The organism is Jatrophihabitans sp., assembly GCF_046262535.1.
GTDB lineage: Bacteria > Actinomycetota > Actinomycetes > Mycobacteriales > Jatrophihabitantaceae > Jatrophihabitans.
The window spans coordinates 1-47,352 of record NZ_JBHEMO010000141.1 but is presented as its reverse complement, the minus strand read 5'-3'; the positions used below and the strand labels follow the sequence as shown (position 1 = coordinate 47,352).

Annotated in this window: 42 protein-coding genes, 1 tRNA gene and 3 pseudogenes; 23 read left to right on the top strand and 23 right to left on the bottom strand. The window is 69.2% G+C overall.

The window, feature by feature from the left end; translation table 11 throughout:
• Both ABR571_RS18980 and ABR571_RS18975 read left to right on the top strand, forming a co-directional pair.
• Positions 1–2,262, top strand: a 2,262-nt coding sequence (locus ABR571_RS18980; RefSeq protein WP_409454774.1) for a glycosyltransferase family 61 protein, incomplete at its 5' end; no start/stop codon positions are given.
• A gap of 73 nt (positions 2,263–2,335) precedes the next feature.
• The gene (locus tag ABR571_RS18975; protein WP_409454773.1) at positions 2,336–2,845 is read left to right on the top strand and encodes a hypothetical protein; all 510 of its coding nucleotides are present in this window, start codon (positions 2,336–2,338) and stop codon (positions 2,843–2,845) included.
• Here the strand turns inward: ABR571_RS18975 and ABR571_RS18970 are convergent.
• A complete protein-coding gene (locus ABR571_RS18970) occupies positions 2,835–3,596 on the bottom strand; it encodes a class I SAM-dependent methyltransferase (protein ID WP_409454771.1) in 762 nt (253 codons plus the stop codon). The two genes, ABR571_RS18975 and ABR571_RS18970, sit on opposite strands and share 11 nt — an antisense overlap.
• Positions 3,597–3,797: 201 nt before the next feature.
• Between ABR571_RS18970 and ABR571_RS18965 the strand changes: the two genes are divergently transcribed.
• Positions 3,798–6,296 (top strand): hypothetical protein, encoded by a 2,499-nt coding sequence (locus tag ABR571_RS18965; protein WP_409454769.1) that lies wholly within the window; start codon positions 3,798–3,800, stop codon positions 6,294–6,296.
• 62 nt (positions 6,297–6,358) lie between these two features.
• Here ABR571_RS18965 and ABR571_RS18960 read toward each other — a convergent pair whose 3' ends face one another.
• The gene (locus ABR571_RS18960; protein WP_409454768.1) at positions 6,359–6,619 is read right to left on the bottom strand and encodes a hypothetical protein; all 261 of its coding nucleotides are present in this window, start codon (positions 6,617–6,619) and stop codon (positions 6,359–6,361) included.
• Positions 6,620–6,822: 203 nt separating this feature from the next.
• Between ABR571_RS18960 and ABR571_RS18955 the strand changes: the two genes are divergently transcribed.
• The 3 genes from ABR571_RS18955 to ABR571_RS18945 all read left to right on the top strand — a co-directional run bounded on the left by ABR571_RS18955 (position 6,823) and on the right by ABR571_RS18945 (position 10,845).
• Positions 6,823–7,281, top strand: a complete 459-nt coding sequence (locus tag ABR571_RS18955) for a GtrA family protein (RefSeq protein WP_409454767.1) — start codon at positions 6,823–6,825, stop codon at positions 7,279–7,281.
• Positions 7,282–7,320: 39 nt separating this feature from the next.
• On the top strand, positions 7,321–9,804 hold the full coding sequence (locus tag ABR571_RS18950) for a hypothetical protein (protein ID WP_409454766.1): 2,484 nt from the start codon (positions 7,321–7,323) through the stop codon (positions 9,802–9,804).
• 99 nt (positions 9,805–9,903) lie between these two features.
• On the top strand, positions 9,904–10,845 hold the full coding sequence (locus ABR571_RS18945) for a glycosyltransferase family 2 protein (RefSeq protein ID WP_409454777.1): 942 nt from the start codon (positions 9,904–9,906) through the stop codon (positions 10,843–10,845).
• 22 nt (positions 10,846–10,867) lie between these two features.
• On the opposite strand, the gene ABR571_RS18940 is transcribed toward ABR571_RS18945, so the two are convergent.
• From ABR571_RS18940 to ABR571_RS18925, 4 genes and pseudogenes are all read right to left on the bottom strand, one after another.
• Positions 10,868–11,563 (bottom strand): class I SAM-dependent methyltransferase, encoded by a 696-nt coding sequence (locus ABR571_RS18940; protein ID WP_409454765.1) that lies wholly within the window; start codon positions 11,561–11,563, stop codon positions 10,868–10,870.
• Positions 11,564–11,613: 50 nt separating this feature from the next.
• On the bottom strand, positions 11,614–12,285 hold the full coding sequence (locus ABR571_RS18935) for a class I SAM-dependent methyltransferase (protein ID WP_409454764.1): 672 nt from the start codon (positions 12,283–12,285) through the stop codon (positions 11,614–11,616).
• Positions 12,286–12,331: 46 nt separating this feature from the next.
• Positions 12,332–12,628: an AMP-binding enzyme gene (locus ABR571_RS18930; RefSeq protein WP_409454776.1), complete on the bottom strand. Its 297-nt coding sequence runs from the start codon at positions 12,626–12,628 to the stop codon at positions 12,332–12,334.
• Between the two features lie 117 nt (positions 12,629–12,745).
• A pseudogene (locus ABR571_RS18925) lies at positions 12,746–13,870 on the bottom strand (AMP-binding protein); the annotation flags it as partial.
• Positions 13,871–14,110: 240 nt separating this feature from the next.
• On the opposite strand from ABR571_RS18925, the gene ABR571_RS18920 reads away from it, so the two are divergent.
• The 4 genes from ABR571_RS18920 to ABR571_RS18905 all read left to right on the top strand — a co-directional run bounded on the left by ABR571_RS18920 (position 14,111) and on the right by ABR571_RS18905 (position 19,408).
• Positions 14,111–14,878 (top strand): MerR family DNA-binding transcriptional regulator, encoded by a 768-nt coding sequence (locus ABR571_RS18920; protein WP_409454763.1) that lies wholly within the window; start codon positions 14,111–14,113, stop codon positions 14,876–14,878.
• 2 nt (positions 14,879–14,880) lie between these two features.
• Positions 14,881–15,816 carry an ABC transporter permease gene (locus ABR571_RS18915; RefSeq protein WP_409454762.1) on the top strand — a complete coding sequence of 312 codons (936 nt, stop codon included), beginning with the start codon at positions 14,881–14,883 and terminating at the stop codon, positions 15,814–15,816.
• Entirely contained in the window at positions 15,809–16,684 is an 876-nt protein-coding gene (locus ABR571_RS18910) for an ABC transporter ATP-binding protein (protein ID WP_409454761.1), read from the top strand. Before ABR571_RS18915 ends, ABR571_RS18910 begins: the two co-directional genes overlap by 8 nt.
• A gap of 141 nt (positions 16,685–16,825) precedes the next feature.
• On the top strand, positions 16,826–19,408 hold the full coding sequence (locus ABR571_RS18905) for a CDP-glycerol glycerophosphotransferase family protein (RefSeq protein ID WP_409454760.1): 2,583 nt from the start codon (positions 16,826–16,828) through the stop codon (positions 19,406–19,408).
• Between the two features lie 21 nt (positions 19,409–19,429).
• Here ABR571_RS18905 and ABR571_RS18900 read toward each other — a convergent pair whose 3' ends face one another.
• Both ABR571_RS18900 and ABR571_RS18895 read right to left on the bottom strand, forming a co-directional pair.
• Positions 19,430–19,831 (bottom strand): adenylyltransferase/cytidyltransferase family protein, encoded by a 402-nt coding sequence (locus ABR571_RS18900; RefSeq protein WP_409454759.1) that lies wholly within the window; start codon positions 19,829–19,831, stop codon positions 19,430–19,432.
• Positions 19,832–19,867: 36 nt separating this feature from the next.
• A tRNA-Leu gene (locus tag ABR571_RS18895) sits at positions 19,868–19,950 on the bottom strand.
• Between the two features lie 161 nt (positions 19,951–20,111).
• On the opposite strand from ABR571_RS18895, the gene ABR571_RS18890 reads away from it, so the two are divergent.
• From ABR571_RS18890 to pknB, 6 genes are read left to right on the top strand one after another with little or no spacing between them, the layout of a single operon-like run.
• Positions 20,112–20,999, top strand: coding sequence for an FhaA domain-containing protein (locus tag ABR571_RS18890; protein ID WP_409454758.1), 888 nt, complete (start codon positions 20,112–20,114; stop codon positions 20,997–20,999).
• A 43-nt stretch (positions 21,000–21,042) separates the two neighbouring features.
• Complete coding sequence (locus tag ABR571_RS18885; protein WP_409454775.1) at positions 21,043–21,498, top strand: FHA domain-containing protein; 456 nt, start codon at positions 21,043–21,045, stop codon at positions 21,496–21,498.
• Between the two features lie 29 nt (positions 21,499–21,527).
• Complete coding sequence (locus ABR571_RS18880) at positions 21,528–22,907, top strand: Stp1/IreP family PP2C-type Ser/Thr phosphatase (protein ID WP_409454757.1); 1,380 nt, start codon at positions 21,528–21,530, stop codon at positions 22,905–22,907.
• Positions 22,904–24,298 (top strand): FtsW/RodA/SpoVE family cell cycle protein, encoded by a 1,395-nt coding sequence (locus tag ABR571_RS18875; RefSeq protein WP_409454756.1) that lies wholly within the window; start codon positions 22,904–22,906, stop codon positions 24,296–24,298. Before ABR571_RS18880 ends, ABR571_RS18875 begins: the two co-directional genes overlap by 4 nt.
• Positions 24,295–25,857 carry a peptidoglycan D,D-transpeptidase FtsI family protein gene (locus ABR571_RS18870; protein ID WP_409454755.1) on the top strand — a complete coding sequence of 521 codons (1,563 nt, stop codon included), beginning with the start codon at positions 24,295–24,297 and terminating at the stop codon, positions 25,855–25,857. Before ABR571_RS18875 ends, ABR571_RS18870 begins: the two co-directional genes overlap by 4 nt.
• Positions 25,858–25,882: 25 nt before the next feature.
• Entirely contained in the window at positions 25,883–27,667 is a 1,785-nt protein-coding gene (gene pknB / locus ABR571_RS18865; protein WP_409454754.1) for a Stk1 family PASTA domain-containing Ser/Thr kinase, read from the top strand.
• 10 nt (positions 27,668–27,677) lie between these two features.
• Here the strand turns inward: pknB and ABR571_RS18860 are convergent, their stop codons facing one another.
• The gene (locus ABR571_RS18860) at positions 27,678–29,108 is read right to left on the bottom strand and encodes a sensor histidine kinase (protein ID WP_409454753.1); all 1,431 of its coding nucleotides are present in this window, start codon (positions 29,106–29,108) and stop codon (positions 27,678–27,680) included.
• A gap of 3 nt (positions 29,109–29,111) precedes the next feature.
• Positions 29,112–29,786, bottom strand: coding sequence for a response regulator transcription factor (locus tag ABR571_RS18855; RefSeq protein WP_409454752.1), 675 nt, complete (start codon positions 29,784–29,786; stop codon positions 29,112–29,114).
• A 165-nt stretch (positions 29,787–29,951) separates the two neighbouring features.
• Here ABR571_RS18855 and ABR571_RS18850 point away from each other — a divergent pair, with 165 nt between their 5' ends.
• Genes ABR571_RS18850 through ABR571_RS18840 form a run of 3 tightly spaced genes read left to right on the top strand, consistent with a single transcriptional unit; the run spans position 29,952 to position 32,765 of the window.
• Entirely contained in the window at positions 29,952–31,019 is a 1,068-nt protein-coding gene (locus ABR571_RS18850) for a LolA family protein (RefSeq protein ID WP_409454751.1), read from the top strand.
• A 23-nt stretch (positions 31,020–31,042) separates the two neighbouring features.
• The gene (locus tag ABR571_RS18845; RefSeq protein WP_409454750.1) at positions 31,043–31,969 is read left to right on the top strand and encodes an ABC transporter ATP-binding protein; all 927 of its coding nucleotides are present in this window, start codon (positions 31,043–31,045) and stop codon (positions 31,967–31,969) included.
• Positions 31,956–32,765 (top strand): ABC transporter permease, encoded by an 810-nt coding sequence (locus ABR571_RS18840; RefSeq protein ID WP_409454749.1) that lies wholly within the window; start codon positions 31,956–31,958, stop codon positions 32,763–32,765. Before ABR571_RS18845 ends, ABR571_RS18840 begins: the two co-directional genes overlap by 14 nt.
• Here the strand turns inward: ABR571_RS18840 and ABR571_RS18835 are convergent, their stop codons facing one another.
• The 5 genes and pseudogenes from ABR571_RS18835 to ABR571_RS18815 all read right to left on the bottom strand — a co-directional run bounded on the left by ABR571_RS18835 (position 32,766) and on the right by ABR571_RS18815 (position 36,673).
• Entirely contained in the window at positions 32,766–33,002 is a 237-nt protein-coding gene (locus tag ABR571_RS18835; RefSeq protein ID WP_409454748.1) for a DUF2630 family protein, read from the bottom strand. It abuts the gene before it with no gap.
• Between the two features lie 70 nt (positions 33,003–33,072).
• Positions 33,073–33,642 (bottom strand): peroxidase-related enzyme, encoded by a 570-nt coding sequence (locus ABR571_RS18830; RefSeq protein WP_409454747.1) that lies wholly within the window; start codon positions 33,640–33,642, stop codon positions 33,073–33,075.
• Positions 33,642–34,418, bottom strand: coding sequence for an LLM class F420-dependent oxidoreductase (locus tag ABR571_RS18825; protein WP_409454746.1), 777 nt, complete (start codon positions 34,416–34,418; stop codon positions 33,642–33,644). The genes ABR571_RS18830 and ABR571_RS18825 overlap by 1 nt, the downstream gene beginning before the upstream one ends.
• A gap of 42 nt (positions 34,419–34,460) precedes the next feature.
• Positions 34,461–34,890: pseudogene (locus ABR571_RS18820) on the bottom strand (nitroreductase/quinone reductase family protein).
• A 19-nt stretch (positions 34,891–34,909) separates the two neighbouring features.
• Positions 34,910–36,673 (bottom strand): redoxin domain-containing protein, encoded by a 1,764-nt coding sequence (locus ABR571_RS18815; RefSeq protein WP_409454745.1) that lies wholly within the window; start codon positions 36,671–36,673, stop codon positions 34,910–34,912.
• A 185-nt stretch (positions 36,674–36,858) separates the two neighbouring features.
• On the opposite strand from ABR571_RS18815, the gene ABR571_RS18810 reads away from it, so the two are divergent.
• On the top strand, positions 36,859–37,497 hold the full coding sequence (locus ABR571_RS18810) for a PaaI family thioesterase (RefSeq protein WP_409454744.1): 639 nt from the start codon (positions 36,859–36,861) through the stop codon (positions 37,495–37,497).
• 50 nt (positions 37,498–37,547) lie between these two features.
• On the opposite strand, the gene ABR571_RS18805 is transcribed toward ABR571_RS18810, so the two are convergent.
• The 4 genes from ABR571_RS18805 to pdhA form a co-directional block, all read right to left on the bottom strand.
• On the bottom strand, positions 37,548–37,682 hold the full coding sequence (locus ABR571_RS18805) for a hypothetical protein (protein WP_409454743.1): 135 nt from the start codon (positions 37,680–37,682) through the stop codon (positions 37,548–37,550).
• A gap of 92 nt (positions 37,683–37,774) precedes the next feature.
• Positions 37,775–39,181: a dihydrolipoamide acetyltransferase family protein gene (locus ABR571_RS18800; RefSeq protein WP_409454742.1), complete on the bottom strand. Its 1,407-nt coding sequence runs from the start codon at positions 39,179–39,181 to the stop codon at positions 37,775–37,777.
• Between the two features lie 92 nt (positions 39,182–39,273).
• A complete protein-coding gene (locus ABR571_RS18795; protein ID WP_409454741.1) occupies positions 39,274–40,251 on the bottom strand; it encodes an alpha-ketoacid dehydrogenase subunit beta in 978 nt (325 codons plus the stop codon).
• Complete coding sequence (pdhA, locus tag ABR571_RS18790) at positions 40,248–41,360, bottom strand: pyruvate dehydrogenase (acetyl-transferring) E1 component subunit alpha (protein WP_409454740.1); 1,113 nt, start codon at positions 41,358–41,360, stop codon at positions 40,248–40,250. Before pdhA ends, ABR571_RS18795 begins: the two co-directional genes overlap by 4 nt.
• Before the next feature lie 171 nt (positions 41,361–41,531).
• Here pdhA and ABR571_RS18785 point away from each other — a divergent pair, with 171 nt between their 5' ends.
• Together ABR571_RS18785 and ABR571_RS18780 are read left to right on the top strand one after the other, a co-directional pair.
• Complete coding sequence (locus ABR571_RS18785; RefSeq protein WP_409454739.1) at positions 41,532–41,690, top strand: hypothetical protein; 159 nt, start codon at positions 41,532–41,534, stop codon at positions 41,688–41,690.
• 15 nt (positions 41,691–41,705) lie between these two features.
• Positions 41,706–41,951: pseudogene (locus ABR571_RS18780) on the top strand (CD225/dispanin family protein); the annotation flags it as partial.
• Between the two features lie 9 nt (positions 41,952–41,960).
• Here ABR571_RS18780 and ABR571_RS18775 read toward each other — a convergent pair.
• A complete protein-coding gene (locus ABR571_RS18775; RefSeq protein WP_409454738.1) occupies positions 41,961–43,964 on the bottom strand; it encodes a HelD family protein in 2,004 nt (667 codons plus the stop codon).
• Between the two features lie 64 nt (positions 43,965–44,028).
• Between ABR571_RS18775 and ABR571_RS18770 the strand changes: the two genes are divergently transcribed.
• Positions 44,029–44,571: an NUDIX domain-containing protein gene (locus ABR571_RS18770; RefSeq protein WP_409454737.1), complete on the top strand. Its 543-nt coding sequence runs from the start codon at positions 44,029–44,031 to the stop codon at positions 44,569–44,571.
• Positions 44,572–44,631: 60 nt separating this feature from the next.
• On the opposite strand, the gene ABR571_RS18765 is transcribed toward ABR571_RS18770, so the two are convergent.
• The 3 genes from ABR571_RS18765 to ABR571_RS18755 form a co-directional block, all read right to left on the bottom strand.
• A complete protein-coding gene (locus ABR571_RS18765; RefSeq protein ID WP_409454736.1) occupies positions 44,632–46,461 on the bottom strand; it encodes a phosphoenolpyruvate carboxykinase (GTP) in 1,830 nt (609 codons plus the stop codon).
• A gap of 372 nt (positions 46,462–46,833) precedes the next feature.
• Positions 46,834–47,055 carry a hypothetical protein gene (locus ABR571_RS18760; RefSeq protein WP_409454735.1) on the bottom strand — a complete coding sequence of 74 codons (222 nt, stop codon included), beginning with the start codon at positions 47,053–47,055 and terminating at the stop codon, positions 46,834–46,836.
• A 36-nt stretch (positions 47,056–47,091) separates the two neighbouring features.
• Positions 47,092–47,352: metallopeptidase TldD-related protein (locus ABR571_RS18755; protein WP_409454734.1), on the bottom strand; the 261-nt coding region annotated here is incomplete at its 5' end.

Below are 47,352 nucleotides of genomic sequence, written 5' to 3'. Positions count from 1 at the left end.
CGCGATGTAGCGGGTGGCCGTGATGAGCGCGTGCAGCTTGTCATGGCCGGTCATCGTGTACGGCCGCACCGCGCGGATGATCTCGATCAGCTCGTCGTCGTAGTCCTTGGGGAACGTCTCCGCCTTCGGCTTCTGGGCCGCCGCGGCCTTGGCCGGTGCCGCCGGCTTGCTGGGTGCGGACGGCAGCTGGCCGCGACGAACGGCGGCCACGCGGGCGGGCTTCGCCTTCTTCAGCTCGTACCCGGTGGTTCGGACGAGCGCGTCGTTTACCGCTTTTCGCATCGACATGCGCTCATCGAAGCACATCGCGGCTGGGGGGTTGCAACTGCCGAACCTCGGTGCTGGGGCCGGCGAACCGCCGTACGGCGGAGGTCGCCAACCGGTCAGCAGAACCTGGTCGCCGAGAGCGCCACCGAAGCCGTGCGTGCCGCGACCCAGTGGCGGAACGGCACCATTACGATCCGGGTGACGGCGCGGCGCCATGGCAGGCGATTGCGCATCGGATGGGCGAGGTTGCGAGCGGTGCAGATCAGTGGATTGAGGCGTCGAGCGAGTCGGGTCGCCCGTGGTCTCGACGCTCGTGTCGCGGCTCCGGTCAGTTCCCGGCGCATCGGGCGATGGATCGACGACTGCGAGCCACTGCTCCGGACGTCCGCGCGGCGGCGGAACGTCGTCATTCTTGCCTCAACCCGCCAACGCCGCGCGGCCCTCGCGTGCGTGCGGCGCTTCAAGGGCGATCGCGTCCTCGTGCTCGGTGCGCGACTTCCGCCCGTTCCCGGCGTGGCGAGCCGCGAAGCTGCCGATCTGGACGTGATCTACGACGAGATCAGGCAGTTCGGCACGCCGAATGTGCTGATCGACCTCAGGCCGGTCGACGCGGCTGCGCACCGCGAGGCGTGGGAACACCTGGTCTTCCACCTGGCCCACGGCGGCGTCTTCGTAGGGACGCGCCCGGGCGGCCGTGCTCGGCTCACGACACGGGACTTCGTCAACTGGGCAGCGGCGTTGAGTTCACCGGTCGCGCCGGACTCGGCGCTCGAGCGCAGCCGACGCGGCGCTTTCTCCGGCGTGGTGATGCTTGATCACGTGTTCGTGATCCGGAAGAAGGGCCAGCACTTCCTCGCGGTCGGAGACGACGAGGTCGAAGCGTTGCTCCCGAAGCGGGAGCCCTCGATGAAGGTCAGTCGCCTTCATGAGCTGCCCGGCGGTGAATTCGTTTCCCGCGCGCGCGTGACCTCACACGAGTCCGCGGTCACCATCGACGGGTTCCCCCCGCGCATCGGCTATCCGGGCGTCCGCTTGCGCCACTACGCCGGCCCGATGACGTTTTCCGGGCGCACACTTCTGTTCACCGAGCAGTCGATCCTGCCGGACTCGTTCCGCTTCTACCGGGCCCACCGCCTCGACCATCCGGTGACGGGTCTGGTCACTGATGACTTCCATTCGATCCCGATGGCGCAGCGCGCCAAGCGCGACCTCGAGGGCGATTACTTCCTGCTCGACCCCCAGTGGACCGGGCACTTCGGCCACATCATGACCGAGGTCGTCGGCCGGCTCTGGGCATGGGACGAAGCGAAGCGCCAATTTCCGAATGCGAAGGCGTTGTTCGCAGTCCCGCGCGGTCAGACCGAGGACGCGATCCTCGGCCGTCTGCTTCCGGCCTACGGCATACCGGAGTCCGATCTCGTCGCGGTCGATGAGCCGGTTCGGGTGAGGTCTGTCCTCGGCGCGACGACGATGTGGCACAACCAACACCCCCACTTCGTGCATCCGGACATCGCGCAGACGTGGGCTCGCATTTCGCGCAATATCGTGGATCCAGACGCGCCCACTCACGATCGCGTCTTTGTCTCTCGGTCGGACGCGGTGTGGGCGCGAAAGTGCCACAACCTGGTCGAGGTCGAGCAGTTCTTCGCGGAAAACGGCTTCACCATTGTGTATCCCGAGAAGCTGGATCTGGCGGTCCAGGCGGCCATCTTCAAGTCCGCGACGGTCATAGCCGGCTTCGGTTCCTCGGCCATGTGCAATCTCATGTATGCCGAGAACCTGCAGCGCTTGATCGTCCTCACGCAGGAGGCGTACACGGCGCGCAACGAGTACCTGTACGCGTCGGTGGTTGGCGCCGATGTGGACTACTTCTGGTCCACTCCGGACGTCCCGAGAGACCCGCTACGCTACAACCCGAAGGCCTTCGTCTCGGATTGGTCCTTCGATTTCGAGCGCAACCGGGTGCCCCTCGAGAAAGTGTTGTCCGAGGTTTGATGCCCGGGCCGCGCGCCGTCGGGGCCGGCGGACCGAGGTAACTGTCCGTACCACGATCGGGAGATGTTCAAGTATGGGTGACTCGCTTCCGCCACCAGCGGCGTTCGACCTGATCAGCAGCTTCGCCCGGGTGGTCGGGGCAGAGATCGAGATCGTTCTGGCCGACCCGAAGGTCGAGCTCGACGCAGCGACGGTGAACGTCGGCCTTCGCCGCGGCGGTCAGGTGGTCGTCGCAGCCGGAACGACTGAACAGCGCGCGTCGGGTGTTCGCGTCGTCGTTCGAGTGCCTCGCGACTCGGTCACCGACGGTACGTGGACGCTGAGCATCGAGCGCGAATCAGCGCCGTCGGAGCGCATCGCTGCACGACTGCTCGTGCAGGGCGCGCGTCCGGTCGTGCTGCTCTGGGGAGCGCAAGATCCTCGGTCAATCGTCCCCAAGCCACGGAAGGCGCCGACGCCGCGACGACGGGCGGCGGCCGCCGCAGGTCACGCCCTCGACCGGGCGCTCGTGGTGCTTCCTGAGGAACAGGCGAAGCGGCTGCGGGCCGGAGCTCGGACCGCCGCGCGTCGCCTCATCCCGTAGCCGGCGCCAACGAACCCAGAGCCTCCCGGATGCGCTCGGCGGCCGGCTCCCGCCGCCGCGACTGTCGCAGGAACACGATCTCGTCCCAGACCTTGCTCTGGAGAAGCTCGTTCGCGTCCAGCGCGCGCGACCTCGTCAGGATCTCCTCGGGCACGGGTTGCGGGTCGGCAGCCACAGCGACGTCGAGCCACTCGTCGTAGCCGGGCAGCACACCGTTGCGAGTCGTGTCCGGGAGCAGCACGACCACCACACCGGTGGGTGTGGTGTCGACCTCGAGCACGATGAGATCGGGGCGCATGTCCCGCAGGGCCTGCGCCGCCTTGTAGACGTCTCCGGTCCAGGCGTTCTTCCGCGTCCACTCGTCGTTCTCGCGGTAACGGGCCGCTTCGACCACCGAGCGGGGAAGCATGTCGTCGAACACGATCACGCTGGTCGGCTCGGTGAACCGCTCGACGGCGAGGTAGTCGCGTAGGGCGTATTCGGCGAGGTGCATTCCGTCGATGAACGCGAGGTCGACAACGTTCATCGGCAGGTGCGCGAGCGGATGCTTGCGAGCGAAGAATTCGTCGCTCGTCGTGCGGGCAAGGTGGACGTCGGTGCGCAGCTCACTGATGATCGAGAACGAGGGGTCTATCCCGACGCTCGGCACGGCGGACAGCGCAAGGCTCCAACCGACGTGGATCCCGGTTTCCAGATAGGTGCGTGGTTGCAACTGGCGGTGAAGTTGCTTCAGGAATTCGTGTCGATGCAAGGCTCAGCGTCCTGTCAGTAGCGGTCGGGCCCAATCTTGGTATATCCATGCCGACGACGTGGACGCGCCACACGGTGGACGACACGTCGGGGCTAGGCGGTGGGCGGGTCTTCGACCGGCCCACAGTTCTCTAGGCTGTCAACCGATCTCCAGGCCGCAGACCGATCTGCGCGCCTATACCCGTCCTCAGGAATCATCGCATTGACCGAAGTGTTGCCCATCTCGACTGCCGGTCCGGCCCCCGCTACCCGGGTCAGCACCCTGTCAAGGGCGGTCCCCCGTGCGCTCATCGCCCTGGTCGGACTGGTCTGGGCGTGGGCGCTCGTCGCTACGGGCAGCCCGCTGAACGACGTTGTGCGGTGGCTGGGCACGCTGCTGGTGGGCGTCCTGGGACCTGGGCTCGCCGTCGTCCGGTCCTGCCGCCGCGGCCGCGCCCCGCTCGTGGAGGACCTCAGTTGGGCGGGACCGGCGGGCTGTCTCGTTGCGCTGGGCGGTTGGTTCCTGGATCGCGTGCTTCCCGTCGCGCCGGCCCCGTTCGTCGTCGGCCCCGCCGTCATCGCCGTCGGCCTTGCCCTGCCGTGGACGCGACGGCGCATCCTGGCCCGCCCAGCGCCGGGTTGGGGAGCGGGTCCGGCGCTCGTCGTGGCTGTCGTCATGCTCGTGGCAATCGGCTGGATGCTGGCCACCGGGCTGCATGCCTTGAGGCCCAATCCCGGTGCGTACGGCTCCGTGTACTCCTCCGACACGATGTATCAGCTCACGCTGGTAGGTGAGCTGCGGCACGCGTTGGTGCCCTCCTATCCGCCCGTCGCCGGCGCCACGCTGTCCTACCACTGGTTCCTGTACGCGATCGATGCCCATCTACTGACGCATACCGGTATCGATCCTTTCGACAGCACGCTCCGGCTGCTACCGGCGACTCTCGTTCCGGCCATTTTGATGCTGATCGCCGTCGTAGCCCGGCGCCTTGGCCGACGCGTCTGGGCCGGCCCCGTGGCGGCACTGTTGTTCGGCGCAGTCGGCATCACCGAAGCGTCCGCGTGGAGCGATCAGGACGGTTCCACCGGCATCATGCCGAGCATCTGGCGCGCCAGCCCGCCCCAGACCTTGGGATGGCTGGCGGCGACGGGCGCCGCCGGCACGCTGTTCGCCTTCGTACGCCGGTCTCCGGACGACCGAGCGGTACCGGTGGCGCTCTTGGCGCCGCTGCTCGTTCTCACAGCTGGCTCGAAATCCTCGGAGCTGCCGGTGCTCCTGGCGGGCATCGCTCTGGCCACGGTGGTGACCGCGCTGCGTCGTGACTGGATCACAGCTCGGCGCTGCGGCCTGGCACTCGTCCTGGGGCTGTCGGTATTCGAGGCCGCCTCGTTGACGATCTACTCATCCAGCTCGTACGGGATCAGGCTCAAGCCGTTCGGCGAGACGCTGTATCGGGCCGGGAGCATGTTCCCACCGATCCGGGTGGGGCACAGCGGTCCGTACGCGGATCGGTTCCACTTCTCGTTGATCGCACTGGGAACAGTGACCTTGCTTTTCGTCGTGCCCTTGGTGCCCCGACTGGTCGGTCTGCTCTTCCAAGTCCGGTACCGTGCGGCCGACCCGGCCGGCTGGATATGTCTCGGAACGGGCCTAGCCGGACTCGGTCTTCCTTTTCTGTTGGCTCACCCCGCGGGCAGCGAATCGTATTTTCTGTATTCGGCGTATCCGATCGGCGTGATCGGGTCGGCGAGCGGTCTGGTGCTTGTGGCGGAGAGGGTGGGCGCCGCGCTGCCGAACACGCATACCCGCCGACTAGTGGCTGGTGGGCTGTGTGGCCTCGCACTAACGGGTGCGGTGTGCGCTGCCGCCGTGGCGTACATCCAGCCCCGCTTCAACCCGCTGACACGCGCCGCGATCGCGCATGCAACCAATTCGCTCGCGCCACGGCCATCCCAGCGGCGACTGGGCGTGCAGTGGCTGACTCCGACCGCGGAGCTGTGCTGCCTGCTCGGCCTGGTAGCGCTCGGCGCTTACCTGGTCGTAAGGCGCCGTACCTTGAAGGGCACCGACGGTATTCCGCCGCTGCGCCGTCCGCTGCTCGGGCTAAGTGTGTCCATCCTGGCGCTCGGCACCGGCTTGTTCACCGCCACGTTGCAGTTCCACGGCACGGATACCCCGCCGGGGGGTTCGACGGCCGCCTCATTGCGGACGCCTCCCTCACCATCCGAGAACTTCCTGCCGACGACCCGCGATGCCATCGCGGCCGGGCGGTGGGTGCAGCGCCACGCCGGCGCTGATGACGTCGTCGCCACCAACATGTACTGCATGAACAGCCGGGCATATCGAAGCGCTACCCACGCGAAGTGCGACAACCGCAACTTCGTGGCCGCCGCGTTGACCGAGCGCCGCACGCTCGTGGGCGGATGGGGGTACTCGGACCGAATCGTCGCGTCGGCCTGGTCTCTGCCGGAGTTGTATCGCCGCGCACCCTTCTGGGACCCGACACTGCTTGCTGAGCAGTATCGCGCGGTGGCTGCGCCGACCGCCGCTCTGCTGCGCCGGCTCTACCTGGAGCATCGCGTGCGATGGATCTACGCCGACCTGCGCGAGAAACCCGTCGCCGTGGCCAGCCTTGACCGTTTGGCGATCCTGCGGTTCCGCGGCCCGACGACTGCAGTGTGGCAGCTGCGGTCGGTCGGACGGAGACAGACGAACGGGTAAATCACGGCGTCGCAGCACGGACTCAACCGGTGCTCTGGAGGCAGGCGGCGCGTTTGCCACGCTCATCCACCACGCCGTGGGTACGCCAGCGCGACAAGGACCAGCAACGGACCCAGGCCGAACGCGCCGGCCGACACCAGCGCCCGCGGGTCGCTGAACCAACCGAGCATCGCCACCAGACAACCGGGCGGCGCGGGCCTCGTCACGTCCTCGACTGACGGGTCGACAGCGCGGCGGCTCAACCCGACGACCAACCCTCCCGGGGCGAGGACGGCGGCGCACCACGAAGCGACGTCGGACAGCGGGCTGCCGGTCACCGTCACGCTACGAACCACACGACGACGACGGTGTGTCCGACGACCAGCCCGATGGGCGCGGCGATTACCGGCGGCCGGTGTCGTCCGGTAGTTTCGACATCCCCGTCTTCCTCCGGCCGCGACGAGGTGACCGGCAACCTTCGGACCGATCATGCGGCGGCCCGAACCTGATGTGTCGGCTCCTCCGTTCAGGATGGGAGACTCATCGGGTGATCAGCGCCGCGACCTCGCGCCGGCGAGTCGTCCGGTTCGCGGCTGTAGGCATCGCCAGTACCGGGCTGTACCTCGTCATCTACGTGGTGACGCGGTCGGCGCTCGGGGCCCAGGTGAGCAACCTCATCGCGCTGTTGGTCTCCGCCATGGCCAACACCGTTCTCAACAAGCGCGTGACCTTCGAGGTCGCCGGGCGCACGAGCACCCGTACTCACGTGCAGGGCCTGCTCGTGTTCGCATTGGGGGCGGCGCTCACCAGCGGTGCGCTGTCCATCCTGCACGCGCTCGTGCACGATCCCGGCCGGGTGCTCGAGGTCGCCGTGTTGCTGGCCGCCACCGCGCTGGCCACAGTGGTGCGTTTCGTGCTCTTCAGCCGCTGGATATTCCGCCACTCGCACGCTGAGAGCGGAGCGAGTGATCCCGGCCTGTCCCGGTCGCAGCCACCTACGTTGTGATTCACCCGGCCAGCCAAGGCCTGCGGACAGGAGATCCTTTTGGCCACGTCAGTCGTCGAACGCCCGGAGAGCCACCGGCACACGACCGCCCCGCCGTGGTTGGTGTCGGGCCTGGTGTTCGCGGTGGTGCTGGTGGCGTGGTTCTACGTCCTCGTCCGCACCGGGAGCCCGGCCGCCGACGTCCTGCGGTGGATCGGCGTCCTGGCGCTGGAGGTCGTGGCGCCGGGCTTCGTCGTGGTGCGCGCCGTTCGTCGGGCCACGGCCCCGCTGGTGGAGGACGTGACCTGGGCCGCGGTCGCCGGCTGCATGGTCGCCCTGCTCGGCTGGTTCGTCGACCGCGTTCTGCCGGTCGCTCCGGGCCCCTACTTGGTGGGCCCCATCGTGGTGGTCGTCGGCTTGATCGTCCCCGGAACGCGCCGCCGGGTTCTGGCCCGGCCGGCGCCCGGATGGGGCGTGTGGCCGAGCGTCATTATCGGCGCGGTGATGATGGTGGCTATCGGGTGGATGGTGTCGACCGGCCTGCGGGCCTACCGGGTCGACCCGGGTGTTCACGGCACGTCCTACTACCCCGACGTCATGTACCAGCTCGATCTGGTGGGCGAGCTGCGGCACATGCTCGTCCCGACCTACCCGCCCGTGGACGGCACGTCGCTGTCGTATCACTGGTTCCTGTACGCCATCGACGCGCACCTGGTCACGCACACCGGGATCGATGTGTTCGACAGCAGCCTGCGCCTGGCCCCGGCCACGCTGGTGCCGGCGATAATCATGCTGGCCGCCGTCGTGGCTCGGCGCTTGGCGGCGCGGGTCTGGGCTGGTCCGGTCGCAGCGTTGCTGCTCGGTGTCGTCGACATCAGTCAGGCGAGCCGCTGGTCCACCGAGGACACCTCGATCGGTGTGCTGTCCCGGAACTGGCGGGCCAGTCCTCCGCAGACGATGGGCTGGCTGGCGAGTCTCGGTGCGGCCGGTGCACTGTTCGCCTATCTCCGCCGGTCCGAGGACGACCGCGCCGTCCCGGTCGCCTTGCTGGTGCCCCTGTTCGTACTCACCGCCGGATCGAAGTCGTCCGAGCTGCCGGTGATCATCGCCGGCGTCGCCCTGGCCGCGTTCGTACAGCTCCTCAGACGTGACTGGGCCGTGCTGAAACGCTGCGTCATCGCCCTCGTCGGCGGGTTGGTCGTCTTCGAGGCGGCGTCCCTGACCCTTTACGGGTCCAGTTCGTACGGCGTCCGGTTGCAGCTGCTGGGTGTCATCCGGGCCCGGATGTCGCGGATGTTCCCGAGCATCAGACCGGGAACGGGATCGCTGCTGCAGCCGGCGCACTACGCCCTGGTCGGAATCGCCACGGTGACCCTGCTCTGGATCCTGCCGCTGCTGCCGAGGCTGCTCGGACTGTTCTTCCAGGTCCGGTACCGCGTCGCCGATCCGGCCGGCTGGGTGTGTCTCGGTGCCGCCGTCGCCGGCTTCGGCTTGTCCTTGCTGATGCGTCACCCCGCCGGCAGCGAGATCTACTTCATGTTGTCCGCCTACCCGATAGGCGTCGTCGGAGCGGCCAGCGGTCTTGTCCTCGCCGCCGAACGCTGCCGGGAGGCGCTGGGCACAGGGGTGGCGCGCCGCAGGTTCGGGCTAGGGTTGGCCGCCCTTGCGGTGGCCGGTGCGCTGAGCGCGGGAATCATCGCTTACCTCCAGCCCGACCAGAACCCGCTTCAGCGGGCCACCCGGGCCACCGGTCGTATCTCGCAGACCACCTTGGCCTGGCACTGGTTGGCGCCGACCGTCACGCTTCTCGTGGTGCTGGCCCTGCTGACGGCGATCGCTGCGGTGGCCATCGGTCGGCTCCGGCGCCGGGACCGCCCCGCCGCCGGCAGCCGGGAAACGTCCGGAGCCGGCGGCTCGCGCTCGCGCGGCCCGCTCGTCTGGCTCAGCGCGGTGACCGTGCTGTTGGGCACCGGGTTGTTCACGATGTCATTGGAGTTCCACGGCACGATCACCGCGGTGCAGGGGAGTCCCAAAGCCGTTCACCCGCCGACTGGGAAACTGGTGCGCGGCGGGTTGCTGCCCACGCAGCGGGACGCCTTCGCCGCCGGACGATGGGTGGACGATCACAGCGCCAGCGGCGACGTGGTCGCGACGAACATGTACTGCCGTTACGACCGCTCGGTGCGATTGCGGCACCTGCACCCCTGCGACGCGCGGAACTTCCTCGCCTCGGCGCTCACGCAGCGACACACCCTCGTCGGTGGCTGGGGCTACGCCGACCGCGTCGTCAGTTCGGCCTGGGACCTCAAGACGGCCTACCGCAACGCGCCGTTCTGGGACCAGACGCTCTCCGACGAGCAGTACGACGCGTTCGCCCGCCCCACCGCGCCGCTGCTGGACCAGCTCTACACCCGCGACCACGTCCGATGGATCTTCGTCGACCGGCGCGACAAGCCGGTGGCCGCCGACGCCCTCGATCGGCTCGCCGTGCGCCGCTTCCGCGGCCCCACCACTGAGGTCTGGCAGTTGCGCAAACCGGACTGAGTCCGATGTGAGCAGCGGGCCGGGGAAGCTGTCGGCATTGTCTATCCTGGCCGGGTGACGCGGTTGGGGTTGTCGGTTGTCGTACCCATCTACAACGAGATGGACGTCCTTCCGCTGCTCGTCGAACGCCTCCGCCCGGTGTTGGACGGGATCGACACGACCTATGAGGTCGTCGCCGTCGATGACGGCAGCGCCGACGCGACGCCGGTGCTGCTCCAGCGCTACCACCGGGAATGGCCCGAGTTGCGGGTGATCCGGCTGCGCGCCAACGCCGGCCACCAGGCCGCCATCTCGGCCGGCCTCGTCGCGAGCCGGGGCGACTACGTCGTCACGATCGACGCCGACCTGCAGGATCCACCGGAGACCATCGAAGAGATGTTCACGACGGCTCGGGCCGAAGGCGTCGACGTCGTCTACGGGGTCCGCTCCGACCGATCGACGGACTCGGTGTTCAAGCGACAGACCGCCAATGCCTACTACAAGATCATGAGTCGCATCGGCGCCGGCAATGCCCCCGGATCCGCGGGCGATTTCCGTCTCATGTCGCGGGCGACCGTCGATGCCGTCAACAGCCTGCCCGAACACCACCGGGTGCTGCGGCTCGTCGTTCCCGCTCTCGGCTTCCCGTCCCGGACGGTCTCGTACAAGCGCGAGGTCCGGGCCGCGGGCTCGTCGAAGTACTCGCTGGGGCACATGCTCCAGCTTTCGCTCGACAGCATGACGTCGGTGTCGATGTTGCCGCTGCGGTTGGCGACCTGGTTCGGGCTGATCGGCAGCCTCGTCGCCGGTGCCCTGGTCTGCTACGCGGTGGTGGCCGACATCGTCGGGTCCACCACGCCGGGCTGGACGTCCATCGTGACCGCGGTCGCTGGGTTCGGCGCCGTGCAACTGTTGTGCCTCGGGCTGCTGGGCGAGTACGTGGGCCGGACCTACATCATGATGCAGGGCCGACCGGCCTACTTCGTGGCCTACGACTCGGCCACGGCGGAGTCCGAGCCGGACGAGGCGTCGGCCACGGCGCTGGCCGGCGCGCGCCGCTGACCAACCCGCGGCCCCGGCCGGGTCAGGCGGGGCGGCGCGCAGTGGCGAACAGCGTAACCCCGGGCAGCCGCTTGACGGGCAGGTAGCGCTCGACGGTGATGACCGCCCGCAACGCCCAGTTGAGCCAGCGCGGCACTTCCTCGAGGTCGCTGCCGGAGCTGAATCGGCGACGTAGTGAGACGAGCGGGCGCATCAGGACGTTCCAGGACGTGAGCGACTCGAGCGTGAACCCGGTGCTGAGGAGCAGTTCGGACAGCGTGGCCCGCGTGTAGCGTCGGACGTGGTCGACCGCCTCGTCGTGGGCCGACCACAGTTTCGGGTCGCACGGTACGGCGACGAGGAAGGTCGCTCCGGGGCGCAGCGCCCGATAGATCTCCGTCGCCGCGTCCTTGTCGTCGACGATGTGTTCCAGGACGTCGTAGGCGACGATGAGGTCCAGCGATTCCGAGCGGACCGGCAGCGCGGTCGCGTCGCCACGCACCACTGACAGGCCCCGTTCCGCGGCGACCTCGGCTCCGTCCGCCCCGTACTCCAAGGCACAGGTCTGCCATCCGAGCCGGCGCAGCACGCGGGTGTTCCCGCCGCCGGCCGCACCCACGTCCAGCGCGACGCCGGGCGCAAAGGGCGCGACGTCTCGGGCGAGCAGGTGACGGCGCTCCGCGTACCACCAGTGCGAGTCTTCGAGCGCCGCCAGTTTGCGTACTTCAGTCGCCTCCACGAGGTCCTAGTCTGCCATGCGTGTCGCCTGGGCCTGACCGCGACTAACCTCTATAGCGGGCAGTCCGTCCGCGGCCGGGGCGTCTTGCCCAGCGGTCCGAACGCGGAGGCGCGGTTCGCCCACCAACGCACGACAGGTCGCACGACACTCATCTCGAGGGGATAGCGCTCCGGCTTCTGGAACACGCCGACCGCGTCACCCCAGTAATGGTTGGAGATGTCGATGCGGGGGTAGTCGTGGCGGTTGTCCTCGGTCAACGGCGGGTAGTGGATGTGCGATTCCAGCAACATCAGACGCGACGATGCCGCCATCGCCCGCAGCCCGTCTGGGTAATAGCGCCAGCAGTCGATGGGCGAGTGCTTGTGCCCTCGGGACGGCACACTCATGAAGAACACGCCGCCGGGACGCAATACCCGGGCGACCTCCAGCATGGAGGCCCAGAAGAACGGGATGTGCTCGAACACCGAGCCCGAGATGACCACGTCCTGGCTGCGGCTCTTCGCCGGGATCGTGTACGGCTTGGTCATTACCGCGTCGATGTTGTTGCCCTCACGCACGTCTACGCCGAAGTAGCTGTGGTCCACCTGGGTAAGCAGGCTGCGGTGCGTCTTGGTCTGACCGGGCGACGTGCCCGATCCCAGTTCGAGGATGTCCAGGTGTCGACCTTGCGGCAGGTACTGGGCGAGCGCCCGCTTCATGTGTTCGTACTGGGACGGATGCACTCGCTCTCCTTCGTGACAGAACCCCCTGTGCACACCGAAGCGTGCGTCAGTCGGGGTCGGGCAGTTCGCGTTTGATGACCTTACCGGCCGGGTTTCGGGGCATCTCGTCGATGAACACGATCTCGCGGGGCACCTTGTAACGGGCCAGGTTGCTCTTGACGTGATCCTTCAAGGTCTTCTCGTCGATGTCGGCGCCGTCGGCCAGCACGACGTAGGCGCGCAGGCGCTTGCCGTAGTCGTCGTCGTTTACGCCGACGACGGCTGCCTCTTGCACGCCGTCATAGGTTCCGAGCAGTTCCTCGACCTCGGCCGGGAAGACGTTCTCACCGCCGGACACGATCATGTCGTCGTCGCGCCCGTCGACGAACAGTCGGCCGGCTTCGTCGACGTGGCCCATGTCGCCGGTCGACATCATCCCGGCCACGACCTCTTTGCTGCCCCCACCGGTGTAACCCTCGAACTGCATGGCACTGCCCACGAAGATCCGGCCCGACTCGCCCTGCGGCACCTCGTTCCCGTCCGGGTCGAGCAGCTTAATGGTCGTTCCTTGCGGTGGCCGCCCCACCGTGCCGGGCGCCGCGCGCATGTCTTCGGGCGTGGCAATGGTCGCGTAGGCGACCTCGGTGGAGCCGTAGAGGTTGTAGACGACGTCGCCGAGCAGGTCCATCGTCCGACTCGCCAGTTCGGGTGAGAGCGCCGATCCGGAGACCGCGATGACGCGCAGCGCGTCGATGTCGCGTCCGGAGATCTTGTCCTCGCCGACGTCCATCAACCGGGACAGGAGGATGGGCACGGTGATGAGCCCGTCGGCCTTGTGCTCCTCGAGGGCGTCGAGGGTCCAGTCGGGCGTGGCCCTGCGGGTGATGACGAGGGTGTTGCCCAGACCCAGGGCCAGCATCGAGCTGAGCAGACCCCATGCATGGAACGCAGGGGCGGCCAGGACGACCGTCCGCCCGGAGCGCAGCGGGATCTTCGACAGGTAGCCGCCCGGCAGCGCGAGCGACAGAGCCATGTCCCGTGGCGCGCCCTACGGCGTTCCGGTCGTCCCGCTGGTCAGCAAGATGATCTTCTGCTTCGCGCTGGGCCGCGGGGGCCGTGACGTCCCGCCCGACCTGATCAGGCTTTCCAGCGTGTCGTCGTGCGTGTCGCCGTCGTGCCAGGCGACGTACTTGCCGCCGGATGGCTCGACCGCGTCGGCGACCTTGGTGAACTCCTCGTCGTGGACGAGGGCTTGGACGTCCTCGCGGTCGCAGACGTCGGCGAGCTGCGGACCGGCGAAATCGGTGTTCAGGAGCAGCGTCCGGGCACCGAGCTTGGCCCCAGCGAAGATGGCCTCGAACAGGTGCCGATGGTTGCGGCAGAGGATGCCGAGTCCGTCCTTGGGCTTGAACCCCTTGGTGCGCAGGGCATTGGCCAGCGCGCTGCTGCGCCGATCCAGGTCGGCGAAACTGACCGACCCGAGCTCGTCGACGATCGCCGCGCGGTCGCCGTAACTGGCGGCCGCCAGCGAGATGGCACCGCCGGCCGGGCCGAACGCCTCGAGCGCGCGCAGGGTGCCGACCAGCTTGTGCGGCGGCGTGAGCACGACGCCGGGGCCGCGGGCCTGCAGCAACGTGACGGCGTATCCAGCCTCGGAGCCGGCGCGGGCGAAGATCTGGCGGGCCGTATTGATGATGTCCACAGTCTGTGGTTCTACCCGACGGGGGCCCGCCCTGCTCAGCGGAGTCGGCGCGCACGCGCTGGCTTTACGGGCACCTGACATCGCACTGAGACGGTGCCGGAGCGGATTTGACATTGACGCTACGTCAAGGTGTGTAGTGCTGTCATGGAAGGATCCGGCGCCGGCCTGCGGCCGGGCGGGCTGTCGATCGGCGACGTCGCCCGCCTGGCGGGCGTGAGCACCCGGGCGGTCCGCCACTATCACGCGATCGGCCTGCTGGCCGAGCCCGAGCGGGACTCGTCGGACTACCGGCGCTACGGCAGCAAGGACGTCATCGCGTTGGTGCGGGTGGTCAGGCTGCGCGCGGCCGGCATGCCACTGCCCAAGATTGCCGAGCGGCTCGTGGGAGCCGAGGTGGGCGACGGATCGCTGTCCCGGGCACTTCGCGACCTGGCCGACGAGATGGACGGCGAGATCGCAGCGCTGGCCGCGACGCGGGATGGCTTGCGCAGCCTCGCCGAGTCCGAGACCTTCGATCAGCCGGTCAAGGCGCTGACCGACGCTTTGCGCGGGCACGGGCTGCTGGGCCCCTCGGACGAGTTGCGCGCCGGCGAGGGCTGGGCGGCGGCGCTGCTCGACGCACTGCACCCGCAAGGCATGTCCGGTGTGCTCGACCAGGCGAGCGGACTTCTGACCGACCCCGCTAGGCTCGCGGTGCTGCTCCAACGGTTCCGGAACCTGAACAAGAAGGCGGACGCGGACGAGATCGACGCCCTCGCCGACGAGGTGGCGGCGCTCCTGCCGCAGGCCGAACCCGGCGCGGCACTGGTCGACATCGACCTGATGGACAAGTTGCTCACCGAGCGCCTGAACCAGGCCCAGCAGCGTTTCCTGCGCCGCCTCCGCGACCAGCGACCACAAGTGAGGCTGTGACGATGCCCGAGTTGGCTCCCTCCGCCGGACCGGAAGCCGAGCCGCGTCCGCCGGATGCTCCCGACGCCACAAGCGCCGAGGCGGCGGTGGATGTCGAAGAGCTCGTGGCCCGCTACGGCCTGCACCGCGCCGGCGCCCGGCTGCCGATCGTCGCTTACACGCGACAGTTGTGGCAGAGGCGGCATTTCATCACCGCGTTCTCGACGGCCAGCAACGCGGTCGGTTACTCGCGCAGCTTCCTCGGCCAGGCCTGGCAGCTGCTCACGCCACTCCTCAGCGTCGGCGTGTACTACCTCGTCTTCGGCGTGCTGCTGTCGACAAGGCGCGGGGTCCACAACTTCATCGGATTTCTGGCCGTGGGCATCTTCGTCTTCGGCTTCTGCAGTGCTTCGGTGATGTCCGGTGCCCGGGCGATCACCGGCAACCTGGCCTTGACGCGCGCGCTGCACTTCCCGCGCGCGGTGCTTCCCATCTCGACCACGTTGGTCGCACTCCAGCAGTTGCTGTACTCCATGATCATCCTGGGTCCGATCGTGCTGATCACCGGCGAGCCGCTGAGCTGGCGGTGGCTCGAACTCGTCCCCGGATTGGCGCTGCAGTCGATGTTCTGCCTCGGGCTGGCGTTCATCCTGGCCCGCATCGGGGCGAAGGTGCCCGACACCTCGCAGCTACTGCCCTTCGCGATCCGTGTGTGGTTGTACACCTCGGGAATCCTGTACAGCGTCAAGGTGTTCGCGAAGGGGCACGGCCAGTGGGTCAAAGACGCCCTGCAGATCAACCCGGGCGCCGTGTTCGTCAACCTGGATCGACACGCCCTGCTCACCCACAACCCAGTCTCGACCTTCGACTGGGGGCTCGGGATCGCGTGGGGAGTCGGCATGCTGGCCGTGGGATACGTCATCTTCTGGCAGGGCGAGGAGGAGTACGGACGTGTCTGAATCCACCGCCGCGTCACCGCAGTGGGTCGGCCCGGCCTCGTTGGCCGAGCCGACGGTCGTCGTCGACGACGTCCGCCTGACCTACAAGATCATCGGCCGGTCGAAAGGGGGCGGGGCGCCGGCGGCGTTTCGGCGCCTGGTCCTGCGCGAGCCGGCTCCTGGAATGCGCGAGGTGCATGCCGTCCGCGGCGTCAGCTTCGTGGCACATCGCGGAGAAGCGGTCGGCCTGATCGGGCCGAACGGCTCGGGCAAGTCGACGCTGTTGCGGGCGATCGCCGGGCTGATGCCGCCGGCGGCCGGCGCCGTTTACACCCAGGGTCAACCGTCGCTGCTGGGGATTTCCGCGGCGATGATGAACGACATGACCGGCGAACGGAACGTCGTACTGGGCTGCCTCGCGCTCGGCGTGCCGAAGGACGAGATTCCCGAGCGTTACGAGCAGATAGTCGAGTTCGCCGGCATCGGCGATTTCATCTCGCTGCCAATGCACACGTATTCCTCGGGTATGGCTGCGCGCCTCCGCTTCGCGATCGCCGCGACGAAGACCCACGACATTCTGCTCATCGACGAAGCGCTCTCGACCGGCGACGCGGAGTTCCGCCGTCGCAGCGAGGCCCGGATTCGCGAGTTGCGCGAAGAGGCCGGGACCGTCTTTCTGGTCAGTCACGGCCTCGGCGTCGTCCGCGAGACGTGCGACCGTGCGATCTGGCTCGAGAAGGGCAAGATCGTCGTCGACGGCGAGGCCAACGCAGTCGTGGACGCCTACGAGAGCAGGCACGATCCGGAGGCGCTTGCAAAGCGGCTGGCCGTCGTCGAGGCGGTCAGTGCCGACTCGGCGCGCACGGCCGACGAGCCGTCGGCCATCTGAGAGCACCAGCGGCCCAGGGGCACCGTCCGGTGCGGATCCGGGGCGTCAGGCTTGTCGCTCGCCGACGTATAGGCTCGGAGGCCCGAACGTGTACATAGCAGGGCTGCTCGGCGTCGGCAGCTGCTGACGGAGGAGCGGACGATGGCTGTGGGACCCCAGGCGAGGGCACGTGCACTCGCGCGCCGCGCGACCGTGGCCCTCGAGTACGAGCGGATCGCGCAAAGCCGGCGCGCGCCGATCGACGAGAACACCGTGGTGTACGAGTCGTTCTCGGGCAACGGGATGCTGTGCAACCCCGAAGCGATCTTCCGGGCGCTGCTCGCGGCCGACGACATGCAACACCTGCGCCACGTCTGGGCCCTCGCCAACCTGACCGACTACACAGACACCATCGCGGAATTCGTCGACAACCCCCGCGTCAGCTTCGTCGAGCTCAAGTCGAACGACTATTACAAGGCCCTCGCCAGCGCCAAGTACCTGATCAACAACGCCACGTTCCCATCCCAGTTCGGCAAGCGGACGGGTCAGATCTATGTCAACACCTGGCACGGCACACCGCTGAAGGCGATGGGCTACGACGTGCCGGGGGGTGCCGTCGACACGCGCAACATCGTGCGCAACTTCCTGAGCGCCGATTACCTGCTCGCACCGAACGAGGACACCGCGCGGATGTACCTCGACGCCTACCGCATGCAGAACATCTTCCGCGGCAAGATCGTGGCAGAAGGGACACCCCGGATCGACAAACAGTTCACCGACGAGTCCGGTGTCGACCGCACGAGAGCCACTCTGCGCCGGCACGGCGTCGTCCTCGGTGACGATCACCAGGTCCTGCTGTACGCGCCGACGTGGAAGGGCTCGTTCTACGCACCGACCAACGACATCCGGCAGTTGCGCGCCCGCGTCGAAGCGATCCGGTCGCAGATCGACACCGACAAGTACCGGGTGCTGCTGAAGGTTCACCAGCAGGTCTACAAGCACGCCCAGGTCGACCCTGATCTGCGCGAACTGCTGGTGCCGAACGCGGTGCCGACCAACGACGTCCTGGCCGTCACCGACGCACTCATCACCGACTATTCGTCAATCTTCATCGACTTCCTCGCCACCGGGCGCCCGGTGCTGTTCTACATGCCGGACATCGCCGACTACAAGGCGAATCGCGGCCTCAACCTGGGCACCGACGAGTGGCCGGGCCCGGTGTGCCGGGACCTGGAACAGCTGCTCACCAACATCAAGCATCTGGGTTCCGGGGGCGCCGGGGACCCCGCTGTGGCTTACGCCGACGCGTATGTCGCCGCGCGGGAGCGCTATTGCGCTCGCGAGGACGGCCAGGCGGCGGCGCGAGTGGTCGACCTCGTCTTCCGCAACAACACGGCACCGTACGACGTCCGCACCGACTTCGCCGACGGGCGCACGTCGATCCTCATGCACCTCGGCGGCATGCTCGGCAACGGCATCACGTCATCCGCGCTGTCGCTGCTCGACAACATCGACCACGACCGGTTCGACGTGTCGGTCACCTTCGCGCACACGACATCTCCCGCGCGGCTCCGCCTGATCGGGCTGATCAACTCGCGGGTTCGCCTGCTGCCTCGTCTCGGCGGCGTGAACGGCAGCAAGCTGAAGGTCACACCATTACTTGCCCTGAAACGACGCACCGAGCGCCAGCACCAGGCCGTCACGACGCGGTACGCCGACCTGTTGCGCGACGAGTGGACACGTTGTTTCGGCGAGGCGCAGTTCGACCACGTGGTCGACTTCAGTGGTTATTCCCCGTTCTGGGTGAAGCTGCTGGCAAACCGGCCGTCTGGCTCATTCTCCATCTGGTTGCACAACGACATGCTGGCCGAGATGAACAACTCCGGACGCAGCGACTGGCTGCGCAACAGCGTCCGCGGCGTCACCGCGCTGTACAACCGGGCCGACCGCCTGGTTTCGGTGTCCGAGGCCCTCAATGAGGTCAACCGCGTGAACTTCGCCGCGTCCGCGCCGGACGAGCTCTTCACCTATGCCCGCAATACGATCAATTATCAGCGCATCAGGCATCTGGCGTACGGCTCGTCGGCGAGCGCCGCCCGGACGGCGCGCACTGCCCCGAGCGGACAGGCGCAGAGCCTGCAGGAAAGCATCGACGAGCTCATCGCCATGTTCAGCACCGCAACCGTCGTCAGCGAGATCGAACGCCGGGCAACCCTGCACGAGATCCTGCCGAATGGTTCGGGGGTCCGTACGTTCGTAACGGCGGGTCGATTGTCGACGGAGAAGAACCACGCCCGCCTGATCCGCGCCTTCGACGTCGTCCATCAGGAGGAGCCGAGCGCGCGTCTGGTGATCCTGGGGCACGGGCCGCTGCTCGAGCGGCTGTCGGGGCTGATCGAGGAACTCGGGCTGGCGTCGGCGGTGACCCTGGCCGGCCACCAGCCGAACCCCTACGTCGTGCTGGCGAACTCCGACTGCTTCGTGCTGTCCAGCGACTATGAGGGCCAGCCGATGGTGCTGCTCGAAGCGTTGATCCTGGGGTTGCCCGTCATCAGCACCGCCTTCGACTCCGTCCGCGGGGCGCTGCCCGAAGGCAGCGGGCTGGTCGTGGCGAAGGACACCAAGGCGCTGACCGCCGGGATGCGGGCGTTCCTGCGCGGCGAGGTGCCGGCCAAGCCGTTCGACTACGTGCAGTACAACCGCGACGCCACCGACGAGTTCTACCGCGCGATCGGCGCCGGCTGAGCGGCGCGACCGGACGGTCGATCAGCTGGTCGCCGTCCGCGCGATGTGCTCGATGACGGCCGTGGTGGAGATCGACGGAGTGCGGGGCAGGTACTCGACCCGGCAGATGTCGCTCAGGCTGTCGAACTTGCCCCGCCAGTCGTCACCCATGACGAGGACGTTGGCGGCGTACTTCTGGACGTACTCGCGCTTGCGCTCGAGCGATTCCTCGAGGAAGACCTCGTCCACGCAGCGCAGGGCGGCCACCAACTCGCACCGCTCGGACTCGCTGAAGATGGCCTGACGGTTCTTCTTGGACTGGTTCAGGGCATCGGAGGAGACGCCGACCACCAGCCGGTCGCCCAGGCTGCGGGACCGCTCCAGGATGCGCAGGTGGCCGACGTGAAGCACGTCGAAGGTGCCGAAGGTTATGACCGTCGTCAACGAGCTCACCTTTTCGACGCGTGATGTCTGTGTGTGTGGGCAAGGGGGGAGTTGAACCCCCACGTCCTTTCGGACACACGGACCTGAACCGTGCGCGTCTGCCATTCCGCCACTTGCCCGGCTCGCGTCCGAAGACGCCTGATGGCAGCCGCAACGGTAGCACGCAGCTGAGGACGGCAATCCGGGTAGTAAAGGGGTGCCCGATAGACTCGGACCATCCGCGTCGGACGACGCGCGCTCGTCCGTGTCCGTTGCAACGCCCACAGGAGGAGGAGGCGCCGTGAGCCTGGCCCAGCGGTTCGAACGCCGCCTCGAGGGCCTTGTCGGCGGCGCGTTCGCCCGCGTCTTCAAGGGCCAGGTCGAGCCGGTCGAGATCGGCACCGCCCTGCAGCGCGAAGCCGCCGACAAGCGCAACGTGATGGGTAACGGGCGGGTGCTCTCGCCGAACCGCTACCGCGTCACCCTGTCCCCGTCCGACCACGAACGCCTTGCGCCCTGGGAGAACCAGCTGACGAATTCCCTCGCCGAACTCGTCCAGGAGTACCTCGACGAGAACCAGTGGGAAACGATCGGCGACATCGAGGTGTACCTCGCCCGCGACGAGCAGCTGCACACCGGGGTCTTCGGCGTCGCCTCGCGAATGGAGTCCGGCGCCCCGCCGCGGCGCCGTCCGCACGATTCGCTGTCGTTGCCGATCGTGCCCGGCGCCCCACTCGGGCAGTACCCGGCGCGGCAGGACGCCTACGCCTCGGCCGGTCCCCAGGCGCCACCCGCGCCCCCGCAGCCCCAACCGCAGTACCAGCCGGGCCCAGGGCAGGACTATCCGGGCGGCGGACCGGGATACCAGCCGGGCCCCCCGCCGCAACAGCAGCGCCGGCCGGCCGCCACGATGCTCATCGTCGACCAGACCAACCGCCGCTTCGATCTGCGGGTAGGCAGCAACGTCGTCGGTCGGGGCACCGATTCTGACCTCCAACTGCTCGACCAGGGGATCTCCCGCCGCCACCTCGACGTCCAGTTCGACGGTAACGTCGCCACGGCCTACGACCTCGGTTCCACGAACGGCAGCACCGTCAACGGTCACGACATCAGCAGCCAGGTGCTCCGCCACGGTGACGTGATCCGGGTGGGCCACACGCGCATCGTCTTTCACCAGGAGCGCGCGTGAGGGCGGGAGCCGACTCGTGAACTCAGCCCTCGCGCTGCAGCTCATGCGTTTCGGATTCCTTGCGCTGCTGTGGCTGTTCGTGCTGGCTGCCATGCGCGTGATCCGGACCGACCTGCGCACCAGCGGCCAGCCCCGCGTTGCGGTGCCCCCGCCGGCACGGCGCCGCGGCAAGAGTGGTGGTGCTCCGGTACCGGCCCGTCCGGCTCCGGGCGCGCCGACGCATCTGCTCGTCACCGAAGGTGGCCTGAAGGGGACCCGGATCGGGCTGACCGGGGCACCCGTGCTCATCGGCCGCGCGAACGACTCGACGCTGGTGCTCGAGGATGACTACGCCAGCACCCGGCACGCCCGCATCAGCCTGCAGGACGGCATGTGGGTCGTCGAGGACCTGGGCTCGACCAACGGCACGTACCTGGGCCAGCGCAAGGTCGACGGGCCGGTCCCGATGGAGATCGGGGTTGCGCTGCGGATCGGCAAGACCGCTCTGGAGCTGCGATGAGAGCGTGCGCGAAGAGCAGGACAGTTTAGGTGGCTCTCTACCTGCGGTACGCAGTGCGCTCGGACCTCGGCCTGGTGCGCAGCAACAACGAGGACTCGGTGTACGCCGGTCCCCGGCTGCTGGCGATCGCTGACGGCATGGGTGGCCACGCCGCCGGCGAGGTCGCCAGCAAGATCGTCATCGGCACCCTCGAGCCGCTCGACGAGGAGCGCCGCATCGACGACCTGATGAGGTGGCTGCGCGACGCTGTCGTCGAGGCCAATCACCGCATCGCGGACGCGGTGAAGCAGCGCAAGGAACTCGACGGCATGGGCACGACCCTGACCGCCCTGCGCTTCGTCGGCTCGCAGGTCGGGCTGGTCCACGTCGGTGACTCACGCGCCTACCTGCTGCGCAACGACCTGCTGACCCAGATCACCCACGACGACACCTACGTCCAGTACCTGGTCGATTCCGGCAAGCTGACGCCGGACGAGGCGAAGGACCACCCGCGCAAGTCGGTGATCCTGCGCGCGCTGCTGGGCACCGACGTCGAACCCGACGTCTCGATCCGTGAGGCTCGCGCGGGTGATCGGTACCTGCTCTGTTCCGACGGCCTGTCCGACGTCGTCTCGGCCGAGACGATCGCCGAGACGCTGCAGATCGAGGACCCGCAGGAATGCGCGGACCGGCTCGTCGAGCTGGCGCTGCGCGGCGGTGGACCGGACAACGTCACCGTCATCGTCGCCGACGTCGTCAATGCGAAGGTCGGGGACCGCATCGACGACGTGCCGGTGATCGCCGGCGCGTTCGTGGACCCGGCCGCGGCCGACGTCCCCGGGACCGACGGCGCCGACAGCGCAGCCGAACGAGCTGCTCGCATGGCTCGGCCGGCACCCAGCGCGCCCGATCCGGGACCGAAGAAGAAGAAGAAGCGGTCCTGGCGGCCGTGGTTGCTGGCGCTGGCGATCCTTGCGGTGATCGTCGCCGCAGTGGGCGGTACGTACGCATGGACGCAGAGCCAGTACTTCGTGGGCCGGGCCGGGGCCAACGTGGCGATCTTCCGCGGTGTCAACACCGAGTTCGGACCGCTGAAGTTCTTCAACCTCTATCGGGTGACCGATCTGCCGGTCGCCGACCTCAACCCGTCCGTCCGTTCCCAGGTGCACGACGGAATCACCGCAGCCAGCAAGACCGAGGCCGAGCACATCGTCGTCAACCTGCGCAGCCAGCAGCTGCCGGCGTGCCGGCCCGCGACCTCGACCCCGACGTCCGCGGCGCCCTCGACCAGCGCGACGACCACGCGTGCCGGTGCGTCGTCCGGCGCTCGCCGGTCGCCGTCGCGAACGACGCCGACGCCCTCGCTTCCCGACCTCGGCCCGTCGCTGACGCCGTCGCCTGAGCCGACCTGCCCGGTGCCAGTGCCATGACCAATCTGCAACCGGCCCGGCGCGTGCCCACCCGCCGCACCACCGAACTGGTGCTGCTCATCTTCGCGGTGCTCATCGTGGTGGCCTCCGAGGCCGCGGTGGAGGCCGCCCGGGACGGCCACTTCTCGTCCCGCCTGGCGACTTACGCCGCGGTGCCCATCGTCGTCGGCATCGTCACCCACCTGGTCATCCGCCGGGTGGCGCCGTACGCCGACCCGTTGCTGCTACCGATCGTCGTGCTGCTCAACGGGCTGGGCCTGGTCATGATCCACCGCCTGGACCTGGGCGCGCGGACAGCGGCGAGGCAGTACGGCAACCCCGTCCCCAGCGCCGATGCGCCGAAGCAGGTCGTGTGGATCGCCCTGGGCGTGCTGCTGTTCCTCGCCATCCTGATCATGGTGCGCGACCACCGGGTGCTGCAGCGCTACGCGTACACCCTGGCGCTGGCGGGCGTGTTCCTGCTCTTGCTGCCAGCGGTGTTGCCGGCGCGCTTCAGCGAGGTGAACGGGGCGCGCATCTGGATCCGGCTCGGCGGCTTCTCGCTGCAACCGGCCGAGCTGGCCAAGATCCTGCTGACCGTCTTCGGAGCGGCCTACCTCGTGCAGAAGCGCGATGTGCTCGCGCTGGCCGGCCGGCGCTTCCTCGGTATCGACTTCCCCCGCGGACGTGACTTCGGTCCGGTGCTTGTCGTCTGGTTGTTCTGCATCGGGGTGCTCGTCCGCGGCCACGACCTCGGCACCTCGCTGCTGTTCTTCGGCCTGTTCATCGTGCTGCTGTACGTGGCCACCGAACGTTCGAGCTGGGTGATCGTCGGTGTCCTGCTGTTCGCCGGCGGGGCCTACGTCTCGTACCAGCTGTTCGGCAACGTCCAGACGCGGGTGAGCGTCTGGCTGCACACGTTCTCGCCGCAGTTCGATGCCACGGCCTACCAGCTGCGGCAGTCGCTGTTCGGGCTCGGCACCGGCGGCATCTTCGGCGCCGGGCTCGGGAGCGGGCATCCGGAACTCGTTCCGCTGCCGGCCACCGATTTCATCATCTCCTCGTTCGGCGAGGAGCTCGGGCTCTTCGGCCTGATCGGCCTGCTCGTGCTGTACGCGATCCTGGTCGCCCGCGGGATGGCGGCCGGCCTTGCGGTCCGTGACGCGTTCGGCAAGCTCCTCGCGGTCGGGTTGTCGTTCCTCTTCGCGCTGCAGCTGTTCGTGGTCGTCGCCGGCGTGACCCGGTTGCTGCCCGAGACGGGGCTGACCACGCCGTTCCTGTCCTACGGCGGCTCGTCGCTGATCGGCAGCTGGGCCGTGCTCGCGCTGCTGCTGCGGATATCCGATGCCGCCCGCCGCCCGGCCACGGCCCCGCCGGCCCGCACCGTCACACCCGAAACGGTTCCAGCATGAACCGGCCCATCCGCAAGGTCGCCATCGCGATGGCGGTGCTGTTCCTCGCCCTGTTCGTCAACCTCAACTTCGTCCAGGTCGTCAAGGGCAGCCACTACCGCGACGATCCCGCCAACCGTCGCGTGTTGCTGAACGAGTACTCCAGCCAGCGCGGCCAGATCGTGGTGCAGGGCGACCCGATCGCGCAGTCGAAGGCGTCCAACGACGAGCTCAAGTACCAACGCAAGTACTCGAACGGCCCGGTCTACGCGCCGGCGACCGGCTACTACTCCTTCACCTACGGCACGACGGGGATCGAGGACGCGGAGAACCAAATTCTCAGCGGGGACGCGGCCGACCTGTTCACGACCAAGCTCGGCAACATCCTCACCGGCCGCAATCCGCGTGGTGGCAGCGTGGAGCTCACGCTCAACAAGGCCGCCCAGACTGCCGCGTACAACGCCATGAGGTCCGGGCGCGGCTCCTTCAAGCGCGGCGCGGTCGTGGCGCTGGATCCGCAGACCGGCTCCATCCTGGCGATGGTGTCGACGCCGTCGTTCGACCCGAACAAGCTGGCCAGCCACGATGCCGACGCGATCTCCAAGGCGTACAAGGCCTACATCAACGACAAGAGCGAGCCGATGCTGAACCGGGCGCTGCGGCAGAACTATCCGGCGGGTTCCATCTTCAAGATCATCGACTCGGCGGCCGCGGTGAAGAAGGGGATCAAGGCCGACGACAAGATCCCGGCACCTAACTCCTATTGGCCGCTGGAACCGAAGCGCACGAGCAGCTGCCCGGCGGGCCTCTCCGCGCCGTGCGTGCAGAACTTCGAAGGTGAGCGGTGCCAGAACGGCAAGACCGCGACGCTCGCGTTCGCGCTCGCCAAGTCGTGCAACACCGCCTTCGCCGCCCTGGCCGTCGAGAAACTCGGCCCGCAGGCGCTGCAGGACCAGGCTCGGCTGTTCGGTTTCGACGGCCCCGACCTCAGCGTGCCGCTCCCGGTCGCCGGCTCGACGATCGGCACCGCCAGCGTGCTCAGCGACAACGCGGCCCTGGCCCAGACGTCCTTCGGCCAGCGGGATGTGCGCGTGACCCCGTTGCAGGCGGCCATGCTCTCGGCGGCGGTGGCCAACAACGGCACCCTGATGCGTCCCTTCCTGGTGAAGTCCGAACGGCGCCCGAACCTCACGGTGCTCAAGACCACCGATCCGAAGCAGCTCAGTCAGGTGATCGATCCCGACCTCGACCAGGAGCTGATCAAGATGATGGAGGGCGTCGTCACCAACCCGGCCGGCACCGGCGGGCCGGCCAACGTCACCGCGTTCGGTGATTCGGTGAAGATCGCCGGCAAGACCGGCACCGCCGACGTCGGGCAGACGAGCGCGAGCAACGACAAGCCGGACGCGTGGTTCACCGGCTTCGCCCTGGTGAAGGGCTCGCCGAAGATCGCCGTCGCGGTGGTCATGGAGAACGCCGGCGTCGCCGGCAACGAGGCCACGGGCGGGTTGGCCGCCGGGCCGGTCGCGAAGAAGGTCATCGAGGCCTACCTCGATTCGATCAACATCCCCAAGGGATGACGAGCATGAGCAGTGAGGATCTTCAATGACGCAGCCGAGAATCGTCGGCGGACGGTACGAGCTCGGTGAGTTGATCGGCTACGGCGGCATGGCCGAGGTCCACCGAGGGCGCGACACGCGGCTGAACCGCGAGGTCGCGATCAAGGTGCTGCGGCCCGACCTGGCCCGGGACCCGGCGTTCCTCAACCGGTTCCGCCGTGAGGCGCACTCCGCGGCCGGCCTCAACCACCCGTCGATCGTGTCGGTCTACGACACCGGCGAGGACACCGGCCCCGACGGCACGACCCAGCCGTTCATCGTCATGGAGTTCGTCGAGGGCCGCACGCTGCGCGACATCGTGAAGAGCGAAGGCCGGCTGCCGGTCCGGCGCGCGATGGAGATCGTGGCCGACGTGTGCGCCGCCCTCGACTTCAGCCACCGCAACGGCATCATCCACCGCGACATCAAGCCCGCGAACATCATGATCACGCCGGCCGGCGCGGTGAAGGTCATGGACTTCGGCATCGCCCGTGCCGTCGCCGACAACTCGGCCACCGTGACGCAGACGGCCAACGTCATCGGCACCGCGCAGTACCTTTCACCCGAGCAGGCCCGCGGCGAGACGGTCGACGCCCGGTCCGACGTCTACTCCACCGGGTGCGTGATGTACGAGCTCGTCACCGGCGTGCCGCCGTTCCAGGGGGACTCGCCGGTTGCCGTCGCCTACCAGCACGTGCGCGAGAATCCGGTGCTGCCCTCCGCCCGCAACCCCGAGATTCCGCGGGTCGTCGACTCGATCGTCATGAAGGCGCTCGCGAAGAACCAGCTGAACCGCTACCAGAGTGCGGGCGACATGCGCCAGGACCTGCAACGGGCCCTGGCCGACCAGCCCGTGCTGGCCGAGGCGATCATGACCGACGCCGAACGCACCCAGTTCATCGCCCGGACGCCGCCGCCGCCGATCGCGCTGCGGCGGACGGAGTACCCGCCCGAAGAGGACGACAGCCGCCGCACCGGGTTGATCTGGGCCGCCGTCGTCATCGCGCTGCTGCTCGTGATCGGCGCGGCCGCGTACGCCATCGTCTTCCTCGGCAAGGACAACAACGGCACCAAGTCCGTCGCCATACCCAGCGTGATCGGCCAGACCCCGGAAGCCGCCGACGCGCTGATCCGCCAGGCCAAGCTCCAGCCCAAGAACGGCGGCAGCACCGGCGGCGCTTGCGACGGCGGGCAGAAGGTCGACGAAGGGAAGGTGTGCACCGTCGATCCGGCGCCCGCCCAAGAGGTGAAGGAAGGTTCCCCCGTTACCTACCGCGTGTTCAAGGCGGCCACCGTGCAGGTCCCCTTCGTCGAGGGTGAGCAGTACACCAAGGCGGTGAACGACCTGAACAACAAGAACCTGAAGGCGACGAAGAAGAACGTCGACAACGAAGCCGCGGCCGGCACCGTGCTGCACCAGCACACGCCGCAGTTCACCCAGGTGGCCCCGGGCACGACCATCGTGCTGGACGTCTCGACCGGCAAGCTGAAGTTGCCCGACGTCCGCGGCAAGGCTTTCGACGACGCGCAAACGACCCTGCAGAACGCGTCGTTCAACAACGTGAGCCAGGGCGCACCTCTGATCACCGGTGACAAGAGCAAGAACGGCAAGGTGGCGACGGAGAACCCCGTCCCGGGCAAGGCTTACGACCCCGGCCAGACCGTGACACTGCGGGTGTACCAGTACCAGGCACCGAAGCCGACCTGCACCAGCGTGCCGGCCTCGCCGACCCCGCCGCCGCCGACGGGCACTCCGACCGGGACGACGGGGACGGCGCTGCCGCCCTGCTAGGGCGCCGGGGTCACTCTGGCTCGCCCGGCAGCACGACGACCGCGCGCAGCCCCGGCCGGCCGTCGGGCCGCTCGGCCAACCGGACGCGGCCGCCGTGGTTGTTCACCACGTCCCGCACGATCGGCAGCCCGAGGCCGGTGCCGCCGGTCTGCCGTGAGCGGGATTCCTGCACCCGGTAGAACCGGTCGAAGACCCGTTCCCGCTCGGCCTCGGCGATGCCCGGGCCGTCGTCGTCGACGATCATCCGGATCACGGGCTTGCCGCCCTGCTTGTCCGGAGCGACGCTCATGTGCACCTCAGTGGCGGCATAGCGCACCGCGTTGTTGACCAGGTTGATGATCACGCGGCGCAGTGCCTCGGCGTCGCCGGAGGTGGGCGACGGTTGCGTCTCGGCGACTACCGGCACCCGCGCGGTGCCGTAGCCGGCCACCACCTCCTGCACGATCTCGTCCAGGTTGAGGGGGTCGCGGCGCGTCAGGGCGCCGGACTCGTCCAAACGGGCCAGCGACAGGAGGTCCTCGACGAGGCGGTCGAGACGCTCCACGTCGACCAGCACGTCGTCGATGAGCCCGGACCAGTCGACGGTCGGGCCAAGGCGCTGGGCCACCTCGAGCTGCACGCGAAGCGAGGCGAGCGGCGAACGGAGCTCGTGGGCGGCGTCGCCCACGAACGTCCGCTGTCGACTGGTCGCCGACTCGATCCGGTCGAGCATCGCATTGAGGGTGACGGCGAGCCGGTGGATCTCGTCCTGCGCGTCTGGTACGGGAAGACGCTGCTTGGCGAGGCCGGCCGCGGTGATGTCGGCGGCGCCGTGCCGCAGGGCCGCCACCGGCCGCAACGTCAGGGCCGCCACCGCGTAGGAGGCGAGCGCCATCAACAGCACGGCCAGCGGGCTGCCGATGAGTGCGGCGCGGGTGAGGATGCGCTGGCTGTCCTCGACGCGGCTGACGTCGGTCGACACCAGGATCGTCCGGGCACCCAGCTTGCGACCCACCACGCGCAGCCGGGCGTCCGAGGAGCTGGTGATGGTCGGACGGTCGCCGCCGCGGACGGCACTGAGCTCCGAAGGCCCGACGATCGACGTGTGCGGATCGGCGCCGGGTGACGCCGAGATCACGTCGTCGTGAGCATTGACGACCTGGACCGCGGTGATGCCGCCGGTCGTGGGAGGAAGGGTGCGTGGCTCCTTGCCGCTGCTGAACAGCTGCGCGACGTCGCCGGCGGTCTTGTTCGCCGACTGGTCGAGCACGCGGGTCAGGGCGTAGCGCTGCAGGACGAGCAGAAGTATCGCGCCGGTGATGACGGCGAAGGAGAACAGGGCGGTTGCGAGCAGGGTCAGGCGCGCGCGCAGGGACTGCCGTGCCCACCACGCCCGGGGCCAGCGCGCGACCCGAGCGAGTGGTCGCGCCAGCCGGCGCCGGGCGCCGCCCGCCCGGTCCACCGGTCAGGCTTCGGGTGTCAGCCGGTAGCCGGCGCCGCGAACGGTCTGCAGGCTCTGCCGCCCGAACGGGGTGTCGATCTTGCGGCGCAGGTAGCCGACGTAGACCTCGACGACGTTGGCATCGCCGTCGTAGTTCGCATCCCACACATGGTGCAGGATGTCGGCCTTGCTCACGGCGTCACCCGCGCGGCGCATGAGGAATTCCAGCAGCGAGAACTCGCGCGGCGTGAGCTCGACGGTCGCCTCGCCCCGCCGCACGGTGTGCGCGGCCGGGTCGAGCACGAGATCGTCGACCGTCAGTGAGGCGGGCCGGGGTTGTACGCCGCGCCGCATCAGGGCGCGGATGCGGGCCAGCAAGACGACGAAAGAGAACGGTTTGGTGAGGTAGTCGTCGGCGCCGAGGTCGAGGGCGTCGGCCTCGTCGTACTCCCCGTCCTTCGCGGTGAGCATGAGGATGGGCACCCAGTTCTGGGCTGCGCGCAGCTGCTCGATGATCCGGTAGCCGGACAGCTCCGGCAGCATGATGTCGAGGATGACCACGTCGTAGGTGGTCTCCTGGGCGAGATGCAACCCGTCAGGACCCGTGTGGGCCAGGTCGACCGTGAACCCCTCGGCGGACAGCCCGCGCTGCAGTGCGGAGGCAAGACGCACCTCGTCCTCGACGATCAGCAAGCGCACGGGATTCTCCTTCTGTCGGCTCCACTGAGACCCACCCGAGACTCGCCGGTAAGCGGACGGGCGCCGTGCCAGACTGCCAGTGTGGACCTCGGCAGGGGCCCGAATGCCTCAGCCTCATCACAGTGGGAGCCTCGCATCCTCAGTTCAGTGCACGTCCCTCCGATCTTGGCGCGTTCGCGCGCGCTGCGCTGGCTTGCGCCGGTCGGGGTCGCCGGCGTCGCCGCGCTGGCGGCGACGGGGGCCTTCAGCGCTTCTGCGTCATCGGATGACCTGCCCGCCACGACGCCCGCCGCCCTGATCGCTGCGGTGCAGACGTCCGGGGTCGGGGGATTCTCCGGCACGGTCGTGAGCCATCTCTCGCTCGGGCTGCCCGATCTCCCGGCCATTGGCACCAGCGACGAGCCCAGCTCGTTCGCGTCGTTGCTGACGGGTTCGCACACCATGCAGGTCTGGTACGGAGGGTTGGGCAAGCAGCGGGTCGCCCTGCTCGGCGCGACCGACGAGACCGATCTCTTCCGCAACGGCACCGACGTCTGGCAATGGAGCAGCGCGGACCAGCTCGCCGTGCACTCGTTGCTGCCCGCCGATGCGCCGACGGCCGCACCCCTCCCCTCGTCGACCTCGTCGCTGACACCGGGCGATCTCGCCCGCGATGCGCTGCACGCTCTCGACCCCACGACCCGGGTCGCGATCGAGGGCAATCACACCGTGGCCGACCGTTCCGCCTACGAACTCGTCCTCACACCGCGAACGACCGCGACGAAGGTCGGCTCCGTCCACATCTCGGTCGACGGCGAGACGAAGATCCCGCTCGGCGTGCAGGTGTACGCGCGTGATGCCTCGGCCCCGGCGGTCGATGTCGCCTTCACCAGCATCCGGTTCGGGACCCAGGCCGAGCGCAACTTCGTCTTCTCGCCGCCGGCGAACGCCACCGTGCACGAAGCGGGGTCGGGCCGCCGTTCCGCCGAACCGCGGGCCGACGCCGGCAGGGGCACCAAGCCGCGCACCACCGGGTCGGGCTGGGCGAGGGTGGTCGCGCTGGATCCGGGACCGGCCGCGGTCGCCAAGCTGCTGGGGCCGGCCAGCAAGGCGCTGACGCCGGTGACCGGCGCGTGGGGCAAGGGGCGGCTGCTCGAGTCGGCGCTCGTGTCGGTCCTTGTCACCGCTGACGGCCGCCTGTACGCCGGCGCCGTCGACCCGGAAAGCCTGTACGCCGCGGCCGGCTCGCGGTAGCTCCGGTCTCGGTAGTCGGCACCGTGCAGGTCAGCGGCACCGCGATCTCGTCCACGGGGCTGACCAAGCGCTTCGGGACCCTCGCCGCGGTCGACGGGATCGATCTGGACGTGCCGCAGGGGTCGGTCTACGGCTTCCTCGGACCGAACGGGTCGGGCAAGACCACGACCATCCGGATGCTCCTCGGGCTCGTCTTTCCGTCGGCGGGGCGGCACTGTCTGCTCGACCGGCCGACCGACGAGGCGCTGCGCCATGTCGGGGCCCTGGTCGAGGGACCGGCCTTCCACCCGTACTTGTCCGGCCGCGCCAACCTGCTGCGGCTCGATGCCGCGGACCGCACGGCCGACGCCGGCACCGCGGCGAACCGGATCGGTGCGGCACTCGACCGGGTCGGCCTGGCAGCCGCCGCGGGCAAGCGCTACCGCAACTACTCCCTCGGCATGCGCCAGCGCCTGGGCATCGCTGCCGCGCTGCTGCAGCCCCGCGAACTGCTCGTCCTCGATGAGCCGACGAATGGGCTGGACCCGCAGGGGACCCGTGAAGTGCGTTCGTTGATCAGTGAGCTGGCCGCCGACGGGGTGACCGTCTTCCTGTCGTCACACCTGCTCAGCGAAGTCGAGCAGGTCTGCACCGACGTCGGCGTGATGAGCGCCGGCCGCCTCGTCTGGCAGGGCGGGCTGGCCGAGCTCCGCTCGCAACAGGCGCCGCTCGTGCGGGTCGAGACCGATCAGGTCGCCGAGGCCGCGATGCTCCTGCGCGGCCTCGGCCTCGTCGAGGTGCGGACTGCGCCGGCCGAAGTCCGCGCCGCGTTGGGTGACGCGGCTCCCGAGCAGGTGTTGGCCGCGCTCGTCAACGGCGGCGTGGCCGTGCGCGGCTTCGCGGTCGTCCGGGCCAGCCTCGAGGAGCAGTTCGTCGGCCTGACCGGGGAGGGCTTCGATGTCTCCGGGTAGGTTCTTGGGCTCCGAGCTGCGCATGGTGCTCGGCCGTCGACGCAACCACGTGCTGCTCGCGATCCTCGCGCTCGTTCCCGTGCTGATCGGCATCGCGGTGAAGGCCAGCGGTCAGGACGCGAGCGGAGGCTCGATCTTCGGCGGCATCACCCGCAACGGACTGTTCGCGGTACTCGCGGCGTTCCTGGTCGTCACCCCGCTGTTCCTGCCACTCGTCGTCTCAGTGGTCGCCGGTGACGCGATCGCCGGCGAGGCCAACACCGGCACCTTGCGATACCTGCTGACCGTCCCGGTCGGACGCAGTCGGCTGCTCGGGGCGAAACTGACGGCGATTGCCGTGTGGTGCCTCGTCTGCGCGGTGACGTTGGCGGGAATCGGCGCGGTCGCAGGCCTCTTCCTGTTCCCGGCCGGTCGGCTGACGCTGCTGTCTGGCCATACCGTGTCGTATGCGCAAGGACTCGGCCGGTTGTCGCTGGTCGTGCTCTACGTCGCCGCGAGCGCGCTCACCGTCGGTGCGATCGGGCTGTTCGTGTCGACGATGACCGAGGTGCCGATCGCGGCGATGGCCGCGACCCTCACGCTGACGGTGGTCAGCGAGGTGGCCGACGCGGTCCCCCAGCTGGCCCGCATCCATGGTTGGCTGCCGAGCCACTACTGGCTGCAATGGGTCGACCTGCTGCGTGACCCCGTCTACACCGGCGACATGGCGACGGGGCTGCTGGTGACGCTGGGCTACGTGGCGTTCTTCGTCGCGCTCGCGTGGGCCCGCTTCAGCGGCAAGGACGTGACCAGCTGATCACTGCAGATAGCCCTCGACCTCGTTGACGCTGCGCTCGGTGGCCTCGTCCGGGTTCTCGCCGAACTCCTCACGGGCCCGCCGTTGACGAAGCAGGTCCCAGAGCTGATCGAGTTCGCGCTCGACGGCGTCGAGCCGCTGCCGGTCCTCGCCGGCAACGCCGCGGTGGGCTGCCCGCAACCGCTTCTCCTCGTCGACGAGTTCGTGGATGTGCTCGAGCAGGGACTTGTCGTCCATCAGACCTCCGTCGACGCAATGGCGGTGCCCGGCGGTTGCCGTGCGCCCGTGTCCAGCATGCCCGCCGGGGTCAGCCGCGGTCGAGCGCGTGGTATTCCTCGTTGGGCTGCTGGCCGAGCCCGAGCGCCATCCGGTTGGTGAAGTTGTACATCGCGGCGATCTCGACGACGTCCCAGATCTCGAAGTCGGACAGCCCGACGTCGCGCAAGCGGTGCAGGTCGGCCTCGGTCAGCTCATGGGGGCGGGCGGTCAGCTTCTCGGCGTACTCGCAGATCGCGCTGCGTCGCTCGTCCAGGCCCGCGTGGCGCCAATTGGTCGCGATGTAGTCGGCCAGCACCTCGTCGCCCAGTGCATTACGCAGCGCGTGTCCGTGCGACACGATGCAGTAAGTGCAGCGGTTGTAGGCGCTGACCACGACGGCGATCATCTCGCGGTCGGCCTCGTCGAGGTGGTCGGTCGGCTCGTGCAGCTGCTTGTAGTGCGCGAACCAGGCCGAGAAGCGCTCGGGCCGGTAGCTGTAGGACCGGAAGACGTTGGGGACGAAGCCGATTGTCTCCCGGGCCTTGGCGAACAGGCCCCGCAGCCGCTCGGGGAGTTCGGCCTCGTCGGGCAGCGGGAAGAACCAGGCCGCGCGCGCCATCAGAGGCTCTCGCGCCAGGCGAGCCATCGGCGCAGCCTCGCGAGGTCGAAGTCGGGGCCGCCGACGCCGACGGTGAACAGGGTGGCGCCGGCCTCGATCAGCGGCGGGCCGACCTCGGCCGGTTCACCGTGCGGCGTCCCGATCGAGCGCTCGATCTCGGTCGGGTCGCGGCCCGCATCGGCGCAGTGACCGGCGAGGATCTCCGATTTGCGGCGCAGCGTGTCGAGATCGCTGAACGAGTGCCAGATGTCAGCGTGCTCGGCGACCATCCGCAGCGTCTTCTTCTCCCCGCCGCCACCGATCAGGACGGGGATCTTGCGCGTGGGCGGCGGGTTCAGCTTCGCCCAGCGAGCCTCGATGCGCGGGAGGTCCTGCCGCAACTGGTCGAGCCGGCCGCCGGCCGTCCCGAAGTCGTAGCCGTACTCCTCGTAGTCCTTGGCGAACCAGCCTGAGCCGATGCCGAGGATCAACCGGCCGTCGCTCATGTGGTCCACCGTCCGCGCCATGTCGGCCAGCAGCTCCGGATTGCGGTAGCTGTTGCAGGTGACCAGGGCACCGATCTCGACGCGGGACGTCTGCTCGGCCCAGGCGCCGAGCATCGTCCAGCACTCGAAGTGCTGTCCCGCCGGATCGCCGTAGAGGGGGAAGAAGTGGTCCCAGTTGAAGATGACATCGACCCCTAGGTCTTCGGCCTCGGCGACGGTACGGCGGATGGCGGCGTAGTCGGCCTGCTGTGGCTGGAGCTGAAGGGCGATGCGGATCGGGTGTATTGGCACCGAGCCGACGCTAGTCGACGCCGGCCTGCGCCCGAGCGCGGGTCACGTTCTCGGCTCCAGCAGGACGAGCGGGATCTCGCGCTCGGTCTTGCGCTGGTAGGCGGCGTAATGGCCGTGCGCGGCCGTGATGATCGGCCACATCCGGGCCCGTTCCTCAGCGGGCGCCACCCGGGCCCGCATCGGGCGCTTCGCCTCGCCGATCAGCGCGACCTCGCGTCAAGATTGTCCCGCAGGTTCAGCAGCCAGGCGGGGTGGGTGTCGTCACCACCGCGGGAGGCGACGACGACGATCGTCTCCCCCTGGATAGCGGCGCGGTCAACAAGGTCGACCGCTTCTGCCCGCTCTTGCGCCCCACCGTCGTCAGTTCCAGTGACGGCATTCCGGCCGCGTTCTTGCCGAGGCGGTTGCCGCTCAGCTTGAGGGCGGCGCGGTGGGTGGCATTCATGACCTTGAACGCGAAGTCGCTGGGCATGGCCGCAGCGTATGGGGGGTCAGCCGAGCAGGACTAGCCGGAGCTCGGTATCGCCGCTGGCGGCGACGTCGACGGGCACCCCCCAGTCCTGGCGGGCGAGGTAGCAGGCGGGGTTGTCGGCGCCGGCTGCGTCGCAGGACGCGGCCTGGGCGGTCACGTGCAGGACGCCCTGCCCGGGCGTGAGCTCGAGCGTGCGGTCGAGCGTGACGGTGTCACCGGCGCCGGCGGCCAGCAGTTCCGGTGGCGAGGAGGTCACGGTCAGCGAGGTGGAGGGGCCGTAACGGTCGTCGAGCTTGCGTCCCGGCGCCGGCTCGAAGGCGATTGTCAGCTGCACGCGTCCCGCCGCGAGGTGGGCCGCCGGCCGCTGTGTATGCAGCGGTACTCCGGTGACGAGCTCAGCGGTCGGGACGGGCCGGACGAGCCGATGAGCGGCCGACTCGACGACGACCAGCTCTCCGCCGACGAGCAGGGCGCCCGAGGGTTCGGCCAGGTCGCGGGCGAGGGTGGTGACCGCACCCGGCGCCGGGTCGTAGCGGCGGACCGCGCCGTTGTAGGTGTCGAGCACCGCGACCGACCGGTCGGCGAGGACCGTGACGCCGAGCGGGTGCTGTAGTCGGGCCGTTGCCGCCGGCCCGTCGACGAAGCCGAAGTCGAACAGTCCCTCGCCGACCGCGGTGCCGACGGTGCCGGCCGCATCGATCCAGCGCAGGGCCGAGGATTCCGAGTCGACGAACCACACGCGGTCTCCGTCGACGGCCAGGCCCGACGGCTGGGCCAGCCAGGCGTCGGCCGCCGGTCCGTCGCGCAGACCCTCTACGGTCGTGCCGGCCAGGATCGCGACACGTCCGTCGGCCGGATCGACGGTGAGCAGCAGGTGGACGCCCGCGGCCGCCACGACGATGCGCTGGATCGCGGGCCACCAGGCGACGTCCCACGGCGAGAGGACCGGCGGGACGGGACCGGTCACCGTCCGGATGTCGGCGAGCCCGGCGGGCAGGTCGATCGCAGTGATCGCGCCGTCGGCCAGGCGCACGCCACGCAGGACGTGGTTGGCCGTGTCGGCCACCACGACGTCGTATGCGGCGACGCCCACCGGCAGCACGCCGAGACCGTTCGGCTCGGCGAACGGGCCACCGCGCCGGCCGCTGCCGAAGCGGCGGAGTTCGGTCTCGCCGTCGAGTTCGAACTCGACGAGCTGGTGATGGCCGGCGTCGGCGACCAGGAGCGAGTCGGTGGCCCGGCCGGTGCGCGCGGCCGGGAGGACGACGGCCTTCGCCGGGAAACGCAGGGTCGACGACTGCGGAGCGGGGGGCTCGTACGGCCCGTCCCCCCGGCGCAGGGTGCCGCGGGCGTCGTGCTCTGCCGCCAGCCGGGCGACGATGGCCGCCAGCGCGCTCACCTGCCCTTCGCCGGCCGCCTGGGCCACCACGTAGCCCTCGGGGTCGATGAGGACGAGCGTCGGCCACGCGCGGACGGCGTACTGCCGCCACAGCTGCATCTCGGGGTCGTTCAGCACGGGATGGTGCACCTCGTACCGCTCGATCGCCGCGCGCAGGGCGGCCGGCTCGGCCTCGTGCGGGAACTTGGGCGAATGGATGCCGACGACGGTGAGGATCTCGCCGAGTTCGGTCTCGAGCGGGCGCAGCTCGTCCAGGACATGCAGGCAGTTGCCGCACGCGAACGTCCAGAAGTCCAGCACGACGAACCGGCCGCGCAGCTGCCTCAGGGTCAGCGGCGCGGCGGTGTTGAACCAGTCCCCGGCGACGAACTCGGGTGCGCGCACTCTCGGGCCCGTACGGATCGCGTCCACGTCAGGAGAAGGTACGTGGCGGGCGGCCTGTCTGCGCCCGGACGATCGGGTTTTCCTCCGTGGGCGCCACTGGAGCAGGCGCCGCGCAGCGCTGCGGGAGGAAACCTGATCGACGGCGCCCCGACCATGACTAGAACCTGTTCCAGTATTCTGGGCCGGTGACCAGTGAACAGGCTGCGGCGCCGGACCCGCATGATCGGCTCGGGGCCGCTGTGCGCGCCCTGTCCGACGTCGTTGTCCGCTCCGGTGCGGGACTGGACGACCTCGCGGCGGCCGCGGCGGCCATCGAGGGCGTCACCGGCCAGTTGGCCCGGGCCCGTCCGAGCTCGCGCGTGCACGACAGCCCGTATCACCCGATGAGCCTCGTCGGCGGCACCGCGCACCCGGTCGCCCCGCAGCTGCACACCACGCCGACCGAGGACGGCGTCGCCGGTACGGTGGCGCTCGGCCCCGCATACGAAGGCGGCCCAGGCTTGGCCCACGGGGGCGTGCTGTCCCTGCTGTTCGACCACGCGATGGGGCAGGCGCTGTTCACGGCCGGGTACTCGGCCATGACGGTGTCGCTCGAGGTCCGCTACCGGGCGCCGACGCCGCTCGAGACGCCGCTCGCAGTGAGTGCCCGCCTCGACCGGGTGGACGGGCGCAAGCTCTTCGTGGCCGGCCAGATCGCCGTCGGGGGTCGGGTCACTGCGGAGGCGCAGGGAGTCTTCGTCCAGCTGACCGAGGCGAACGTGGCGCAGATCTTCCCGCCCAACCGCGTCCCGGACGGCCCGCCTCCCGCACCGCTGAACAGTTAAATGCAAAACCCCCTCCAGCGAGCTGAAGGGGGCGGAGCGGTCGGCGAACCTCAGAGCATGCGGAAGTTCTGGTGGTTCGCGGCGGCGTAGAGCTCCTGGCGCATCGTGGGCGACGCGTTGCGCAGGGCGCGCTCGAAGTCGCGCGTGTCGCGGCTGCGACGGATCTTGCGGCTGATTCGGTTCATGGTGTCCTCCGGAACTGTTCTGTTGGTCAGCGTACTCAGTCCAACAGAACAGATCACGGCTGTATGCCGCCAGGTGTCTAACATCACGCGGTCTACAGCAGCGACATCCCGGGATCTGTCAGGACAGCAGCGACATCGGCCAGGAAGTGCGAACCCTGCTGCCCGTCGACCAGCCGGTGGTCGAAGGACAGCCCGAGCTGGGTCACCCAGCGCGGCTCGATCCGCTCGTCGGCGCCGGACCCGACCACCCACGGCATCCGCCGGACGGCGCCGAAGGCGAGGATGCCGGCCTCACCGGGGTTCAGGATCGGTGTGCCGGTGTCCACGCCGAAGACGCCGACGTTGGTGATGGTGAAGGTGCCCCCGGACATGTCCGCGGGGGACGTCTTGCCCGCCCGGGCGGTTTCGGTGAGGCCGCCCAGTTCGGTCGCCAGCTCATGCAGGGTCAGCCGGTCGGCATCCTTGATGTTGGGGACGATGAGCCCCCGGCCGGTGGCCGCCGCGATGCCCAGGTTGACGTAGTGCTTGACCACGATCTCGCCGGCACTGTCGTCCCATGTCGCGTTGATCTCCGGAGTCTTGCCGACCGCCAGCAGGACCGCCTTGGCCACGAACAGCAGAGGACTGACCTTGACGTCGCGGAACTCACGCCGGGCGGCCACCCGGTCGCGCAGCTCCATCGTCGCGGTGATGTCGCAGGTGATGAACTCGGTGACGTGCGGGGCAGTGAAGGCCGAGGCCACCATCGCCGCGGCCGTATGCTTGCGGACGCCCTTGATCGGGATCCGCGTCTCGCGGCCGCCGTCGCGGGCGTGGCGGCCGGGTGCAGCCGGCGCGACGTCGTTGGCGGCCGACTGCACGTCGTCCCGGGAGATCGTCCCGTGCGGGCCCGTCGGGGTCACCGCGGTGAGGTCGACGCCGAGAGTCTTGGCGAGCTTGCGCACCGGCGGTTTGGCCAGCACCCGGTGCGCCGGCGCGCGACCGCGCACCGGTTCGTCCGGTTCCTCGACCTCGCTCAGCGGCGGCGCGGGGTGCGGCCCGTTGGCCGGCGGCACGTTGAACGACGCCTGGGCGCCCGCGGCGGTCGCCTCCGGACGGCGGCGGCGCCGACGCCCGCCGGTCTCTTCGCGCGGCCCGTAGCCGACGAGCGTCATCTGCTTCTCTTCGGCCGGCAGCGCGCCCTCACCCGGCAGACCGGGCACGGCCGGAACCAGATCCTCGGCCGCGCCGGCGGCGGCCGCGGCCGGCGCCGCCGACGTCGTTTCGATGGAGATGATCGCCGTGCCAACCGGCACGGTCTCGCCTTCGGCGGCGTGCAGGGCGGTGACCACCCCGGCGAACGGCGAGGGAAGTTCGACGGCCGCCTTGACGGTCTCGACCTCGGCGATCGTGTCGTTGACCTCGATGGTGTCGCCGACCGCGACCGTCCACTTCAGGATGTCGCCCTCGGTGAGCCCCTCACCAAGATCCGGCAGCTTGAACTGCTTCACCTCACCCATGTCAGCGTCCACTCGCGTCGTGGCTCTGCGCCTGTTGTGGTTGATTCTGCGGCCGGAAATCAACCGCATCGGGGGGGAAGGCGACGGTCACGTCAGAACTCCAGAATCTGGTCGACGGCGTCGAGCACCCGGTCGAGGTTGGGCAACCACTCATGCTCGAGACGGCTCGGCGGATACGGGGTGTCGTAGCCGGTCACCCGCAGCACCGGAGCCTCGAGGGAGTAGAACGCATCTTCGGTGACCCGCGCGGCGATCTCGGCGCCGACGCCGAAGCTGTGCGGCGCCTCGTGCACGACGATCAGCCGGCCGGTGCGACGCACCGATTCGAGCACCGTCGGGAAGTCCACCGGCGAGACGCTGCGCAGGTCGATGATCTCGAGGTGGATCCCGTCCTCGGCGGCCGCCTTGGCCGCCTCGATCAGCGTCGGCATCGTCGGCCCGTAGCCGGCCACTGTGACGTGCTGGCCGGGGCGCACGACGCGCGCCTGGTACAGCGGGGTGGGCGCATCGGCGACGTCGGCCTTGGCCGCGTGATAGAGCCGCTTCGGTTCGATGAAGATGATCGGGTCGTCGTCGGCGATCGCGTCCTGGATCATCCAGTAGGCGTCGGACGGGTTGGAACAGGCGACGACCTTGAGCCCGGCGGTGTGGGCGAAGTAGGTCTCGACCGATTCGCTGTGGTGCTCGACTGCGCCGATGCCGCCGCCGGACGGGATCCGGATGGTGATGGGCATCTTCACCAGGCCGGCCGACCGGTTGTGGAACTTCGCGACCTGGCTGACGATCTGGTCGAAGCCGGGGAACACGAACCCGTCGAACTGGATTTCACACACCGGGCGGTACCCGCGGATCGCCAGCCCCACCGCGGTGCCGATGATCCCGGACTCGGCCAGCGGAGTGTCGATCACCCGGTCTTCGCCGAAGTCCTTCTGCAGCCCGTCGGTGATGCGGAAGACGCCGCCGAGCTTGCCGACGTCCTCACCCATGATGACGACCTTGGGGTCGGCCTCCATCGCCTTGCGCATGCCGTCGTTGAGGGCCTTGGCCATCGTCATCTGAGTGAGGGTCATGACGCGACCTCCGAGACGAAGGAGACGAAGTCCTCGCGTTGCGCGCGCAGGTCGTCGGTGATGCTGACGTGGACACTGTCGAAGACCGATTCCGGCGTCGGGTCGGGCAGCGTGCGGCAACCGGAGCGGATGTGTTCGCCGAGCTCCTTGGCCTCCTGCTCGAGGTCGGTGAAGAAGTCGGCGTCGATCCCCGTCTGGCGGGTGAGGTAGGCGCGCACCCGTTCGATCGGGTCCTTCAGCTTCCACGTCTCGGCCTCGCTGGCCAGCTGGTAACGCCGCGGGTCGTCGTTGGTCGTGTGCGGGTTCATCCGGTAGGTGAAGGCTTCGATGAGGGTCGGTCCCTGCGCGTTCCGCGCGTCGTTCAACGCCTTACGCGTGACGGCCAGCGTGGCGAGCACGTCATTGCCGTCGACCCGGACGCCGGGGAAGCCGAATCCGCTCGCGCGCATGTAGAGCGGGACGCGGCTCTGCCGCTCGACCGGCTCGCTGATCGCCCACTGGTTGTTCTGGCAGAAGAAGACGACGGGCAGGTTGCCCGCGCCGGCAAAGACGAAGGCCTCGTTGACGTCGCCCTGGCTCGACGCGCCGTCGCCGAAGAACGCCAGAACCGCGGTGTCGCGGTCGGGGTTGCCCGTGCCGACCGCGCCGTCGCGCACGACGCCCATCGCATAGCCGGCCGCGTGCAGGGTCTGGGCGCCGATCACGATCGTGTACAGGTTGAAGTTGTGCTCGCGCGGGTCGAACCCGCCGAGGTTCGTCCCGCGGAACAGGCCGAGCAGGGTCAGCGGATCGACGCCGCGGCAGTGGGCCACGCCGTGCTCACGGTACGTCGGGAACGCCATGTCCTGCGGCTTGAGTGCCCGGCCGGCGCCGATCTGTGCGGCCTCCTGGCCGAGCAGCGATGCCCACAGGCCGAGCTCGCCCTGGCGCTGGAGCGCGATGGCTTCGGTGTCGATCCGACGGACCAGCACCAGGTCGCGATACAGCGAAGCGATCTCGTCGTCGGAGATCTCGAGCGGATAGTCCGGGTGCTCGACGCGCTGGCCTTCAGGGGTCAGGAGCTGAACAAGGTCAGGTTCCGGATGCACGGCATGGACGTGTTCACTCAAGTCGCTCTCCTTGTGTACGGGCGGACGGGGTCTCCGTGCCGCACGTGCTTCGGTCGCTGAGGTCAGTTGGTACAGGGGTGGCGTGCCAGGCTGACTACCCAGGGGTTCCTACCATATCCGTGACCCGGGTCACTCCGCTCGCAGGCGAGACCACAGAAGACAGGAGGCGTCGTGACCGAGCCGCAGGAGCGGCCGCCCGCGCCGGCCTATCCGCCGCCGTACTCCGCCCCGGGCTACGGGCCGCCGCCCGGCTATCCACCGGTCCCACCCGAGGGCTATCCGCCCTACGGCTACCAGGGTTACGGCGCCCCAGGCTACGGGCCGGGCTAGGGTCCGCCGCCCGGCCACCTCGGATGGGCGATCACCGCCGTCGTCTTCTTGCCGTTGGCCATCGCCGCCTTCATCAACTACGCGCGGGTCGACCGGGACTATTACCGTGGCGACCTCGCCGGCGCGCAGCGGGCGTCGCGTCTGGTCCGCCGGCTCGGAATCATCGCGCTGATCGTCGGCCCGTGCCTAGTGATCCTGTACGCCGCCGTCGTCCTCATCATGTGGAGCAACACCCGCTGCGGCCTCTCGGGGTCCTGCTGAGACGTCAGCTCAGCTCAGTTCGGCCGGCAGCGGGCGGTCGTGCACGACCCGCAGCCGCGACACGGCCCGGGTGAGCACGACGTACAACCGCCGTAGGCCGTCCACGCGGCTCGGCTCCGCCTCCACGATCGCCGCCGGCTCAAGCAGGACGACGGAGTCGAACTCGAGCCCCTTGGCGGTCGAGGCGGGGACGACCGCGATGCGCGGATCGGTGTCGTCGTCGAGCGGATGCGCGTCCAGATCGGCACTTTGAAGTTGTTCGAGGACGGCGGCGGCCTGGGCGTCGGGCACGATGACGCCGATGGACCCGTCGGCCTTCGCGCAGTCGCGCACCTGCTCCACAAGTTCGTCCCGCCCGGCGAAGCGCAGCGCCCCCTCGCCCTGGCGGATCGAGGTGGCCGGCGGGACGCCCGCGGCGATGTGCGGCAACAGCCGGTTGGCGATCTCGAGCACCTCGCCGGGCACGCGGTACCCCGCGGTGAGCGGCCGGACGGCGGCCTCGTGACCGAGGTGGTGCAGCGTGGCCGTCCAGTCGCCCGGTGCCCACGGGGTCGTCGCCTGGGCCAGGTCGCCGAGCACCGTGACCGAGCCGAGCGGGCACCGGCGGGCGATGGCGCGGCACTGCATGGCCGACAGGTCCTGCGCCTCGTCGACCACGGCATGGACGAATGTCTCGTTGCCGTGCAGCAGCGCGTCGAGTTCGTCGAGCAGGACGGTGTCGGCGGCCGTCCATTTGACCGCGCGCGCCGACCGCGGGGCGGGCCGCTGCAGCGCGGCCCCCTCGTCGTCGGTCAGGGTGGATGCCGAGCACCGATGCAGGAAGTCGGTGTCGTCGTAGAGCCGCGCGAGCAGCTCGGGCGCGGACAGCTCTGGCCACACCGCGTCGACCCAATCCCGCACGGCCTGTGATCGGGCGACACGGGCGGTCTCGGCGTCCGTTGGCGCGCCGCCCGCATCCTCGCGCTGGCGCCGGACGTCCTCGGCCACCTGCGTCCGCAGACGGTCGCGCGCCACTGACCAGCGCAGACCGTTGTCGAGCGCCCGGCGGGCGTCGTCGACATAGCGCCGCAGGTGGTGGGCACCGATGCGGTACCGCTTGGTGCCCACGACCGCCACGACGTCGTCGACCGGCTTGGCGATGTGGGTCAGCACCGCGCGGCGCAGCACGGCGGCCATCCGCGCGTCGCCCTTCAGCACGGCCAGCGGCGCGTCCTCGATGCCGGAGACGTCACGACCGAGGAGTCCGGCGACCGTGCTCTGGGTGATCCCGCCTTCACCGAGGGACGGCAGCACCTGCGCGATGTAATGCAGGAACGCCGTGTTGGGTCCGACGACGAGCACGCCGGAGCGGCGCAGTCGATCGGGATAGGTGTAGAGCAGGTACGCCGCTCGGTGCAGCCCGACCGCGGTCTTGCCCGTGCCCGGTGCGCCTTGAATGCACAGCGAGGTGTCGAGGTCGGCGCGCACGAGTTCGTCCTGGTCGGGCTGGATGGTCGCGACGATGTCACGCATGGGGCCCACGCGCGGCCGCTCGATCTCCTCGCGCAAGAGCTCGGACGACAGGCCGAGGGCCTCGCCGCGGTCGAGGTGCTCGTCCTCCATCGACGACAGGACGCCGGCCGAGAAGCCGAAGCGGCGGCGCAGGCGGACGCCCATGGGGTCCTCGTCCGTCGCGCGGTAGAAGCCGCGCGCGATCGGCGCCCGCCAGTCGATCACCACCGGATCGCCCACCTCGTCGCGGACGTGCCGGCGTCCGATGTGGAAGACCTCGGCGCCGTCCTGCCTGTCGCCGGATTCGCGGTCCCGGTCGATCCGGCCGAAGAACGGGGGCGCCTCCGGGTCGGCGTCGAGGGCGTCGAGGCGCTGCGCCCGTAGCCGGCCGAGCGCATGGCTGGCCAGTTCGTCGACGCCGTAGTCGGCGATGTGCCCGGCCGCCTCGCGCATCGCGGACAGGCAGGAGCGGGCGAGTTGTAGATGGGACCGTTCGGACAGCAGAACCGGATCGTCGGTCACGGTTTGTCGACGTTACCGGGCGGGCCAAGCCAATAACCCGATGGCATCCGGCAGGGTGACGGTCATGGACGAGATCAGGCAGCTGAGCAGCCGGGAGGTGTATCGCTCGCCGTGGATGTCGGTGCGCGAGGACGAGGTCGAATTCCCGTCCGGCACGCGCGGGACGTACTCGGTGGTCGACAAGCAGGACTTCGTCGTCGTGTTGCCGCATGCCGACGGCGGGTTCTGGCTGGTCCAGCAGTTCCGTTATCCGGTGGGCCGCCGCGAGTGGGAGTTCCCGCAGGGCGGCTGGCCGGCCGGTCACTCCGGCTCAGCGGCCGAGCTGGCCGCCGCCGAGCTGCGCGAGGAGACCGGCTTCGAGGCCGATTCCCTCGTCCACCTCGGGCACCTGCACGCCGCGTACGGCTGCAGCTCCCAGGGCTATGACGTCTTCCTCGCCGCCGGGCTCACGCCCGGCCCGACCGACCTCGAGCCGACCGAGGCCGACATGGTGCACGAGTGGCGGGCCGAGGCCGAGGTGCGGACGATGATCGCGCGCGGCGAGTTCGCCGACGCGCACAGCGTCGCCGCCCTCGCGCTGTACGACCTCCACCAGCGCTCTCGTTAACCCAAGTTGTCCGTGCTCGGCCACGTCTTGACGTGGCCGAGCACGGACAACTCGAGAAGGTCAGGCTTCGAGGCGCAGTTTCAGCGCGTCGAGCTCGTCGCGCATGGACGAGGGCAGCGCGGTGCCGATCTTGTCGAACCACTCCTCGATGAGGGGCAGCTCGTTCTTCCACTCGTCCACGTTGACGGTCAGCGCGCCGCGCAGGTCGTCGTCGGTCATGTCCAGCCCGTCGACGTCGAGCGCCTCAGGGGTGGGCACGCGGCCGATGGGGGTGTCGAGCGCCGCGGCCTTGCCGTCGATCCGCTCGAGCGCCCACTTGATGACGCGGATGTTCTCGCCGAAGCCCGGCCAGACGAAGTTGCCCTCGGCGTCGCGGCGGAACCAGTTGACGTAGAAGATCTTCGGCAGCTTGGCCGAGTCGGCGTTCTTGCCGGTGGCGATCCAGTGCGCGAAGTAGTCGCCGGCGTTGTAGCCGATGAACGGCAGCATCGCCATCGGGTCGCGGCGCACGACGCCGACCTTGCCGGTGGCCGCGGCGGTCGTCTCCGACGACAGCGTCGCGCCCATGAACACGCCGTGCTGCCAGTCACGCGCCTCGGTGACCAGCGGGACGGTGTCGCGGCGGCGGCCGCCGAAGAAGATCGCGTCGAGCGGCACGCCCTTCGGGTCGTCCCATTCCGGGGCGCGCGTGTCGCACTGCGAGATCGGCGTGCAGTACCGCGAGTTCGGGTGGGCGGCCAGCGCGCCGCCGTCCGGTGTCCAGTCCTGCTTCTTCCAGTCGGTGAGGTGCGCCGGCGCCTCGCCGATGCCCTCCCACCAGATGTCGCCGTCGTCGGTCAACGCGACGTTGGTGAAGATCGAGCCGCCCTTCGCGATCGTGCGCATGGCGTTGGGGTTAGTGTGGTAATCGGTGCCGGGCGCGACGCCGAAGAAGCCGTTCTCCGGGTTGACCGCATAGAACCGGCCGTCCTCGCCGATGCGGATCCAGGCGATGTCGTCGCCGATCGTCTCGACCTTCCAGCCGGGCAGCGTCGGCTCGAGCATGGCCAGGTTCGTCTTGCCGCAGGCCGACGGGAACGCGGCGGCGATGTAGCGAGACACGCCGTCCGGGCTCGTCACCTTGGCGATCAGCATGTGCTCGGCGAGCCAGCCCTCGTCGCGGGCCTTGACCGATGCGATGCGCAGCGAGTAGCACTTCTTGCCCAGCAGCGCATTGCCGCCGTAGCCCGAGCCGTACGACCAGATCAGCCGCTCCTCGGGGAAGTGGACGATGTACTTGGTGTCGTTGCACGGCCAGGGCACGTCCTGCTGGCCGTTCTCGAGCGGCGCGCCGACGGAGTGCAGGCCCGGCACGAACGGCTGCTCGATGCCGTCCTTGGTGAAGAGCTCGAGCGCCTTGGTCCCCAGACGGGTCATGATGTGCATCGACGCGATGACGTAGGGCGAGTCGGTGATCTCGGCGCCGAGCATCGGCTCGTCGGCGTTCAGCGGACCCATGCAGTAGGGCAGCACGTACATCGTGCGACCACGCATCGAGCCACGGAAACGCTCGGTCATGATCGCCTTCATGTCGTCCGGGTCCATCCAGTTGTTGGTGGCCCCGGCGTCCTTCGGGTCGCGGCTGCAGATGAACGTGCGGTCCTCGACGCGGGCGACGTCGGTCGGATCCGACGCGCACCAGAAGGAGTTCGGCTTCTTGGCGTCGTTGAGCCGGACGAACGTGCCGTTCTCGACCAGCAGGTCGGTGATCCGCGTCCATTCCTCGGGCGAGCCGTCGACCCACTCGATCCGCTCCGGCTGCGTCAGCTCGGCGGTTTCCCGTACCCATGCGAGCAGCGCCGCGTGCGTCGTGGGTGCGGTATCGAGACCCGGGATCGTGCTTGCCGTCATGAAATCTCCTCGCCGGTCGAACAAAAGGTCGACGCGTTGGGCGGCTGTTGATGCTGCGCCCGCGCGTGCCAGAGATGGGTTGCCCGTACGGTATCTCCCGGGAGCGCTTACATACACAATCCGCGGGCTGCGTGAATGCTCACACTCGACGGCGTTAGAGACGCTGCGGGCCCCGTGATCATTGGCCTGGACGAGGTCGGGTGAAGACCGCCGCTGCCCGGCCACAGGTGATCTTGTGCACGTCGACCTGGCACCCGGCCGCGCCCCGCGGATCGGGCCTCCCGAGGCACGCTGACCGGCCGCCTGCGACGCTGGCTGGGGAGGACTTTCGGTCGAGTGCCGAACAAATTACGGCGGTGGCTTCCACCCCACTCACCGGTTGAGCAGGCGCGCCTTGGGCCACGGCAGGAACCGCGGCACGGTCCGCTGATAGCCCGGGTGGTCGGGGTACTTGGCCGGCTGGATGCTCTCGCTCGTGCGCGAACTGCCTTGGAACAGCGCCCCGAGAACGAGGCAGCCGCCGATCGTCCGCCCGGCGATCACCAGCATCACCACCGCGTCGCCCTGCACGAGCGACCACTGCGCGTTGGTCATGGACGGATCATGCTCGACGGGGTGTGGGGTGCTCGGCTACGACGCCTGGCTGACTGTCGACATGTTGAAGTCGGGCACCCGGACGGCCGGCATCGCCGTCCGCCGGAAGTAGTCGGCCCACTCGCGTGACATCGTCGGCTCGGTACGGCCCACTTGGCTGAGGCGGCCGAGCAGGTCGATCGGGGATTCGTTGAAGCGGAAGTTGTTCACCGCGCCGCTGACCTGGCCGTTCTCGATCAGGTACACGCCGTCGCGGGTCAGCCCGGTGAGCAGCAGCGTCTGCGGATCGACCTCGCG

Bases quoted from the DNA above. Each gene is read 5' to 3' on its own strand.
- pknB (WP_409454754.1), top strand. From the start codon at position 25,883: ATGACGCAGCCGAGAATCGTCGGCGGACGGTACGAGCTCGGTGAGTTG.
- ABR571_RS18905 (WP_409454760.1), top strand. From the start codon at position 16,826: ATGGCTGTGGGACCCCAGGCGAGGGCACGTGCACTCGCGCGCCGCGCG.
- ABR571_RS18835 (WP_409454748.1), bottom strand. From the start codon at position 33,002: ATGGACGACAAGTCCCTGCTCGAGCACATCCACGAACTCGTCGACGAG.
- ABR571_RS18795 (WP_409454741.1), bottom strand. From the start codon at position 40,251: ATGACCCTCACTCAGATGACGATGGCCAAGGCCCTCAACGACGGCATG.
- ABR571_RS18800 (WP_409454742.1), bottom strand. From the start codon at position 39,181: ATGGGTGAGGTGAAGCAGTTCAAGCTGCCGGATCTTGGTGAGGGGCTC.
- ABR571_RS18870 (WP_409454755.1), top strand. From the start codon at position 24,295: ATGAACCGGCCCATCCGCAAGGTCGCCATCGCGATGGCGGTGCTGTTC.
- ABR571_RS18915 (WP_409454762.1), top strand. From the start codon at position 14,881: ATGCCCGAGTTGGCTCCCTCCGCCGGACCGGAAGCCGAGCCGCGTCCG.
- ABR571_RS18945 (WP_409454777.1), top strand. From the start codon at position 9,904: ATGGACGTCCTTCCGCTGCTCGTCGAACGCCTCCGCCCGGTGTTGGAC.
- ABR571_RS18805 (WP_409454743.1), bottom strand. From the start codon at position 37,682: ATGAACCGAATCAGCCGCAAGATCCGTCGCAGCCGCGACACGCGCGAC.
- ABR571_RS18930 (WP_409454776.1), bottom strand. From the start codon at position 12,628: ATGATCGTGTCCGGCGGTGAGAACGTCTTCCCGGCCGAGGTCGAGGAA.
- ABR571_RS18920 (WP_409454763.1), top strand. From the start codon at position 14,111: ATGGAAGGATCCGGCGCCGGCCTGCGGCCGGGCGGGCTGTCGATCGGC.
- ABR571_RS18875 (WP_409454756.1), top strand. From the start codon at position 22,904: ATGACCAATCTGCAACCGGCCCGGCGCGTGCCCACCCGCCGCACCACC.
- ABR571_RS18975 (WP_409454773.1), top strand. From the start codon at position 2,336: ATGGGTGACTCGCTTCCGCCACCAGCGGCGTTCGACCTGATCAGCAGC.
- ABR571_RS18765 (WP_409454736.1), bottom strand. From the start codon at position 46,461: ATGACGGCAAGCACGATCCCGGGTCTCGATACCGCACCCACGACGCAC.
- ABR571_RS18885 (WP_409454775.1), top strand. From the start codon at position 21,043: ATGCGTTTCGGATTCCTTGCGCTGCTGTGGCTGTTCGTGCTGGCTGCC.
- ABR571_RS18770 (WP_409454737.1), top strand. From the start codon at position 44,029: ATGGACGAGATCAGGCAGCTGAGCAGCCGGGAGGTGTATCGCTCGCCG.
- ABR571_RS18760 (WP_409454735.1), bottom strand. From the start codon at position 47,055: ATGACCAACGCGCAGTGGTCGCTCGTGCAGGGCGACGCGGTGGTGATG.
- ABR571_RS18830 (WP_409454747.1), bottom strand. From the start codon at position 33,642: ATGGCGCGCGCGGCCTGGTTCTTCCCGCTGCCCGACGAGGCCGAACTC.
- ABR571_RS18840 (WP_409454749.1), top strand. From the start codon at position 31,956: ATGTCTCCGGGTAGGTTCTTGGGCTCCGAGCTGCGCATGGTGCTCGGC.